Below are 56,018 nucleotides of genomic sequence, written 5' to 3' on the forward strand. Positions count from 1 at the left end.
CGACGCTCGGGCCGCTCGCGGTGCGCCGCGGCGACACCCTCGCCGCGCGCACGTGGGGCGACATGGGCATCGGCCTCACGCCGGACTTCACGAACGGCTTCGCGCGCTGGGTCGCGCCGCTCGCGGGCGGTGCGGCAGGCGGCGCGGCCGCCGCGTCCGAACCGCAGACCGTGTTCCAGATCCTGCCGCAGCCGAGCACCGGCACGACCGAATACACGATCGCGATCGACGGCCAGCAACTGCGCTACCGCAACACGCCGCCGCAGTGGACCAACTTCGTGTGGCCGAACCCGCAGGGTTCGCCCGGCGCGACGCTGTCCGCGACGACCTTCGACGGCCGCACGGTGCAGCTCGTCAACGAGCCGGGCCGCTACGGTCTCGAGAAGCTGATCAACTCGGCGCAGCGCAAGCGCCGCCCGGACGGCACGTTCGATCTGACGTGGGTCCAGGGCAGCGTGAACGTGTCGGTGACGATGCGCATCATCAGCACGTCGCAGCCGACCGGCGGCGGCGGCGACCAGCCGCAGCAGCAGAGCCTCCGCGGTCTGCAGCTGCCGTCGTCGATCGCCGACGCGAGCGCCGGCGCCGCACAGAACGCGACGCAGGCGGGCGCCGGCGCGCCGGCCGCGGCACCGGCCGTCGCGGCCGCCACCGCAACGAATGCACAGGGGGCGCAATGACGCAAACCGTTCAGGCGCAGATCGCCTACTTCGGCAAGATTCCGTCGCGCGGCGACTTCGTGAAGAGCCCGCACAACCCGCAGCTGCTGCAGACGCTCGATCGCTGGATCGCGCAGGCGCTGGAGCTGCTCGCGGAGGATCCGCGCTGGAAGATCGTCTACGAGGATGCGAAGCCGATGCATTTCGCGTTCCTCGGCTCGCGCAGCAAGCTGGCGATCGCCGGGCACATGGTCGCGAGCCATGACGTGTCGATGCGCCGCTTCCCGTTCCTCGGCGCGACCGCGCTGGAGGTCGAGCGGCCGCTCGCGTTCCTCGCGCGCAGCCCGCTCGCGTTCGCGCGGCTGTGGTCGCGCGTCGCCGCGCAGATGCCGGCGCTGCTCGCGAAGGAGGAGCCGCCCGGCGCGCTGCAGGCGCTCGGCGACACGCAGGTGCCGATCGACGTCGGCGGCCCCGGCACGTCGCACGACGGCACCTTCAACGACTTCGTCGAACACCAGTCGCTGTACGGGCTGCAGCAGATGCTGCTCGAGAGCGGCCATCCGGTGCGGCTGCGCGGCGCGATGCTCGCGCTCGGCTCGCTGCTGCGGCCGGTGATGCAAAGCGGCTCGTCGCACATCGAGCGCGGCCTGACGCTGCCGCTGCCGGTCGATCCGTTCTACCGAAGCCTCGTCGCCGCGTTCTGGCTCGAACTGATTGCACCGTTCGTCGCGCAGGCCGATTTCGAGCTCGCGATCTTCATCGGCACGATCGCCGAGCGCGAACGACTGATCGTCGGCTTCAACGGTGCGTCGTCGAAGACGCTGCTGAGCGTCGTCGATCCGCAGACCTACGCCGCCCACAACATCGACATCGACGATCCCGAGTGGATCGACGCCCATGCGCAAAACGACCACCGGATCAGCAAGCTCGTCAGCTACCTCGACCAACCGCAACTGTCGCTGCGCGTCGCCATCGACGCGTTCCGCGAAGCGTTCATCGGAGGCTGACGCGATGCAACGCACGATTCACGCACGGCGCGCGCGCCTGCTGCCGTTCTTCGCCGCGCTGGCTGCGGCCGGGCTCGTCGCCGGCAGCGCCTACGCGCAGAACACGGGCGGCGCGACCGTCACGCCGGTCGGCAACGGCACGGTCGCGACGACGGCGCTGCCGTCTACGCCGAATGCGAGCGCCGCACCGGGGGCCGCGCCCGGCACGGCGTCGGGCACGGTCGTGCACGGCACGGCCGGCACGATCACGCCGCCGCCGGCGAACGCGACGCCCGGCCAGGTGGTGGCCGGCGGCAAGGTGCCCGACGAGGCGACCAAGGCTGCCGTGCTGCAGAAGCTGCGCGACACGTACGGCGCGGCGAACGTGGTCGACCAGATCGAGGTGGGCGACGTCGCGACGCCGCCGAACTGGAGCACCAACGTGCAGAAGCTGCTCGGCGCGCAGCTCAAGCAGATCAGCAAGGGCCAGTTGAAGATCAACGGCACGCAGATCGAGGTGAAGGGCGAGGTGCACAACGAAGCGCAGCGCCAGCAGCTCGCGAGCGACATGGCGAATTCGCTGAACCCGACCTACACGATCAAGAACGGGCTGCGCGTGTCGGCGTCCGAACAGGGCGTGCTCGACCAGACGCTCGCGAACCGCACGATCGAGTTCGAGACCGGCAGCGCGACGCTGACGCCGCAAGGCAAGCAGATTCTCGATCAGATGGCGGCGGCGCTGGCGAAGATGCAGAACCGCACGGTCGACATCATCGGGCACACCGACAACTCCGGGAACCGGACCTCGAACATCGCGCTGAGCCAGGCGCGCGCGGATGCGGTGAAGGGCTATCTGATCACGAAGGGCATCCAGCCTCAGCAGATGACGACGACGGGCGTCGGGCCGGATCAGCCGATCGCGCCGAACGATACGGCGGACGGGCGGGCGAGGAACCGACGGATCGAGTTCCGGGTGGGGCAGTAGACGCGCGGGTGTGGGCATGGCGAGCCGACGGCAGGACGCCGGTGAACGCGGAACGTGGATCGCGCGGGCGCGATCGATGGGCCGCGTCCTGGTCAATGCACCGGTCCGCTGGTCGGTCGATCGTTCGATCCGGCCGTTCCCGTGAAAGACGCACTGCGCTGCCTGCGGTCGGCCGTTCTGCTGCTCGTTGGCGCGACGCTCGTGCTGATGGGTGCGGCGGACGCGATCGATTCCGCCATCCTCGTTCGCGCCCGTGCGTGGCCTCGCGTGCCCGCCGTCGTCGAGCGATGCGAGTTGTCGCTCCGGTATGGGAAATCCGCCGTGACCTGGGAGGCGCGCGCCGTGTTCCGGTATGGCGCGGAACGTACGCGGCAGTACGACACGACGTGGCGGCCGGCCGGGTCACCGGTGTATTCGCGTTCGGAAGCGTCCAAGCTCAGCCGCGAACAGTTCGGCGCATTCACCCATACGTATTGCAGCGCGGCCGCGACCGACGGGCTGCGCGTTTCGCCGATGTTTCCCGGCGTTGCTCGGCGTAACGATGCGGTTGTTGGCGGAGCATGGGTGCGTGAAACCGGATTCGCGCTGTTCGGTCTGGTTGGCGGGTTGATGCTGTGTGCGGTGAGCGTTTCGCTGTTGCCGTGGGGCGAGGATCGCAAAAAGCAGGCGGTGAAACACAAGGCGCGGCGAGCGCGGAGTCGCGTCAGCGGTTTATGACGCAACGTGCGAGCTCGCCGATAGCGTATCGGCGAGTCCGTAAAACCGCATCGCGCTACTGCGTCGTCTGTACGTGTGGCCGAGGTTTTCAGTGTCTCGAGGAACGCAGGCCACTCCGGCTCGCGTGGATTCGGTTCTGCTCCTGCCAGTACCGCATGTCGCTGCGGAACCTGAGGCTCTCAGGCCAAACGATCATCGCTCACGACTGCTCGTCGGGCCTCACGCCGAGCAGCTCGCGGATATGCGACAGCGATCCGTCGTCCTTCACGACGCTCTCCAGCCACTTGTGCAGCGGCATGTCGGCCCATTCCGCGGCCTTGTCCGCGAGATACGCGACCGGGCTGTGCGGCTCGGTCTGGCGGAAGTAACGCGCGACCGCGCGCAGCTGGTCGACGGCCTGCGCGCGGTTCTGGATGCCGGCGATCATTTGCGCCACCGGCGCACGCGAAGCGGTCTGCGTCTGCACATGGGTCTCCTCGGTGTGGAACGCGTCGCCGAAGCTCGGTTCGACGCGCTCCGGCTGCGCTTGCTGCGCCGACGGCGCGTGCGGTGCGCTGCCCGTATATCCCTGCTCGCGCGCGAAACGCTCGACGAGCCGATACACGGTCTCGAACGCATCGCGCGTCTGCCGAAAGCTCGGCGCCGAATCGCCCGCGCGTTCGACCAGCCGCTCCTCGAACGCGTCGAGCGCGAACTCGAACGCCTTCAGGTTCGCGAGCAGCGCCGTGTAGAACGCGATCGGCGTCACGCGCCGCGATGCATCGATCTGCTCGACCGACGGCTTGCCGCGCGCGATTTCCTCGGCGTGTTCGGGATCGCGCTTCACGGCCTGCGCCACATGCTGCGCGACCTCCCAGTCGAGCGTGGTGAACGCGTTCGACGCGCCGTCGGTCACCGCGACGCCGCGCAGCAGCTCGGCCGTGCGCCCCGACAGCCACGCGACGTTGCCGAGCCGGTATTCGACGTCGTCGCCTTCGGGCAGCGGATGCACGGTGTCCCAGTAGTCGCGGCACAGGCCTTCCAGCAGCGCATAACCTTCGGTGAGGCCGGTGATGCCGTCCTCGAGCGCAAGCGCCTCGGTCAGCCACACGGCGAGCCGCAGGTCCTTGGTGCGCGTGCGCAGCAGCTCGCCGGCATGGTCGACGACGAAGCCCCAGTCGGCCTCCTTGATGTCGGTCACCCATTCGCCCTGGTCGAGCGTCGGATCGTCATGGCGCCGCGCATCCTGGATCGCGTCGAATTCGTTCGAGAACAGCAGGTCGTCGCCGCTGGGCGACGCATCGCTGATCGGCGTCAGCAGCTCGGGGAGATTGATCGGCATGGTGGGTTCAGTTCGTCATTGCAGAGAGCGCGGCCGCGCTCATTCGACGGTGTACGCGAATTCGCCCGCGTCGTCGGCGCGCACGGCGATGCGCGCGATGGCCGCACCGTCGGCGATCCGGCCGAGCACGTGGCCGGCGATCTCGGGCAGCAGCGTGCCGTTCAGGATATGGTCGACGTTGCGGGCGCCCGAATCGACTTCGGTGCAGCGCGCGAGCACCGCATCGACGAGCGACTCGTCCCATTCGAACGCGGCCTTGTGGTTCGCTTCGATGCGGCGGCGAATGCGCTCGAGCTTCAGCTCGATGATCTCGGCCAGCACGTCGTCGGAAATCGGGTAGTACGGCACGACCTTCATCCGGCCGAGGAACGCCGGCTTGAAGGTCTTGTACAGCTGCGGACGCAGCGCCTCGGCGAGCGCGTCCGGGTCGGGCAGCTCGTCGGCCGTCTTGTTCAGGCACGCCTGCATCACCGCGGCCGACCCGACGTTCGACGTCAGGATGATCAGCGTGTTGCGGAAGTCGATCTCGCGCCCTTCGGCGTCGTCCATCGTGCCCTTGTCGAACACCTGGAAGAACATCTCGAGCACGTCCGGGTGCGCCTTCTCGACTTCGTCGAGCAGCACGACGGAGTACGGATTGCGGCGCACGGCCTCGGTCAGCACGCCGCCCTCGCCGTAGCCGACGTAGCCCGGCGGCGAGCCCTTCAGGCCCGACACGCTGTGCGCCTCCTGATACTCGCTCATGTTGATCGTGACCATCTTGCGCTCGCCGCCGTACAGGATGTCGGCCAGCGCGAGCGCCGTCTCGGTCTTGCCCACGCCCGACGGCCCGACGAACATGAACACGCCGCGCGGCTTGTTCGGATCCTCGAGGTTCGCGCTCGCGGTGCGCACGCGCTGCGCGATCGCGTCGAGCGCGTGATCCTGGCCGATCACGCGCGCACCGAGCAGCGGCTGCAGGTTCAGCACGGTGTCGATCTCGTCCTTCACCATCCGGCCGAGCGGAATGCCCGTCCATGCGGCGACGATCTCGGCCACGACGTGTCCGTCGACCTGCAGCGGCACCATCGGCTCGCCGCCCTGCAGCGCATGCAGCGCCGCGACGCGCTCGGTGAGCTTCTCGCGCGTGGCCGGCACGTCGACCGGCTCGCCGTCTTCCGAAGCGTGGCGCGCGCGGTCGAGCGTCTCGCGCAGCTCGGTGATCTCGGCGACGATCGCGCGCTCCGCTTCATAGCGCGCTTCGTCGTCGCTCAATTGCGCGAGCGCCGTGTCGCGCGCGCCGCGCAGCTCGCCGAGCCGCTCGTCGTGCGACGCGCCGCCGGCCGCTTCGCGCTCGAGCGACGCGATCTCCGCGTCGATGCGCTCGATGCGCTTCTTCGTGTCGTCGATCGCCGCCGGCGTCGCGCTGTGCGCGAGCGCGACCTTCGCGCATGCGGTGTCGAGCACGCTGATCGCCTTGTCCGGCAGCTGGCGGCCGCTGATGTAGCGATGCGACAGGCGCACGGCCTCGGTGATCGCATCGTCGAGAATCCGCACGTTGAAGTGCTTCTCCATCAGCCCCGACATCCCGCGCAGCATCGCGGCCGCGAGCGGCTCGCTCGGCTCCTCGACCTTCACGACCTGGAAGCGCCGCGCGAGCGCCGCATCCTTCTCGAAGTACTTCTTGTATTCGCTCCACGTCGTCGCGGCGATCGTGCGCAGCTCGCCGCGTGCGAGCGCCGGCTTCAGCAGGTTGGCCGCATCGTTCTGGCCGGCCTGGCCGCCCGCGCCGATGATCGTGTGCGCCTCGTCGATGAACAGGATGATCGGGTGCGCGCTCTTCTTCACCTCGTCGATCACGCTCTTCAGGCGGTTCTCGAACTCGCCCTTCACGCTCGCGCCGGCCTGCAGCAGCCCCATGTCGAGCACGTGCAGCGCGACGCCGCGCAGCGGCGGCGGCACGTCGTCCGCGGCGATCCGCAGCGCGAGTCCCTCGACGACCGCCGTTTTGCCGACGCCGGCCTCGCCGGTCATGATCGGGTTGTTCTGGCGGCGGCGCATCAGGATGTCGATCGCCTGGCGGATCTCGGCTTCGCGGCCGATCACCGGGTCGATCTTGCCGTCGCGGGCGCGCTGCGTGAGGTTCGTCGTGTACGTGTCGAGCGCGGGCGTCTTCGACGGGCCGGCCGCGGACGCGCCCGGCGCCACGTCGGACACCGCATCGCCGCCGTCGTCGCCATCGGGCTGGCGCGGCTCGGCTTCGCTCGAGCCGGCCATGATCTCGTCGAACTTGTGCTTCAGGTCGGTCACGTTCATTTCCGCGAACTGCGCGGACATCCGCTGCGCGAACTGCGCGAGATCGGGCGCGGTCAGCAGCGCGAGCAGCAGATGGCCCGAGCGGATCCGGCCGAGCTGCGAATCGAGCGACGCGATCAGCCACGCCTGCTCGAACAGCGCGATCAGATGCACGGAGAACACCGGCGTGCGCGTGTTGCCCGTCTTCAGCCGCGTGAGTTCGCGCTCGAGATCGGCACGCAGCGCATGCGGATCGACGCGGCTCGCGCGCAACGCGAGCGGCAGATCGCCCGTCGCCTCGTCGAGCAGCGCGATGAACAGGTGCTCCAGATCGACCTCGTAATGGCCGCGCGCCAGGCACGCGCTCGCCGCGCGTTCGGCCGCGTGCCGGCACAGCGGGTTCAGTTTCGTGATCAGGGTCTTCAGGGGCGTGCTCATGGCGTCGATCTCAGGTTCGATTGCTTGTTTGTTGTCAGTCAGTGAATCACGTGCAGCTCGTAGCGGGCGTCGGAGCGATCCTCCGCCGCGTCGCGCGTGCAGAGGAACGCGTCCCAGCCGAGCCGCGAGCCCGCGCCGAGCACGCTCGCGCCCACTTCCGTGCGCTTGAGCACGAGCTTGACCTCGTATTCGAGCGTGACGCCGGCGAGCAGCGTCAGCATCCGTTCGAGCGCGATCGCGTGCGGGCCGCCCGGCAGGAACGCCTCGTAATCGCGCTTGGACAGCGCGCCGACGACGATCCGCGCGCGCATGTCGCGCTGCCACACCCGTTCGCCGACCAGCGCCGTCGCGCCGAGCACGGCGTTGACTTCGCCGAGCACGCTCAGCTGATCGGGCGGCACGTCGTACCACTTGCCGACGAACTGGTCGATCTTCACCGGCACGCGGAAGTAGTCGGACAGCGTGCGCTGCAGGTACGCGGCCGACATCGGCCGATGCCGCGCGGCCAGCGCGTAGCCGGCGACGGCTTCGTCGAGCACGCCGCCCGCGCCGGCCGCGAGACTGTCGCGCACCTCGTCGCTCGGCACGCCGGCGATCGCGAGCAACAGCGGCAGATAGCGCTCGTCGCGGTCGAGTTCGTAATGGAACGGCAGCCGGTACTTCTTCCACGCAGCGTAGAACAGCGCGGTCGCGCGGTTCGAGAACACGTCGAAGAACGCGCGCGCCGCATGGTCGCGCTTGAGATGCTCGCGCGCGACGATCTGCTCGGTGTAGTGCAGCGGCAGCGCGCCCTGCCCGCCGAGCAGCCCGAAGAACGCGGGCGTCAGCTGGACGCGGCCGAGCTCGCCGGCGGCGAGCGCCGCGCCGCGCCCGTCGCTCGAATCGAGCGGCGTGCCGTCGTCGTCGAACGAGCGCGCGCCTTCGATTTCGCTCGGCGGGAAGCCGATCGACAGCGTGTTGCGAAACTCGATGCGCTGCGCGACGACGTCGCCCTGCCGCCACGCGCCGGGCGCATCGGACGCCTGCCGCGCGAACAGCCCCTCGAGCACGCGCACGGCCTGGAAGAACTCGAAGCGGTGCGGCTCGTCGAGCAGCGCGTCGACTACGCCAGGATCGATTCGCCGGTTCGGGGCTTGCATCGGATGATCTCCTCGCCGGTGCGCTTCGACACCACGACTAGTTGAACGAAACTGTTGAGGTGCACGTACAGCCCGAAGAAGCTGTCGAGCACGCGCACGAACGACGCGAGGCTCGCGCCGACGAAATGCTCCTCGTCGATGGTCAGGCGAATCTCGATGCCGCGCACGAAGGTGGCGAACGGCTTGCCGGGCAGCCACTGCACGGCGCCGCGCTGCTCGACGCCGGCGAGGCCGTCGATCTGGCGCATCGACACCGCGGTGCGCCGCAGGTCGTACAAGGTCAGCATTTCCTTGAGCGGCGCGAGCCCGTGCGCGACCAGCGACACGTGGTTCAGCGCGAGGTGCGACACGAGCCGCCAGTGCGCGGCGCGGCCGCGCTCGAAGCGCACGCTCTGCGTCGGACGCCGCAGCATCGAGATGCCGCTCGTCTGCGCGCCGCCTTCCTGGAACAGGTCGCCGCCTTCGAGGCCGAACGCGAGCATCGCCGGCAGGTCGCGGTTGGTGCAGGTGAGGTCGAGGCTCAGCGTGTCGGTTTGCGGCGACGTCGGCTCGAAGTCGATGTCGACGATCGAGATCTCCGTTTCGTAGCCGGGGCTCTTTTGCGCGACCCAGTCGTTGCGGCGCGCGAACCAGTAGTGGCCGATCCGCGCCGATTCGCCGTGATGCAGCGAGTAGAACGGCCGGAACTCGATCACCGATTCCTCGTGCGCCTGCTGCCTGACGAGCTTCACCGAATCGATCGAGTACACCTCGTACGCGAACGCGCGCCGCGCCTCGGCGATCACCGGATACGACACCGCGCGGTGCGTGATGCGGATCGGCTCGCCGTGCTGGCGGAACAGGTTGACGATCGGCGTGCAGAACAGCCGGAAATGGCTGGCCGTCAGCAGCTCGAGCAGGCGCGCGACATGCGAATCGCTGCGCACGTCCTGCAGCACGAGATGCAGCGTCGCGCGCTGGCAGCGGCCCGCCGCGCGCGCGATCGCCGCGACGTCGAAATCGACGAAGTCGAACTTGTCGGGAAACGCGAAGTATTCGGTCAGCAGCCGATAGGCGGGATGCGACTTCGCCGGGTAATCGATCAGCGCGTCGTCTTCGTCGAAGCCGGCCTGCGCGATCGGCAGGTTGCGCAACGCGGTCCAGCGGCCATTGCGCTCCGGCTCGACGTACGCGGCCAGCACGTTGACGAACAGGCAGTCGGTCAGCGCGGCGACGAACGACTGCTCGCCGTGCAAGTGCGCGCGCAGCGACGGCAGCTTCAGCGCGCCGAGGTCGAGCTGCGCGGCGAGCGATTCGAACGTGATCGAGATCACGCCCGTCGCGTTGGACGGCAGCACCGTCGCGCTCGGCGCGAGCGCGACCGGCGTGAAGCGTGCCTCGGAGATGCGGATCGGCGCGAGCGTCACGTCGTAGGCGGTGCGGAACCGGCATTGCACGCCGCGAATCGGGCGGCTCTTCAGCTCGGTGCCGCGCTGGATCACGACCGGTTCGGTCTGCTGGCCGGGCGAGGCCGGCGTGAACTGCGCGATCGAGCACGACGGGAACGGCCGCAGGTAGTGCGGATACAGCACTTCCAGCAGCGCTTCGGTGAACTCGGGGTAGTCGTCGTCGAGCTTCTTGTTGATGCGCGCGCCGAGCAGCGCGAACGACTCGATCATCCGCTCGACGTGGGGATCCTCGCAATGCTCGCCCGACAACGCGAGCCGCGCCGCGATCTTCGGATAGCGTTCCGCGAAATCTTGCGAATAGCGCCGCAAAAACGATAATTCGCGCTCGTAATACGGCAGCAATTCTTCCATCGACGACCCCGAAGCTCAATCTTTCCTGCCGGACCCTGGTCCGCCACCGGGCGGTCCGGCCCGCTCGGCAGCTTGATTTACTGCATTCTGGCCGCGCGTGCGCGCGTGACCGAATACTGCAGCGTCGACGGCTGCAGCATCGCGTCGAAATTCACCGGCTCCTCGGCCGGATGCACGACGAGCAGCGCCTGGATCGCGAAGTACAGCGCGTTGGTCGACTGCTCGTTCAGCTCGAACGTCACCTGCACCTGCTGCAACCGCGGCTCGTGGCGTGCGATGGCCTGCTGGATCGACTTGCAGATGAACGCGCGGTCATAGTGACTCGCGAGGCTCAGGCCCGCGAAGTCGTTCAGCCCGTAGGTGAGCACCGATTTCTGGCATTCCGGCAGCGCCGCCAGCTCGAGTTCGGTGTGCGCGATACGGGTGTTGAGGATCGCCTCGACGTCGCGGGCGACCGTGTTCTTGAGCTCGTCCAGCGACAATTGCCGCATCGCTGCCGAGGCCGGCAGGTGCGGTTCGTCGTCGAACAGCTTGTCGAGAAAACTGGGTTCGAAGCGTTTCATCGGTCGGCGTTCACAGCGAAAACGGCAACGGGACGCCAGGCGCCCCGTTGCCGCAACCGACCTTAGACCGCGTAGGTCTTGTCGTTCTTCGTCAGACTCCAGGCGCCCTGCGTGTTGCCGCCCTGGTTGCCGCCGATCTTCTGCTGGGTTTGCTTCCACTGCACGGCTGCGTACTTGAGCGAGAACGTCTCGATCGGCAGACCTTCTTCACGCACGCTCGGCGCGATGCTCGAGATGATCACGTACTTGAGCTTCACTTCCAGATACTGCACGCGCTTGCCTTCGCCGTCCGCGCGCGAGAAATGGACCGTGACTTCGTCGAACGTGGTGCCGCCCGAAGCGTGCTGATACAGCAGCGGGCTCGACGAATCGATCTCCTTCGTGAAGATCATGTCGCCGTGCTCGCAACGCGTCATCGTGTGACCGCCTGCGGTCGATGCCGTTGCCGAACGCGGCTGAACGATCGAGTGATCCCACGATTTCAGTTCGATCCAGCCCTGATGGTCCTTGTCGGCGGACTCGCCCTTCACCGCCGGACTACCAAACTGCATGTGCATATGTAACATGGCCCTTCGACTCCCCAAAGAGGTGGTTTTAACGTCCTACCCAGGCGGCCCGCCCGGGCGAATTGCTCGCTTATGAATTTGCCGGTTTGGGCAGATCAGCGACAAGTCGCAGAGAAATCGAGAGTTCGTCGAGCTGAAAGTGCGGGCGCAGGAACGCGACCGAACGATACGAGCCCGGCTTGCCCGGAATCTCCGATACTTGTATGGATGCCTCGCGCAGCGGAAATTGCGCTTTCTGCTCCTGCGATGCGTTGTCGTCAAGCAGAACGTATTGCGAAATCCACCGGTTGAGGAAAGTCTCCACGTTCTGCGCCGATGCGAAGCTGCCGATCTTGTCCCGCATCATCGCCTTCAGGTAGTGCGCGACGCGCGATACCGAGAAGATGTACTGAAGCTGGGCAGACAGGACGGCGTTCGCATTCGCGCTGTCGGTGCTGTACTTTTTCGGCTTCTGCACCGATTGCGCGGCGAAGAACGCAGCGTAATCCGAGTTTTTGCAATGCACGAGCGGGATGAAGCCGAGGTCGCTCAGCTCCTTCTCGCGGCGATCGGTGATCGCGATTTCGGTCGGGCACTTCAGCGCGACTTCACCGTCGTCGGTCTTGAACGTGTGGGTCGGCAAGTCCTCCACGAGGCCGCCGCCTTCGACGCCGCGAATCGCCGCGCACCAGCCGAAGTCGTCGAACGCGGCTGTCAGGCGTGCCGCGAAGGCCCACGCCGCGTTGCACCACAGGTATTTGTCGTGCTCGGTGCCGTCGACGTCCTCGACGAAGTTGAAGTTCTCTGCGGTCTGGCCGTCCTTCGGATTGAACGGCAGGCGACCGAGGAAGCGCGGCAGCGTGAGGCCGACGTAGCGCGAATCTTCGGCATCGCGGAACGACTTCCACTTCGCGTATTCGACCGTATCGAACACCTTGCCGAGGTCGCGCGGCTTGCCGAGATCGGCGAACGACTCGAGGCCGAGCAGCTCCGGCGACGCCGATGCGATGAACGGCGCGTGCGCGGCGGCCGCAACGTGCGACATCTGCTCGATGAAGTACATGTCTTCCGGCTGGCGCGAGATCTCGTAATCGCCGATCAGCGCGCCGAACGGCGAGCCGCCGAACGTGCCGAACTCTTCTTCGTAGACCTTCTTGAACAGCGCGCTCTGGTCGAACTCGCTCGCGCCCTTGAAGTCGCGCACGAGGTCGCGCTTCGGCGCGTGCAGCGCCTTGATCTTGATCGTCTGGCCGGTGTTGCTTTCCTTGACCAGATAGTCGAGGCCGCGCCACGTGCTTTCGAGGCGCTGGAACTCCGGCGCATGCATCACCGCGGACAGCTGCGTGGAGATCAGGCGGTCGAGCTCGGCGACCCGCGCGTCGATCGTCGCCGACAGGTTGTCGGACACGATCACCGTGCCGTCGAGCACCTGATGCACGAGTTCGCCGATCAGGTCCTTCGCGCGCGCATGCTCGGAATCGGATTTCGCGACCTTGCTCTTCTCGACGATGTCGTCGAGCAGCGAAGTCCCGGCGGCGTATTCCGCGCCGCTCGCTTGGGCCGCAGCCGTTTGCTGGTTCATCTCAACACTCCGTCGTCATTCGCCGTCTTTGTCGCCGCCGGTGCCCTTCGCGAGCTCCTGCAGCTGCTGCGTGTTCGTCAGCACCTCGGACAGCAGATCCTCGAGCTTGTCGTTGCCGGCAAGCTTGTTGCGCAGATCGGCGAGCTTGGAGCGCGCCTCGAGCAGGCGGCGCAGCGGCTCGACCTGCTCGACGACTTCGTCCGGGCTGAAATCCGACAGCGAGCGGAACTTCAGGTCGACCGCGAACTTGCCGCCGTCCGCGCTCAGGCGGTTCTCCACCTGAAACGCGGCGCGCGGCTCGATCGCCTTCATCACGTCGTCGAAGTTGTCGCGGTCGATGTTGACGAACTTGCGGTCGCGCAGCTTCGGCTGCTCGACTTCCGACTGGCCCGCCAGATCGCCGACGACCCCGACGACGAACGGCAATTCCTTCACCTCGATCGCGTCGCCCTTCTCGACCTCGTAGGTCAGCTGGACACGCGGCGGCCGTATCTTCTGCAGACTTTTCTGAATGCTCTCTTTCTTGGCCATCTCGACGGCTCCCAGGTTAGTTGTGGTTATCGCGTCAGTTGCGTGCTGTTGCGCTCAGTTGCGCAGCGCGCTGAACGGATCGGCGCCGCCCTTCTGCGCGGCGGCGGCCTGCGGCGGAGCCGACTGCGCCGGCGCTGCAGCCTCGGCGGCCGGCGCCGCGCCGGCCTTCGGACGATGAATGATGCGGCGCGACGTGCGCGGCTTCGCGACGCGTTGCTCCGGCGGGAACAGCGCGGATTCGCCGAGCGTGTCGCGCAGCTGCTTCGCGAGCGCCTGCGCGTCGGACTTCGCGTCGCCCGCGAGCGATGCATCCTGGCGCAGCTCGCCGAGCGACTGCGTCGCGATCCGCAGGCCCGCGACCGCGAGCACGCTCTTCGCCTGACGGTCGGTCGCATCGCGCTGCAATGCTTCCTGCGCGGCGACGATCGCCTGGCCGTAGTGATTCTGCGCGAACTGGATCTGCGCGATGCGCGACCACGGCTCTTCGCGCGTCGGGTCCGACTTCGCCAGTTGCTGGTACAGGCCGAGCGCCTTGTCCTGATCGCCCGACTTCGCGACGGCATCCGCATCGGCCAGCGACTTGTTGAATACCTCGGCGCTCGGCGGTGCGGACGGCTGGGTCGCACAACCGGCGATGACGCCGCAGGCCAGCACTACCCCAGAAAGTTTTGCGAAGAGACGGTCTTTCATCGTTATATCCACCGGCGCGTGAGTATTAAATTCGTTGAGAATCTGGTTCTTTTGCTTTGCAAGAAGCGCGCGGGTATAGTACCGATCAATTTTTCATAATTCAATCGTTGCGTGCAGAGTAATTCCTTTTAAAAGTGTGCGCCCCCCCTCGAAACGCCTTCCGCAATGGGCCGCGGACAGCCTTTCCAGCGAAGGGAATGCGCAACTTTTACTTGCTCCGTGGCGTGGCGCACCGAGGACGGAAAAAATTTCCGAAACACGCTGCGGCGCCCGCATGTTTAATAGTTGAAGGCCGATAAGCCGGGCATGCGCGCGATGCGCAGCAATACCGGCAGTTTTGACAGGGGAGTTAAAGGCGGCACGCCGGAAACACGATGAAATCGACCATGATTCGCTATGCGCTGCCGCTGCTCGCGAGCGCGCTGCTGGCCGGATGTGCGGCCGCCCCGTTGCTCGGCTCGGCCGCGAGCGCCGTGATGCAGGCCGCCGGCATCGGCAAGCCCGAGCTCCCGGATTCGCAGAAGCCGCCGCGCAACATCGGGCTTACGCTCGCGGCGGCGTCGAACCTGAACGCCGCGAACGATCGCAAGCCGCTCGCATTGGTGGTGAGACTCTACTCGCTGAAGGACCCGACTTCGTTCCAGCAGGCGCCGTTCGACGCGTTCACCGATCCGACCAAGGAAAAGGCCGCGCTCGGCGCCGATCTGCTGAACGTGCGCGAGATCACGCTGATTCCGGGCCAGCGCTATACGGCGACCGAAAAGGTGTCGCGCGAAGCGCAGGCATTCGGCATCGTCGCACTGTTCCGCGATCCGGCCATCCAGCGCTGGAAACTGACGTTCGACCCGGCAAAGTCGGAGAAATCCGGCATAATCATCGGCCTGCATAATTGCGCGATGACGGTCACCGATGGCACCGTGATCGCACCGCAACAGGGTGCGCCTTCGCAACCGCTGAATTTGCTTTCGTCGGTCACCTGCGGATAAGCATGACGCACGAATGTCAATTAACAAGAGTTAACAAATTGGCGATTAATTCGGGCACGACCAAATCGATTAGATCGCAACGCTACATTAACCGGATTTGACATGAGTTATTCGGCCAAGGTGCTGTGGGGGGAAGGGCTGTTCCTCCGGCCTCAACACTTTCAACGGCAGGACGCCTATCACGAGGCGCGCCTGTTCGAATCGATCCAGGCGATCCAGCCGTACAACTGGGGCTTGCGCTCGGTGCGCATCGATCGCGATGCGCTCGGCAGCAACGTGCTGCGCGTGGCCGAGCTCGCGCTCGTGTTCCCGGACGGCGCGCTGTATGCCGCGCCGCAGGCCGACGACCTGCCGCCGCCGATCGCGCTCGACACGCTGCCCGACGGCATCAACGAATTCGTGTTCTACCTCGCGCTGCATCCGCTGCGCGAGAACGGCACCAACTACAGCGACGATCCGGCGTCCGGCTTCACGACGCGTTTCGTCAGCGAGCAGACGAGCGTCGCCGACAACTTCACCGACGCGGCCGAAGCCGACATCACGTTCCTGAAGACGCAGGTGAAGCTGATCGCGCACAGCGAGCCGCGCGACCAGTTGCTGTCGGTGCCGCTCGTGCGCGTGCGGCGCACGGCGACGTCCGGCTTCGAGCTCGACGACAGCTTCGTGCCGCCGTGTCTCGCGATCGAAGCGTCGCCGATCCTGCACCAGCGGCTGCGCCAGCTGGTCGACGCGCTGCAGGCGAAGGTCAATGCGCTGTACGGCTTTCACCGCGAGCCGTCGAAGAACATCATCGAGTTCCGTTCGGGCGACATCGCGTCGTTCTGGCTGCTGCACACCGCGAACGCTGCGTTCGCGACGCTCGCGCATCTGCATCAGCATGCGGCACTGCATCCGGAGCGGCTGTTCCAGGAGCTGCTGCGCCTCGCGGGCCAGCTGATGACGTTCTCGAAGGGCTACACGCTCGCCGACCTGCCCGTGTATCGCCACGACGATCCGGGCCCGAGCTTCGCGCGTCTCGACCTGATGCTGCGCGAGCTGCTCGACACCGTGATCTCGACGCGCTACTTCGCGATCACGCTCGACGAAGTGCGTCCGTCGTTCCACCTCGGCCGCCTCGATTCGGGCAAGATCGACGACAAGACCGAGTTCTATCTGGCCGTGTCCGCCGACATGCCGAACGTCGAACTCATCGACGCGGTGCCGGCCCGCTTCAAGGTCGGTGCGCCGGACGACGTCGACAAGCTCGTGCTGTCGGCGATGCCCGGCGTGCGGCTGTCGTACATGCCGCAGGTGCCGCCCGCGATTCCGGTGCGGCCCGGTGCGTGTTACTTCCAGCTCGACTCGCGCGGCGCGCTGTACGAGCGCATGCTGCAGGCCCAGTCGGCGATGATCTATGCGCCGACTGGCATCAATGACCTGAAATTCGAACTGATCGCGGTCACATCATGAGCTACGCGCCTTCCCTGTTCGGCGACAACGCGCCGGCCCCGTTGCATACCCCGGCGTCGACCGACGCCGCGTTCCAGGCCCGCTCGCTGCTCGACCTGCTGTACGACGGGTTCTTCATGCTGTTCCTGCTCAAGAACGGCCGCGCGCCGGACAGCGCGAGCGAGTTCAGCACGAAGATTCAGGAATTCCTGTCGGACTTCGAACGCGGCGCGAAGAAGCTGAATATCGCGGCGGAGGACGTGTATGCGGCGAAGTTCGCGTATTGCGCGGCCGTCGACGAGATGGTGCTGTCGTCGCAGTTCAAGATCCGGGCCGACTGGGAACGCCGGCCGCTGCAGCTGGTGCTGTTCGGCGAGCAGCTCGCGGGCGAGAAGTTCTTCCAGTATCTGGAGGAATGCCGGGCGCAAGGTGCGGCGCGGCTGCAGTCGCTCGAGGTGTTCCACATGTGCCTGCTGCTCGGGTTCCAGGGCAAGTATCTGCTCGAGGGGCCGGAGAAGCTCGCTTATCTCACCGCGCGGCTCGGCGACGAGATCGCGCATATGAAGGGCAAGCGCGCTGCGTTCGCGCCGCATTGGCCGCTGCCGGATCAGATTGCACACCGGCTGAAGCGCGAGGTGCCGGTGTGGGCGATCGGTGCGGTGTTCGCGCTTGTGGCGCTGCTCGGGTATCTCGGGCTCAACACCTATCTGAAGGACAAGACGCTGCAGGCGCTCGCGCCTTATTCGCAGGTGATCAAGGTCGGGCCAGAGTCGGCGAATTTGACGATTTCGTTGCCTTGAGCTTGCGGTGAGCGGACGTTGTCGCGTTGGAGGGAAGGGCCGCTTGGCGGTCCTTTTTTGCTGTGGTGTCGGGCGTGGCGGGCGCGTTCAGAGAAGAATGAACTCGTCGTTGTCGACGTAGAACACGAACGCGTCGAGCAATTGCGCGATGCTTGGTTCGTCGACCTGATCATGCGCGTTGATGACGATGTCCTCGATCGTCGCGCTGTTCAAGGTCACGCGCCAACCTTCTTGTGGAGCGGTGGCGGGTGGCGTGGCGCCTTCGGCGTGAGCGGTGCCTTCGGCGAACTCGCCCTCCGTATCGAGCGTCCACGGCATCTGCGGCAAGCAGAGCCACCCGTGGAAATCGCCAGGGTGTTCAAGAATGTGCTTCAGCGACACGGTGGTCGCGGTGATCGTTGACATGGATGTTGCGGTGGTGACGGGAGTCGAATCGATGCGTTGGGCGATCGGGAAGGGGCGCGTAGGGGCTGCGGGGTAGCCGCTTGCGGCGGTGAGGGGGGATTATGCCAATTTCGTGTGCGGCGCGTGGGTTCGGCGGAGAGTGTCGGGCGGTTGGCTGAACCTGTCCGCATTTTTGTGGGCGAGGCGGTTGAACAGCACGTTATCCACGCGCCTGCATAAATCGCTCTCCGAACAGGATAGCAAACTGATTCATTGCTGATTTCCAGTCGAACGCGGACCGCACGGTCTTGGCCAGTACGTTGCGCAACGCCAGCCAGAGCAGCTTGATGGCCGCCTCGTCATTCGGGAAGTGACCGCGGGTCTTGATGATCTTGCGCAGCTGCATGTTCAAACTTTCTATCGCGTTCGTGGTGTACACGACCCGTCGAATCTCCGGCGGAAACACGTAGAACGGCGCGACGTGCTCCCACGCGCGTTGCCACGACTGCACGATCGTCGGGTACTTCGCGCCCCAAGGCCCGTCGGCGAAGTCTTGCAGCGCCTGCCGTGCCGCCTCTTCGCTGGCAGCCGCGTAGATCGGGCGCAGCGCGGCGGCGAGCACCCTACGATCCTTGTAGCTGGCATATTCGAGGCTGTTGCGGATCAGATGCACGATGCAGGTCTGAACGGTGGTCCGCGGATAGGCCGCACCGATGGCTTCGGTGAGCCCCTTTAGGCCATCGACCACGGCGATCAGGATGTCCTGGCAGCCGCGCGTCTTCAGTTCGTTGAACACCTTGAGCCAGAACTTGGCGCCCTCGGTCTGCTCGATCCAGAGGCCCAGCACGTCGCGCTGGCCGTCGGCCTGGATGCCCAGGGCCAGATAGACGGCTTTGTTGCTGACCACACCATCGTCACGGATCTTGACCCGCAGGGCATCGAAGAACACCACCGGATACATCGTTTCGAGCGGGCGGCTCTGCCAAGTCAGCGCTTCGGCCATCACCTCGTCGGTGACCGAACTGATGAAGTCGGGAGACACCTCGGTGCCGTAGCTCTCAGCCAGAAAGGCCTGAATCTCGCGCACGCTCATGCCGCGGGCGTACATCGCGATGATGCGTTCGTCGAAGCCGGTGAAGCGGCGCTCGTGCTTGGGAATCAGGATCGGCTCGAAGCTGCCGTCGCGATCGCGGGGGACTTCGACCCGAACCGGGCCCCGATCGGTGATGACCGTCTTGCCGCTGGCGCCGTTGCGCTCGTTGGCTTGCCCGGGCGGCTTGGACTGGCCCGACGGGTAGCCCAGATGCAGATTCATCTCGGCGCCCATTGCGCGTTCGATGACTGCTTTGTTGAACGCCAGCATCAAATCCTGGACCTCGGTCGGCGTCATCGGCCCCTTGACCAGTTGGTCCAGCAGTTCCTTGGGCAGTTCAGGCAGCGGCCCGCGGGCCGCTGCCTGACGCGCTACAGTTTGCCTTTTCTTCTTCATTGGCATATTCATGACTTTTACACCTCATGATATGCCTCGCCCACGAAATCGCGGATAGGTCCGATCGTAGTACCGGTGCCGATTATAGTGCAGGTCCGACCCAGCATCGCATGATTAGGCAGTTTGATTCATTCGTATTGCTTAAGCTCCTGCTTGATTAATTCGAGAAGTTCCAGTGGCGAAAGTAGCTGCCCTTTGCCTTCAGGCCCGGGGAACACAGCACATAGTCTTCGGTCCGTCTCCATCCCGGGTAACCATCGCGACATGAACTCGTCTAGGGCAATCGCTTTAGGATGGAAGTTCTTCCATTCGTTACTGGCACACATTGCCGAAAAGTCCTCTTCCGGCCAAAACGGAATCACCGTATGACCATCCGAGGTGCCGGTCGCCCATCCAGTATCGAATAAGCCCCAGACAACTTCTGAGTCAGCAACCTTCCGGACGAAATAATCACATCGCGCCTGGGTATCGAGTCGCAGAACGTTCTCGATCTTCTTCGGATGAGGTTTCATCAATATCCTCCAACCTGATGTTGGGTCTTATGGAGGACAGCATCTTGCAATTCGGAATGCCTATAGCAATAGCCATCTTTTGCTTCCGTCCCGCGCCCGTGAGCGAGCTCCATGCCGGGAGTTCTAGAATTACGTGAGTTGCCAGGCAATCTAACCGACGTACGATTTCCAGTGTCGATGTGCCTCATTTCGTTCCGAACCCAGCCCCTCACCCATCTGGGCTGCAGTGGGTCGTCCGCTAGTGCTTTCAGCCTTTCCTGCTTGTTCGAGCGTCCATGTGAGCCATCACAGCATATCGGACACGCAAGCTTCGACGCGAGCCCTAATGGATCGATCCACTCGACCGGATTCGGCGCATATTGATAGACGTTGATCCCGCCCGCAAGCCCGATCGGATCCTTGCTAACGAACCGACCACTACCCGGATCGTAATACCGATACCGGTTGTAATGCAGCCCCGTCTCATCATCCCCCCACTGCCCCTGAAACCGCAGCGCATTCTTCGCCACGATCCCCGTCGCCTTCGACGCGCGCGCGATCACCTCCCGCGCTTCACCCCACGCCTTGTACGACGCTTCCCACACAACGTCACCGTCGTCATCGGTCAGCAACTGCGGCGTCCCGATCTGGTCGCAGTGGTAGTAAAACACTGCCGCGTCGCCCCGCCGCTCCGGCATTTTCTGTAGCGGATCCTCCTCCGGCACATAGCGATCGGTGCTCTTCCACTGCGGCGTCGCAATACCCTCCACCGGCTCCGCAACATACTGCGCCAGCGGCACGAACGTCCGCGGCTCGTACAGATAGTGCGTACCGCGCTCGCCGTCGCTCTCGTACGCCAGCGTGTCACCATCCCAACCGAACACCGTCCGCTCGCCGTTCACCTCCTTCGCAATACGCCGGCCGAACGCGTCATAGAAATACCGCGCCTCGCTCTGCCGAGACGTCTCCGCAACACGCGCGGACAGCAAGCGATTGAACTCATCCCACTCGTATTGCTGCTCGCCCACCGGCGTCCGCTTGCGCACCAAATTCCCGCGCGCGTCGTACTCGAAGTGCATCCCCGCATACGCCTTCAGCAGGTTGCCCAGCACCTTCGGCACCTCGACCGGCAACGTGCTTTCCGGCCGCACCGGGCTCGGACGCGATGCCGGCGTCTCGGCAGTCCGCACCGGATCGATGATGTTGCTCGCCGGATCGAACGCGAAGCGCTCCTTCGCCACCGGACTGATCGCCTCGACCAACCGTCCGACCGGATCGTACCGATAGTCGGTCCCGCCCTTGCGGCTGTCCTCGATTCGCGACAGTTGTCCCACCGCGTCATAGCGATACCGCCGCTCGACCAGTGGCGCGGGCGCCGTCGACCGTTGAATCGTCTGCTGCAGCACGCGCCCCGCCGGATCGTAGTGCGTGCGCTGCCCCACCTTGCTCGACAGCACGCGCACCGTCTCGCGATGCAGATCGTCGCGCTCGAACTGCACGCGCTCCTCGCCATCGAGCAACATCCCGTGCACATGCCCCGAGCCGTACATCAGCCAGTCCACGACATGCCCGTCCGGCCGCACGCTCCGACGCCGGTTGCCGAGTTCGTCGTAGTCGTGATGCCACACGTAGCTGCGCTGTTCGCCGAACAGGTCGTATGCATGATGCTCGCGCACCAGATTGCCGACCGGATCGAAGAAGAACTGCACGCGGCTGTATCGATTCACCGCGTCAATCAACCGGCCGCTGCGGTCATACGCAAACCGCTCTTCGCTGTCCCCCGCGACGCGCTTCAGCAGACGGCCGTTCACATCGACGTCGACGGACGTCACGCAACCCGCTTCGTCCATCGATACGAGGCTGCCGCTGTCTGGATCGTATTGATAGCGCGTCGACTTGCCGTTGAACGCGACTTCCTCGATCAACCTCCCCGCCGGATCGTAGTGGAACTGGTACGTCGCGAAGTTCGCATCGGTGAGCGCCGTCAAACGTCCCAGGCGGTCGTAGCGGTAAGCGATCGTCTGCCCGAGCGCATCCGCGCGGCTCGCGATGCGGCCCACCGCGTCGTAGCCATAGCGCGTCGACCGATTGAGCTGATCGGTATGCGCGAGCAATCGGCCTTCGGCGTCGTACTGCACGTGCTCGACACCGGCCGGTGAGCGAATCTCGCTCAATTGGCCGCTCGCGCCGTATGCATAAGCGATCACGCCGCCGGATGCGTCCTTCGTCTCGATCACGCGGCCGATATCGTCGTACCGCCACTCCGTCTTCTTGCCGGAGCAATCCGTGTAGCTCGTGACCTGCCCGGCATCGTTGTACTCGAGCGCCTTCGAGCCGCCCTTCGCATCGGTGATCTGCGTCGGCAACCCCTTGTCGTTGTACGCGTACTTCGTCGAGCGCTCGAGCGGATCGATCTCTTCGACGAGATTGCCCGCATCGTCGTACTTGCGTTGCCACACGTGCCCGTTCGGATCGACGAGCCGGATCATCTGGTCCTTGTCGTCGTAGGCCATTTCGACGACGCTGCCGTCCGCGCGTTCGTGCTCGACAAGATTGCCGCGCGCGTCATACTCGCGCCGCTCGACGCTGCCGTCCTGACGGATATGCATCACCAGATTGTGATGCGCGTCACGCCGGAACCACTCCTGGTTGCCGTCCGGATAGACGATCCGGTACACGTAGCCATGAATGTTGAAGTAGTAGCGCGTCATATGACCGAGCGCGTCGGTCACGTAGGTGAGGCGGATATTCGGGTTCCACGCGAGACGCAGATCGAGGCTGCCGTCATCGGCATATTCGCGGATGCATTTCGCGTTCGCGTTGTCGTCGGCATCCGCGCCATCCCATTCGAGCGTCATCCCGCGGCCGGTGCGGTCGGTGTAGCGCGTCACGAGGTGACGGTGATACCGATACGTCCGCGCATTGCCATGACGATCGACCGCGCGCACGAGGTCGCCCGCGGTGTCGTACTCGTAGCTCGCCAGCGTCCGGCGTGCACCGTCCTTCAGCACATGCTCGATCCGTACGATCCGGCCATGTCGGTCGTGCTCGAATGCGAGCACGTTGCCGCTCGCGTCGATCAGCCGCGCAAGGCGGTCGAGCGCGTCGTAGTCGAGCGTGATCGTGTTGCCGGCGCGATCTTTCTGCATCGCCAGCCGGAACGCGTCGCCACGACGCTCGTACGCATGCAGCGCGTCATGGCCATAGGCGATCGTCACCCAGGTGTCGTCGAGTCGCGACAGCGTCAGGTTTTCCGACAGATCGTCGTGCACTGCGCCGGCCGCCAGCGCCGGATACTCGATGCTGCGTCCTTCCGCATCGCGATAGATCCACTGACCGTCCGCGATGTCGATCCGCGTCGTATAGGGCGTGATCCATCGCGCACCGAGCTCGCCGTCGTCATACGCGGAAAGCCGCGAACGGTACGTACGCTCCCACACGAGCGGCAGCGCGCCCGGCAGATCGAAATCCACGTGCGAGAAGGTTTCGTCGCCGAACGCGAAATCGATCGAAGCCGGCGACGCGCCGATGCCGCACGCCTTGCACGCGCTCTTGCCCGGACCTTCGGCCGGCGCTTGGCCGCTGGTCTTCTCGAGACCTTCCTGCCCGCGCGTCTTCTTTGCCTGGCTCGTCCCGGCAGCCTTGACGTCGGCCGTCTGCTCATGGAGCTTCGCGCGTGCCTTGACGCGCCCGACGGCCTCGATCAGCTGCAACACCAGCCACATCATCTTGCCTTCTTCGCTGCCGGCAAGCGAACGGATCGACGTCGCGATCTTCGGCGCCTCGGTCCGCAGGAACGTCACCGCGCCGCGAAACGGCTCGAGCCACGCGTCGGGCGCGAGCTTCGCCATCGTCCCGGCCGTCTTGTTGACGACCTGCTTGCCGAGCGCCTTGGTGCCTTCGTATGCGAACTGGATGCCATCGCCGACCCGGCTCGGGCTGTACCACGGCCGGTCGTCGGCCATCTTGGTGGCGAGCTGCTGCTGGCGCTTCAGGTTCGCGTTGGCGTCGAGCAGTTGCCCGTGCAGCGCGCGGTCCATGCCCGTCGCCAGCGCGAGCATGAGCTCCTCGGATTTCGATGCGCAGCCGTCCAGCAGTTCGACGAGGCCCGCCTTCAGCTTGTTGAGGAAATCCTCGATCTCGGTCGCGCACGTCGCGTTGACGTGCGTGACCAGCACGGAGATGATCGCCGCGCCGAGATTGCTGCGCGTGGCCAGCAACTCGTGACGCACGAGCGCGAGCAACGGGCGCGCCGACATCCGGAACGGCGCGAGCGTCGGCGGAATCGGGATGATGCCGAGCAGGTTGATCGCGAGGCTCATGTAGTCGAGCACCTGCCCGCCGCGCTTCTCGACGATCTCGGCGATGTCGCCGAGCGCATCGACCATCGCCATGATGTTGCCGACGATCGGCACCGCGCCGGCAAACGTCTTCACGTCTTCGAACGTGATGTGATTGCCGCTGATGCGGCGCAGCCATGCATCGAAGCGGTTGCCGACCGCCGCGACGTCCTTCGCCGAAACGTCACTGAGCCAGGTGACGGCTTCTTCCTTCTCGGCGCCGGGTGGAAGTTGTTGTGCCATGTCGTGGTTCGTTCAATTCGTTTTCTCAAGACGGCTGACGCGCCGCCCTCTCAGGATTTCAACGGTCCGCCGAAGCCGCTCGTCGGCAGCTTCATGCCGCCCGCTGCCGACGCCGTCGCAGTCGTCGTTGCGGCCTTGCCCGCGACTCCGGCGACACCGGGCAACGCGCTCTGGAGCGCGCCCGACGCAGCATTTGCGGCAGGCGCGGCGAGCGCAGCCAGGCCGCCCTGGCGCGCGGTCTGCACCATTGCAGCCACCTGCTTTGCCGCGCCACTAAGGCTGGAGGCCGTCTGCACGGCCGACGCGACGCCCGCTCCGCCGACCGCAGCCGCCGCGGCCGGCAACGCGGCGCCCGCGAGCCCGCCAAGTGCGGCGCCGGCGCCGCTGCCGCTCGCGAACCCCATCGCCGCCGTGGATGCCGCCGGCGCCATGCCTTGCAACTGGCTCGCAAGCTGTCCGCTCGCCGCCGCCTGCGCGGCTTCCGGCGAAGGCGCCACCGGCTCGGCCGGCCACTTCGCCTGCTTGAAGTAATTCGCCGGCTGGTCCGACGCGCGCGGATCCTTGCCGAACTCGACGCGCACCGCGCCCGGCGGCAAGCCGCTGACGACGGTATAGCCGCTGTTGTCGAGCGCGCCCTTCTTCAGCACCGTGCCATTCACGTCCTTCACCGTGAAGAGCCCGCCCTTCACGGCCTCGCCGTTCATGTACTTGTGGAACAGCTCCAGCTGGCCCGGCTGATCGGGCCGCGCGCTCGGCAACGGATAGCCCAGGCTCGCCGGTCCGGCGAACGTATGCGACGCGCCCTTCACATCGATCTTGCCCGGTGCGTGGATTTCGACGTTGCCATCCTTGACTCGGATGTACGCCCCGCCGCTCGTCAGCAGAATCCCCTGATCGGCCGCGATCTCGATCCGGTCGGTTGCGGATACAACCTTCACCGCCTTCTGCGCGGTCACCTCGACGTTGTCCGACTGCGCCTGGATCTCCACCTTGCCCTTGCCCGCGAACAGCTTCATCCCCGCGTTCTGCACGAACAGGCTCAGCTTCTGGCCGATGCTGCCGATCAGCGATTTGCCCGCCGCGACATGCACGCTCTGGCCGCTCGCGACGTTCACGTGATCGTTCGCGACCATGTGCAGCGACTCCTGCGTCGACATCGCGATCCCCGACGGGCTGCCGAACAGCATCACCGGCTCCTTGAACGCGTTCGCGCTCCCCGTGCCGCCGCCCGCGGTGCGCCCGCCCGATGCGTTGCCCGATGCACGGTCCTGCGTCGCATCGGTGAACGCACGCATCGCCTCCTGCGCGTCTTTCAGGCTTTCGGCCTGATGCTGCTCGCTCACGCCCGACAGCGCCTCGATCAGGCTCTCCCCGGACACGAGCTGCTGCTGCGCTTCCGTCACGTCGAGCGGCTGGCTGTTCGCTGCCTTCGGATGGGTCGTCACGTACAGGCCGCGGCTCGCCCGCACCGCGCCGTATGCGTCCGAGCGCAGATCGAAGCCGCTGCCCAGATACGACCCGCGCGTGTTGCCGTTCTGGTCGATGATGTAGCCGAGATGCAGCAGGCTGTTCGCGCTGCTGCTCATCAGCTGCACGCGGTTCTGCCCGGTCGCGTCGTCCATCACGAGCTGGTTGTAGCCGCTGCCCAAATATTCCTTCGAGCGGTATCCGGAGAGAATGCCGTCGCTATGCCACTGCGGCTGGTTCGCGCCGTTGTACACGCGCCCGACCGCCAGCGGCCGGTCGCAGTCGCCGCCGACGTAGTCGATCAGCACTTCCTCGCCGATGCGCGGCACGTGCACGCCGCCGTAGCCGCCACCGGTATCGGACTGCACGACGCGCACCCAGCACGACGCGTTCTCGTTGCCCGGATTGAGGCGATCCCACACGAACTGCACGCGGATCCGGTTCAACTCGTCCGTATAGACTTCCTCGCCCTGCGGGCCGACGACGATCGCCGTCTCCAGATGCATCTTCGGCTTCTCGTGCTCGAACGGGCTGCGATACGGCACGCTCACCCGCTGCGCTTCGACTTCGACGAGATAGAAGCCCACCGAGCCGTCGTCGTGCGGCACGCGAAATGCCGGATCGGCCCCGTAGCCTTCCTGAGCTTGCGTCAACGCTTCGCGCAGGCTGTACGGGAAGTCTGCGCTGCTGCTCGCGACCGGCAGGTTGTTCTCGATCCACCAGTCGACGCCGATCGTCGCGAACTCGCGCTGGTCGGCCGGATCGCGATCGTGTTCGGGATGATCCGACAGCGTGAAGCGCCGACCCGCATCGATCGCACGCACGCCGCCCGCGCCGTGGAAGCGCTTCGCCTGCGACTCCCATTCCTCCATCCGGATCTTCGTCAGATGGTCGCCGCGGGTCTGGTCGAGGTACGTGTACGCACCGGTGTACTCGTAGACTTCGAGCTGGTCGGGCAATTCGCCCTGATCGGCCATCGTCGGCAGCGTCGTGCCCTTCGGATTCGACGGCTGGGAAGGGTTCTTGTAGTCGAACGTGCGTGTCGTGCGCGTGACGCTCTGCAGCGTGCGCGTGCCCGACCATTGCGTGAACGCGTCGGCATCGCTCGCTGCCCCGCCGCGATAGAAGCGCACGGTTTGCGGCGACAGCGGCGCGAACGCCTGCAGGTTGTCGGTGATGACGAGCGTGTGCGACTTGCCGTCGTCGGCCTGCTGCCATGTGGTGTAAAGGCCTTCGCTCTCCATCAGCCGATGCACGAAATGCCAGTCGGTGTCGTGCTGGCGCGTGTACGAGCGGCTCAGCAGCGGCTGCGACAGCGCGAAGCGGAAATGCCCACGCGCCTGCGGATGCTGGTTCAGCACGTCGCTGATGATCTGGTCGACGGTCGTGTCGTTCCAGATGCGCTGATCGCGACGGAACTTCAGGAAATGGGTGAAATCGGCGAACGTCAGCTGGTAGGTGGTGAGCCCGCCGTCGGCGCCCAGGCGCCGCGCCGTGTGTACGTAGCCGTTGACGGGCCGGTAGCTGCGGTCGGCTTGCTGAATCCATAGCGTGACCGGTTGCGCGATCAGCTTTTTCAGCTCCACGTCGCTGTCGGTCGACAGCACGTCGAGCGTGAATTCATAGGCCCGGCCGATGCGCGCACGGCCGACCGCTCGTTGCACGGTCAGCACGTTGGCACCCAGTGGCGTATCGAGCTTCAACAGCCGGTCCTGCTGAAGCAACCCGCCGCGCAATGCGGCAACAGTGTTGTGCATGTTCATGGCAACGGCCTTTTCTTCTTTTGACGCACCCTCGGATGGCGCGTTGAGCGATTTCGCTCGCGCGATTTTACAGACAAATTACGGCGCGATTCGGAAAAATTCCCTGACTCGAATGGGTACTTTTAAGCGTGTCCTGAATGGCGCCGACGATCGGTTCGCCCGCATTCCGTTCGCTGAAATCGATTGCAATCGGGGCCAATTCGACTTCCGGTCGGGGCCGGTTGCGCGTAATGTCTACGTGCCCGTAGTCCGGCCCGGTTCGGGCACGACGATGCCCGGCACCCTCTGACCACATTGAACACTGGAGATCCACGATGAAACGTTCGAAGTTCCTGCTGTCGGGCCTGCTGCTTGCGTCGGCCCTTGGCTTCACGGCCGTCGCCGCGCACGCTGAAGATCTGCTCGACTCCGTGAAGAAGGCCGGCGTGCTGCGTGTCGGGCTCGAAGGCACGTATCCGCCGTTCAACTCGCGCGGCACGTCGGGCCAGCTCGAGGGCTTCGACGTCGACGTGGCGAACGCGGTGGCCGGCAAGCTCGGCGTGAAGACGCAGTTCGTGCCGACCGAATGGAGCGGGATCATCGCGGGGCTGCAGGCGGGCAAGTTCGACGTGATCGTCAACCAGGTCACGATCACGCCGCAGCGCAAGGAAGCGCTCGACTTCAGCGAGCCGTACACGTACTCGGCCGCGCAGCTGATCCAGCGCAAGGACGACACGCGCAACTTCAAGTCGCTCGAGGATTTCAAGGGCAAGAAGCTCGGCGTGACGCTCGGCACGAACTACGACCAGATGGCGCGCAGCGTGCCGGGCATCGAAGTGCAGACGTATCCGGGCGCGCCGGAAAAGCTGCGTGATCTCGCCGCGGGCCGGATCGAGGCCACGCTCGACGACCGTCTGATGCTGCCGTACATGATCAAGACGTCGAACCTGCCGCTGCGCTCGGGCGCGGTGTTGAACGGCGGCAAGCAGGAGATGGCGATCCCGTTCCGCAAGGGCAATCCGAAGTTCGAGAAGGCGATCAACGACGCGCTGGATTCGCTGCGCAAGGAAGGCACGTTGAAGAAGATCTCGATGCACTGGTTCGGTAGTGACGTGACGGTGCCGGTTGCGCAGTAGGCGGTCTCTTGGGGGCGATGCGTCACGTTCTTCGCGTTGGGGAGGGGGTGACGCGTTGGTACCTGCTGGGCGCGAGAACTCGGTCGCGGCCGTCCCCGACGATGACACGCTGCCGCCACGTCGCTGCGCATGGTGCGCATCACTCGCCACAACCCAGACGGTGCCTAGGACGTGTCCAACAACAGCTGCATGACGTACGTGATGGACGTGCTCAACGCCGGGGGGAGCCGACGTTCCGGCGAAGAGCTGACATGCGTGGGCATTCCTCAACCGACATGACGTCGGTCCACGCGTGAAGTAGTGGATGACGAGGTAACGACAGATGAGGTCTCAGACGTTGTGCGCCAGGCACCGCGTGCGGTCATTCACGGTCGCTGCGAAATGCATTGGCGACCGAATTCGCGAGCGCGGACGATTCGAGCCCGATGAATTGGTGCGGGTATCGCTGGATCGACCCAAACGCAGCCACGTCGTATGGATGACGCGCGCGGATCTGGACGAGCATGCGGTCACCGCCAACCATGTCGACGACGTCGCGCATGTCACCGAGTTGCGAAAGTTCGCGTTGCTCGACCGGGCGTGCGAGCATGTTTGCCCGGCTTGCCTGGATGAATTGCTCGTACGTTCAGGCGAACAACCGGACTCGCCAACGCACGTGTCACGCGCGTTCGACACGGCGGTCGTCGCCGACAATGCGACGGTGGAGGGTCCACTCGTCAAGTGCGATATCCACGGGATTACGTTCGGTTCGCGCACATCGCCCGCCCTGGCAGGCTTGATCGATCAGCGTGACGCGGGGCCGCATGGCCGACTAATCAATGTAGTCGTGATCTCAACGAAAGCAGAAAACAGATTCTGGTTCGACGAAGCCTTCCTTCTTCGTGCGCTGGGACCGGATATCGATCTCTCTACAGGCATCTATCGAATGGAATCGGGCGACCGCAGCCGCGCCCTGCTCGAAAGCGGGACATCGGTATGCAAGCACTGCCTTCGAGACTGGCTGCAGCGCAACGGCGTCGGTTAGCGATGTGCGGCGGCAATCGGGGGATGCGGGCGTCGGGTCGCGAAGCAAGCATGCGCCCGGAATCACGTGTGTCGCGCGGGGAAGCAGAAAAGACGAAGGGCCGGGAGAATCAATCTCCCGGCCCTTCGTTCAATATGGTGCCGGCTGCAGGACTCGAACCCGCCACCTGATGCTTACAAAGCACTCGAATTATCAATTATTACAGCAACTTAGCATGATTACGCGTTTCCAAAACCGCAGATACCGCGCGCTTCTGCGCCTTATCAGACACGGTTCTGGCGACGATTGGAAACGCATCAGCCACATCACACTGACGACTGGCGGGCACGTGCCGACTGGTAAGATTTAGCACCCCACCCTTGGAAGATTCTGTCGATGACCAACCTGCCCTTCATTTCGCGTGTTGTCCTGCGAAACTATCGCAGCATCGGCGAATGCGACGTACGTCTCGGGCCACTGACATATCTCGTCGGTGCGAATGGTGCCGGCAAAAGCAACTTCGTCGACTCTCTGCACCTCGTGACAGACGCTCTCACTAGCTCGCTGGAGCAGGCGCTCAATGTCCGCGGGGGATGGGCCGAAGTACGGCGCCGGTCTGGCGGACACCCGACCCATTTCGGCATTCGGATTGAATTTCGCGTAGATGGTACGCCGGCACACTACGCGTTCAACATCGGCGCGGTCAAAAATCGCGGGTTCGAGGTATTGGCGGAAGAATGCAGCCTCGGCGGCGGACTGGGCAAAGGCCCGTACTACCGCATTGAGCGCGGTAAGGTTGTCCAAAGCAGCGAAACCACCATTCCGGCCCTGACCAGTGACCGCCTTGCATTGGTCGCACTATCCGGCCTAAGCGCGTTTCGGCCAATATTCGACGCGCTCACGTGCATGGGCTTTTACAACCTTAATCCTAAGTTGATGCGTGAGCTGCAAAAGGCTCAAGAAGGTCGCTTGCTCAAGCCCGAGGGAGAGAACATCGCAAGTGTTATTGGCCACCTCGAAAAGGTGAATCCCGGCGCACTCGGCATCGTCGAAGAGTACCTTCAGACTGTTGTACCCACGGTTCACGCAGTAAGACGTATTCCTGTTGGACCGATGGAGACCCTCGAGTTTCGCCAAGACGTCCGCGGCTCGCGCGATCCGTGGCGCTTCGCGGCCCAGAACATGTCCGACGGAACACTCAGGGCAGTAGGCGTTTTGACCGCCCTGTTTCAAGGCAATCGCGACTTCGCCCCCACGCTTATTGGAATCGAGGAGCCGGAGACCGCTTTGCACCCCGCGGCAAGTGCCGCACTGCGCGAAGCTCTGAACAGGGCATCAGCGGAAACACAAATCATAGTGACCAGTCACAGTCCGGATCTGCTCGACGATCCGAGCGTTCGTGACAACCAGATCCTTGCGGTCGTCTCGCAGGCCGGTGACACGAAAGTCGGTGAGATCGACAACGCTTCGCGAGAAGCCATCCGACAGCATTTGTTCTCGGCCGGGGAACTGCTCAAACTCGGCCAGATTCAGCCGGACCCGGAACGGATCAAGCAATTGGAGCTACGGCAGCCGTCACTGTTTGGGCCGGGGGCAATATGAAAATTGCGTCCATCGTTGAAGGCTACGGCGAGGTAAGTGCGTTGCCCGTGCTGCTGCGTCGGTTGCTAGAATGGCGCCCGACAGAAGACTATATCGAGATTGAGCGACCGAACAGGGTACCTCGCGATCGATTCATCAATTCGCAGGATGAGTTCGCGCGCTACCTTAAGCTCGCCCGAATGCAATGCGGGGACGACGGCTGGATATTGATCCTCCTCGATGCAGACGATGATTGTCCTGTCGAGTTGGCGACAGCCTTGCTGGCCCGTGCACGCGAAATCGACGAACACCGGGTCTCCGTTGTGATCGCAAAGCGAGAGTTTGAGGCGTGGTTCATCGGCGCCGCAGCATCGCTCAACGGTCAACGCAGCCTCACGGTCGCACCGGCTGATCTGACTGTCGATGCAGAATCCCCGCGTGACGCTAAAGGATGGCTTAGAACTAGGATGACCAAAGGCTCATACGGCCCGGTCACTGACCAGCCAGCGTTCGCTGCGCTTATGGATTTGCAACAGACGTTTGATCGGTGCCGCTCGTTCCGCAAACTCTGTAGCGAGTGGGATGCAAACCTTGGCCGAGCCGCCTAGCACAGCTGCGTAGCCAAGCACAAAAACTGCACCGACGCGGATTGAAGACGCACTGAGGTATTGGAAACGCGAAGGGGCTACGCAAACATCGCGTAACCCCTTGTCAGATATGGTGCCGGCTGCAGGACTCGAACCCGCCACCTGATGATTACAAATCAACTGCTCTACCAGATGAGCTAAGCCGGCGTAAGTCCGCGATTCTACCTCATTTCACGATCTTGAGGCGAGGTCTGCTACCGCCTTTCGAGCCGTCGCCGTCGGTGTTCGGCGGCTCGTCGGCGCCTTCGGACGGCTCCTCGTTCGCCCCGCTTTCAGCGACCGGCGTCAACGGCGACGCAGCGTCGTCGCTCGGCGTGCCCTCGTCTTCGGCCACGCCCGAATCCTCGCCCTCGCCCGCCACCGCATCGACCTGGAACGCCATCCCCTGCCCGTTTTCCCGCGCATAGATCGCGAGCACGTTGGCCACCGGAATCTCGATCTTGTGCGCCTTCCCGGAAAACCGGGCGGTGAACTCGATCCACTCGTTACCCATCTGCAACTGGCTCGTGGCCTCGAAGCTGATGTTGAGCACGATCTCGCCGTCACGCACGAACTGGCGCGGCACGCGCGTCGACTGGTCGACCCTCACCGCGATATGCGGCGTGTATCCGTTATCGGTGCACCACTCGTAAAGCGCGCGCAACAGATAAGGCTTCGTTGAAATCTCTTGCATCACAATCCTCGAACCCGGAGCGGGCACGCGGCACGCCGCGCCGCCCGCTCCGTCATGCACTCATTGCACCATCAGCGACGCATGACCTTTTCGGACGGCGTCAGTGCTTCGATATACGCGGGACGGCTGAAGATCCGCTCGGCATACTTCATCAGCGGCGCAGCGTTCTTCGACAGCTCGATGCCGTAGTGATCCAGACGCCACAGCAGCGGCGCGATCGCGACGTCGAGCATCGAGAACTCCTCGCCGAGCATGTACTTGTTCTTCACGAAGATCGGCGCAAGCTGCGTCAGGCGATCGCGGATCGCAAGACGCGCCTTCTCGTGATTCTTCTCCGCTGCCTTGCCCTTCTCGTTCTCGAGCGTGCTGACGTGAACGAACAGTTCCTTCTCGAAGTTCAGCAGGAACAGGCGCGCGCGTGCGCGCTGCACCGGGTCGGCCGGCATCAGTTGCGGATGCGGGAAGCGCTCGTCGATGTATTCGTTGATGATGTTCGATTCGTACAGGATCAGATCGCGCTCGACCAGAATCGGCACCTGACCGTACGGGTTCATCACCGAGATGTCTTCCGGCTTGTTGAACAGGTCGACGTCACGAATTTCGAAGTCCATGCCCTTCTCGAACAGCACCAGCCGGCAACGCTGGGAGAACGGGCAAGTTGTGCCGGAATACAGAACCATCATATTTGCGTTTCCTCAAAAAAGCCGAGGGCCGGCACGCGGCGCAACCCCTTTCACGGGTTCCGCCTTGCGCCGGCCCCACGCCGGTCAGGCGTGTTTACTTGATATCTTTCCAATACGCGGCATTGAGCCGCCAGGCCAGGAAAGTCAGGACGCCGAGAAAGATCAGCACCCACACGCCGAGGCGTTTGCGGGTCTGCTGAGCCGGCTCGGACATCCACGTCATATACGCCACCAGGTCGGCCACCGCAGCATCATAATCCGGCGACGACAGTGTCCCCGGTGTGACTTGCTGGAAGCCGACGAGCGTATGGACCTTCTCGCCCGTCTCCTCGTTCGTCTTGTCTTCGAATTTGGCAGTGCGCTGCCCCTGCAGCTGCCACAACACATGGGGCATGCCGACGTTCTCGAACACCGCGTTGTTCCAGCCGGTCGGCCGCGTATCGTCGCGGTAGAAACTGCGCAGATACGTATACAGCCAGTCGCGGCCGCGCGCCCGCTCCTCGACAGACAGGTCGGGCGGCATGGTGCCGAGCCAGTTCTTCGCGTCTTCGGGCCGCATCGCGACGGACATCGTGTTACCGACCTTGTCGGTCGTGAACAGGAGATTCTTTTCGATCTCCTTCTGGGATATGCCCAGATCCGTCAGACGGTTGTAGCGCATCAGGTTCGCGCTGTGGCAGTTCAAACAATAGTTTACAAACAATTGCGCGCCGTGCTGAAGCGAAACGAGATTTTCCGTGTTATCGGGCGCCCGGTCGAGCGGAAAATTACCTTCCGCGCGCGCGGCCGGCGCCGCAAGCAGCGCCACGGCCGTCGCACCGATCAGCGCGAGCGTCGAAAGCAGTTTCTTCATGTCGTTCTCTCCTCGCTCACGTTAATGGGGCTTGAAGCGCACCCGTTCCGGCGGCTGCTTGAACGTGCCAAGCGGCGTCCAGACCGGCATGCCGAGGAAGAACGCGAAGTAGATCAGCGCGCAGCCCTGCGCAATCAGCGTCGCGGCCGGCGACGGCGGCCGCGTGCCGAGGAACGCAAGCGTCAGGAACGCCGCGACGAAGATCCCGAGGAACACCTTGTGGAACAGCGGCCGGTAGCGGATCGACTTCACCGGGCTGCGGTCGAGCCACGGCAGGAAGAACAGCGTGATCACCGCCGAACCCATCACGACGACGCCCCAGAATTTCGATTCGGTCAGGAACATGAACACGACGATCGCCGCGGCCAGCACCGGCAGGCCGAGCTTCCACTTGCCGCGCGCGCGCACCAGCGCGAGCACGCCGAGCAGCGCGATCACGATCATCAGCACGATCTTGAACGGGTCGGTGGTCGCGCGCAGCATCGCGTAGAACGCGGTGAAGTACCAGACCGGCGCGATCTCCGGCGGCGTCTGCAGCGGGTTCGCGGGGACGAAGTTGTTCGACTCCAGGAAGTAGCCGCCCATCTCCGGCGCGAAGAACACGATCAGCGCGAACACCATCAGGAACACGCAGACGCCGAAGAAATCGTGCACCGAGTAATACGGATGGAACGGGATGCCGTCGAGCGGAATGCCGTTTTCGTCCTTCTTCGCCTTGATCTCGATGCCGTCCGGATTGTTGGACCCGACCTCATGCAGCGCGACGAGGTGCGCGACGACGAGGCCCACCAGCACGAGCGGAATCGCAATCACGTGGAATGCGAAGAAGCGGTTCAGCGTGACGTCGGACACCACATAATCGCCGCGGATCCACAGCGACAGGTCCGGGCCGACGAACGGGATCGCCGAGAACAGGTTCACGATCACCTGCGCGCCCCAGAACGACATCTGGCCCCACGGCAGCAGATAGCCGAAGAACGCCTCGGCCATCAGGCACAGGAAGATCGCGCAGCCGAAGATCCACACGAGCTCGCGCGGCTTGCGATACGACCCGTACATCAGCCCGCGGAACATGTGCAGGTACACGACGACGAAGAACATCGACGCGCCGGTCGAGTGCATGTAGCGGATCAGCCAGCCCCACGGCACTTCACGCATGATGTACTCGACCGACGCGAACGCCAGCATCGAGTCGGGCTTGTAGTTCATCGTCAGGAAGATGCCCGTGACGATCTGGTTGACGAGCACCAGCAGCGCGAGCGAGCCGAAGAAGTACCAGAAGTTGAAGTTCTTCGGCGCGTAGTACTCGGAAACGTGCTTCTTCCAGGTGGACGTGAGCGGGAAGCGCTGGTCGATCCAGCCGGTGACACCTGTCGTGGACACTTCGTTGTTGTCGGCAGCCATCACGCTTCTCCTTTCTCGTCCTTGCCGATCACGAGGGTCGTCGCCGACGTGAACATATAGGGCGGGATGTCGAGATTCTGAGGCGCCGGCTTGTTCTTGAACACGCGGCCGGCGAGGTCGTAGGTCGAACCGTGACACGGGCAGAGGAAGCCGCCCGGCCAGTCGTCCGGCAGGTTCGGCTGCGGACCGGGCGTGAAGCGTTGGCTTGGCGTGCAGCCGAGGTGCGTACACACGGCCATCACGACGAGAATGTTCTTGCGATCGGCCCGCGCGCGATACTCGTTCGCACAATACGCGGGCAGCGGCATCGAATAGGGGGATTTCGAGGTCGGGTCGGCCACTTCCTTGTCGGCCTTGACGACGTCGGCCAGCATGTCGTCGGTGCGGTTCAGGATCCACACCGGCTTGCCGCGCCACGGCACGGTGACCATCTCGCCGGGCTTCAGGTTGCTGATGTCGACCTCGACCGGCGCGCCGGCCGCTTTCGCTTTCGCGGACGGCGCAAGCGACGCCGCGAAAGGTATGACGGTGGCTACGCCTCCCACGCCACCTGCTACGGATGTCGCAATCAGCCAGGTACGGCGGCCGCTGTCGACGCGTTTGTCTTCCTTGTCTCGCATCACACGCCCCACTTCTGAGTTGGATTTTCCGTCACGACTTTGCATTCCGCCGCTAGTGTGCGCGAATGGAGTCGCCATTTACAAGGCCCGGAGACGAAAATCCCTTCGAAGTAATTGATAGTTAAGGGTTTTCCCCCACTATCGGAGCAATTAAATCATTTCACTTTTAAGCGCCCGCTTCATTGTGAAAATTCGATGCACCGCCGCAAAATCCGCGATTCAAACCGGATTATGAATATCGATAAAAAGGTGCTCGATATCGAATTCCTCCGACAAGTGGCGGCCCAGCGCCTGGACGCCGTAGCGCTCGGTCGCATGGTGCCCCGCCGCAACGAACGCGACGCCGCTCTCGGCGGCCGCGTGCGTGGTCGATTCCGACACCTCGCCGGTCAGGAACACGTCGGCGCCCGCGTCGATCGCCGCGTCGAAATAGCTCTGCGCGCCGCCGGTGCACCACGCGACACGGCGCACCTGCATGTCGGAATCGCCGAGCACGAGCGGCGTGCGTCCGAGCGTGTTCTCGACCTTCGCGACGAAGTGCTCGAGCGTGACGGGCATCGGCAGCGTGGCCATCCAGCCGAGCTCGCCGTCGCCGAAACGCTGGTCGCCGATCAGCCCGAGCTTCTCGCCGAGCTGCGCGTTGTTGCCGAACAGCGGGTGCGCGTCGAGCGGCAGGTGGAACGCGAACAGGTTCAGGTCGTTCGCGAGCAGCAGCTTCAGCCGCCGGTACTTGCGGCCGGTGATCTGCGGCGCCTCGTTGCGCCAGAAGTAGCCGTGATGGACCAGCACGGCGTCGGCGCCCCATTCGAGCGCGGCTTCGAGCAAGGCGACCGAGGCCGTCACGCCGGTGGCGATCTTCTCGATCTTGCGCCGCCCCTCGACCTGGAGGCCGTTCGGGCAATAGTCCTTGAAGCGCGCGGTTTCAAGGGTATTGTTCAAGTACAATTCAAGTTCGATCCGATCCATATAAACCTCTAATCTATTCAGATGCTTAGACGCTTCTGGCTGTTCTTCGCGCAGGCGGTGACCGTACTGCTCGCGCTGATGTTCATCGTCGTGACGCTCAAGCCGCAATGGCTGCAACGGCAAGGACAGCTCGGCAAGCAGCTCGCCACGCCGATCGTCGCGCTGCGGGAAGTTGCGCCGGGCATCGGCGGCGGGCCGGCGACCACGTCGTACGCGGAAGCCGCGCAAAAGGCGATGCCCGCCGTCGTCAACGTGTTCTCCAGCAAGGACGGCTCGTTGCCGCCCGATCCGCGCGCGAAGGATCCGCTGTTCCGCTATTTCTTCGGCGATCGCAACAACGCCCGCAAGCAGCAGGACGAACCGGCCGCCAACCTCGGCTCCGGCGTTATCGTGAGCCCGGAAGGTTACATTCTAACGAACCAGCACGTCGTCGATGGTGCCGACCAGATCGAAGTCGCGCTCGCCGACGGCCGCACGGCCACCGCGAAGGTGATCGGCAGCGATCCGGAAACCGATCTCGCCGTGCTGAAGATCAACATGACGGACCTGCCGACCATCACGCTCGGCCGTTCGGACCGCTCGCGCGTCGGCGACGTCGTGCTGGCGATCGGCAACCCGTTCGGCGTCGGCCAGACGGTCACGATGGGCATCATCAGCGCGCTCGGCCGCAATCACCTCGGCATCAACACGTTCGAAAACTTCATCCAGACCGACGCGCCGATCAACCCCGGCAACTCGGGCGGCGCGCTCGTCGACGTGAACGGCAACCTGCTCGGCATCAACACCGCGATCTACTCGCGCTCGGGCGGCTCGCTCGGCATCGGCTTCGCGATCCCCGTGTCGACGGCCCGCACGGTGCTCGAAAGCATCATCACGACCGGCTCGGTCACGCGGGGCTGGATCGGCGTCGAGCCGCAGGACGTCACGCCGGAGATCGCCGAATCGTTCGGGCTCCAGCAGAAGTCGGGCGCGATCGTCGCGGGCGTGCTGCAGGGCGGCCCGGCCGACAAGGCCGGCATCAAGCCGGGCGACATCCTCGTCAGCGTGAACGGCGACGACATCACCGACACGACCAAGCTGCTGAATACCGTCGCGCAGATCAAGCCCGGCACGGCGACCAAGGTGCACGTGGTGCGCAAGGGCAAGGAGTTCGACGTGAACGTCGTGATCGGCAAGCGCCCGCCGCCGCCGAAGCAGACCGTCGACGAGCAGGACAGCGACAGCGAATGAACGCGCGCTGGCGGGTCGCAGCCTGCGGCCCGCACCAGCGGTAAACGACGAAGGGCAGCCAGCGGCTGCCCTTTTTGCTTTGTATCGACGTGGATTCGTCGTCCTGAAACCGCATTCGGCGGGCGCTTGGCGCCCGCGCCGCGGCTCAGGTAGCCGTACCGTTTTCCGCTTCCGGTTCCTCGCCGGGCTTCGGCACGAAGAAGCGCGCCGCCAGCAGCCCGATCTCGAACAGCACGACGAGCGGCAGCGCGAGCATCAGCTGCGAGAACACGTCCGGCGGCGTGACGACCGCCGAGACGACGAAGGCGCCGACGATCACGTACGGCCGCATTTCCTTCAGCTTCTGCAGCGACAGCACGCCCATCCGCACGAGCAGCACGACGACGATCGGCACCTCGAACGTGACGCCGAACGCGATGAACATCCCGAGCACGAAGCTCAGATAGTTGTCGATATCGGTCGACATCTCGGCGCCGAGCGGCGCGTTGTAGTGCGCCATCACGCGGAAGATGGTCGGGAACACGAGGAAGTACGCGAACGCCATCCCGCACAGGAACAGCACGTAGCTGCTGCCGACGAGCGGCACGACGAGCTTCTTCTCGTGCTGGTACAGGCCCGGCGCGACGAACGCCCAGATCTGGTACAGCACGATCGGCAGCGCGATCACGAGCGCGACGAGCATCGTGACCTTCATCGGCACGAAGAACGAGCCGGTGACGTCGGTGACGATCATCCTGCCGCCCTTCGGCAAGTTCTCCATCAGCGGCCGCGCGAGCAGCCGGAAGATGTCGGGCGCCCAGTACACGAGCCCGAGGAACACGACGATCACGGCCAGCCCCGCGCGAATGATGCGATCGCGAAGCTCGACGAGATGGGAAATGAAGGTTTCTTCCGGGGCGTCGCCCGGATTCTGCTGCGGGTCGCTCACGCCGGCCCTCGGTAGGATTGACGAGCGAGCATGCGCTCGGCTCAGAAGAAACGCGTCGGCCGGCGCAGGCTGGCCGGCTGATGGCGCGCGACTCGCGCGGCGGCCGACTGCACGTGCGTGCGGCGGGCCGTCGCGCGCTTGTACCAGACCGGCGTGCTCGCCTGCTTCACACGCCAGTTGCGGCGCTTGCGCGCCAGCGCGATCGTGCTGGCGCGCCACGACGACGGCGCGGCGGGCGAATCGGTGCCCGACGTGCCGGCATCGACCGAGCCTTCATGAAGACCGCCGACCGCGGAATTCCACGTGTCGTTCAGCTCCTTCTCGTGCTCGCGCAGGTTGTCGTGAATGGTCGTCTCGACATTGCGCGCGGCCGCCTCGAAATCGGTCTTCATCGTCCGCAGCGCGTCGAGTTCGATTTCGCGCGAGACCTCGGCCTTCACGTCGTTGATGTACCGCTGCGCGCGGCCGAACAGCGCGCCCGCCGTGCGTGCGACGCGCGGCAGGCGCTCGGGGCCGAGCACCACGAGTGCGACGACGCCGATCAGCGCCATCTTCGAAAGACCGAGATCCAGCATCGCGAATGCCTGTCAGCGTGCCGGCGTTACGCCTTGTTCGAGTCGGAACGCGTCGTTTCCTTCGCGTTGACGTCGACCGTGCCCGTGCGCGGCAGTTGCTGCGCGTCGGCCGGCGTTTCGCCTTCCTTCATGCCGTCCTTGAAACCCTTCACGGCGCTACCGAGGTCGTTGCCGATATTGCGCAGCTTCTTGGTACCGAAAACCAGCGCGACGATCAGCAGCACGATCAGCCAGTGCCAAATGCTCAATCCACCCATGATCAAACCTCTCCTCAACCACGCCGCATCGCGGCACAAATCGCCGGCGGCGCGCCGGCTTCGACTATCGATGCGGGGAAAACGCCCCGCGACGTCAACCCATCCGCTGCCACGGGCGCGGGCCGGCCAGAATGTGCGCGTGCAGGTGGTAGACCTCCTGCCCGCCGCCCGGGCCCGTATTGATCACCGTGCGAAACCCCGTCTCGCCGCCCGTGTACGCGACGCCCAGCTGATCGGCCAGACGCGCGACCAGCAGCATCAGCCGGCCGAGCATCGGCGCATCGGCCTCGCTCGCCGCCGACAGCGTCGGCAGGTGCCGGCGCGGAATCACCAGCACGTGTGTGTCGGCTGCCGGGCGGATGTCGCGGAACGCGACGAATTCGTCGTCCTCGTGCACTTTCGTGCTCGGGATCTCGCCCGCCGCGATCTTGCAGAACAGGCAATTCGGATCGTGACTCATGTTGCTCCTGCGAAACGCCCGCGCACCGTCAGAGCCAGGCCTGCGGATCGAGCGTCTTGTTGTCGTTCAGGTACAGCCAACCTTTGATGATACGGTACAGCGTCCAGATCCACGTGACAAACATGACGGCAAACCCCACCACGACAAACATCAGCGCGAAGCCGATCACGTACGCGATGAGCGCGCGCCAGAACGTGCGGATCTGCCACTCGAAGTGATCGGCGTACGGCGTGCCGGCCACGTCGTCGCGCTTCACGTAGTTGATGATGATCGCGATGATGCCGGTCACGCCGCCGGTCAGCCAATGAAACGCGTAGAGGCCGTACAGCACGTGCGTCAACGTGCGCAGGCCGTTCAGGCGCTCGGCTTGCGCTGCGTCCGGCACCGACGGTGTCGGAAACTGGCTCGGCGTATCGGTCATGATGCTACCCCCGTCAGATGACAATTCTTACAGCTTACCGCACGGCTGCATGCGCGGCACGCCGCGAATCGTCAGCCGCCGTCAGCCGCCGTTCGCCTCGCGCTCGCGGCGCTTGCGCAGCGCCTTTTCCTCGATGCCCGACAGGCCTTCGCGACGCTCCAGCTCGGCGATCACGTCGGCCGGGCTCAGGTCGAAATGCGACAGCATCACGAGGCAGTGGAACCACAGATCGGCCACTTCGCCGACCAGCGCCGTCGGCGCGCCGCCCTGGCGCACGTCCTTCGCGGCCAGCACGACCTCGGTCGCCTCTTCGCCGATCTTCTTCAGCACCGCGTCGTCGCCCTTGTGGAACAGGCGCGATACATAAGATTGCTCGGGGTCGCCGCCCTTGCGGCTATCGATCACGGCCGCGAGGCGCAGCAGCGTGTCTTCGGTCGATTGCGTCATTTGTAGATGTGTTCGGGGTCTTTCAGCACCGGCTCGACCGCGACCCAGTCGCCGTTCTCGACGGTGCCTTCGAATTTCTGGAAGAAGCATGAATGCCGGCCAGTGTGGCAGGCGATGCCCGACACCTGCTCGACCTTCAGCAGCACGACGTCCTCGTCGCAGTCGAGCCGCACCTCGTGCACGTGCTGCACGTGGCCCGACTCCTCGCCCTTGAACCACAGGCGCTTGCGCGAGCGCGAATAGTAGACGGCCCGCTGCGTCTCGATCGTCTTCGCCAGCGCTTCGCGGTTCATCCACGCGAACATCAGCACGTCGTTGGTCGCCGCTTCCTGCGCGATCACCGGCACGAGGCCGTTGTCGTCCCAGCGGACCTTGTCCAGCCATGCAGGCAGGGATTGCGTGTCGGTCGTCATCACAGCCTCACCGCGATGCCCTGGTCGGCCATGAAGTGCTTCGCCTCGCCGACCGTGTGCTCGCCATAGTGGAAGATGCTCGCCGCCAGCACCGCGTCGGCGTGGCCTTGCTTGATGCCGTCCGCGAGATCCTGCAGGCAGCCGACGCCGCCCGACGCGATCACCGGCACCGGCACCGCGTCCGACACCGCGCGCGTGAGCGCGAGGTCGAAGCCCGACTTCGTGCCGTCGCGGTCCATGCTCGTGAGCAGGATCTCGCCCGCGCCGAGCTCCGCCATCTTGCGCGCCCATTCGATCGCGTCGAGGCCGGTGGCCTTGCGGCCGCCGTGCGTGAAGACTTCCCAGCGCGGCGCTTCGTTAGGCGCGGACACGCGCTTCGCGTCGATCGCGACGACGATGCACTGCGAGCCGTACTTGTCGGCCGCGTCGCGCACGAGCTGCGGATTGGCGACGGCCGACGAATTCATGCTGACCTTGTCCGCACCCGCGTTCAGCAGGCGCCGCACGTCCTCGACGGCGCGCACGCCGCCGCCGACGGTCAGCGGAATGAACACCTGCGACGCGACCGCTTCGATGATCGGCAGGATCAGGTCGCGCTGGTCGGAGGTCGCGGTGATGTCGAGGAACGTCAGTTCGTCGGCGCCCTGCTCGTCGTAACGGCGCGCGATTTCGACGGGGTCGCCGGCATCGCGCAGCTCGACGAAGTTGACGCCCTTGACGACACGCCCGGCAGTCACGTCCAGGCAGGGGATGATGCGTTTAGCTAGAGCCATGATGTTGCGCCATTGGCCGCGGTGGGACGGCCGGTTGCGAGCGTCTCGCGCGAGACGCCCGATCGGGGCCGCCCGGTGGCGGCCCCGGCGAACGGGACGGGCGCGCTTACGCGTCGTCGAGTTCGCCGTTCAGTTCGTCCGCGCGTTTCTGCGCGGCCGCGAAATCGAGATCGCCGGAGTAGATCGCACGGCCGCAGATCACGCCTTCGACGCCGTGCTCTTCCACTTCGCAGAGATTCTCGATGTCGGTCAGGTTCGACAGGCCGCCGCTCGCGATCACCGGAATGCCGACCGCCTGCGCGAGCTTCACGGTCGCGTCGATGTTGATGCCCTGAAGCATCCCGTCGCGGCCGATATCGGTGTAGACGATCGATTCGACGCCGTAATCCTCGAACTTGCGCGCGAGATCGATCACTTCGTGGCCCGTCAGCTTGCTCCAGCCGTCGGTCGCGACCTTGCCGTCCTTCGCGTCCAGCCCGACGATGATGCTGCCCGAGAACGCGGTGCACGCGTCCTGCAGGAAGCCCGGATTCTTCACGGCGGCGGTGCCGATGATCACGTACGACAGGCCGGCGTCGAGATACTTCTCGATCGTCTCCAGGCTGCGGATGCCGCCGCCCAGCTGCACGGGGATTTCGTCGCCGACCTCTTCGAGGATCGCTTCGATCGCCTCGAGATTCTTCGGCTTGCCGGCGAATGCGCCGTTCAGGTCGACCAGGTGAAGCCGCCGGGCGCCGAGATCGACCCACTTGCGGGCCATCGCCGCCGGGTCCTCGGAGAAAATCGTGGCCTGGTCCATATCGCCCTGTTTGAGGCGCACACACTGACCGTCTTTGAGATCGATGGCCGGAATCAGCAGCATAGCAATCGGGTGTCGTCGTGGAAGATGAAAAGAATCGGGCGCGTACCGGCCAAACCGGTGCCGCGCCGTCTCGCTAGTTTAGTACAACTCTTTCGGTGCAGACGCGTGCGAGCCCCGCGCGACGGGCGTTTGCCGCCCGCCCACTGTGGCTCGGACGCGACGTTCACGGCTGCCAGTGCACGAAGTTGCGATACAGACGCAAGCCGACCTCCGCGCTCTTCTCCGGATGGAATTGGGTCGCGAAGATGTTGTCGCGCGCGACTGCGGACGTAAACGGCGCGCCGTAGGCCGTCTCGCCCACCGTGTGCTGCGGGTTCTCCGGGCTCACGTAGTAGCTGTGCACGAAGTAGAAATACGCGTCGTCGGGCACGCCTTCCCACAGCGGGTGCGAGCGCGACTGATGCACGCGGTTCCAGCCCATCTGCGGCACCTTGAAGCGCGAGCCGTCGTCCTGCAGCCGGCCTTCGAGCTCGAAGCGCAGAACCTTGCCCGGCAACAGGCCGAGGCCCTTCGTGTCGCCTTCCGCGCTCCAGTCGAACAGCATCTGCTCGCCCACGCACACGCCGAGCAGCGGCTTCGTGCGCGACGCCTCGAGCACCGCCTCCTGCAGTCCCGATTCGCCGAGGCAGCGCATGCAGTCGGGCATCGCGCCCTGGCCGGGCAGCACGACGCGGTCGGCCGCGCGAATCGCGGCCGGCGTGTCGACGATCGCCACGTCGGCGGCCGGTTCGGCCTTCTTGAGCGCCTGCGCCACCGAGCGCAGGTTGCCCATCCCATAATCCACAATCGCAATCGAAGTTTTCATCTCAGTGCAGGCAGTAGTGCCCTCAGTCCATTGACGATGAATTCCACCGCCAGCGCCGACAGCATCAGACCCATCAGCCGCGTGGCGATGTTGATGCCGGTGCGGCCGATCCAGTTCGCGATCGGCTCGGCAAGCCGCATCGCGAGGAAACACAGCAGAGCGAGGACCGCGCCGATCGCGACGAGCCCCGCCCGTTCATACCAGTGATGCGAGTTCGCCGCATAGATGATCGCCGTGCTGATCGAGCCGGGGCCCGTCAGCAGCGGAATCGCCAGCGGCACGACCGCGATGTTGTCCTTCAGCTCGGCCTCGTCGCGTTCCTCGGGCGTCGATCGCGTATTGCCGATCTGCGCGTTCAGCATGTTGATCGCCATCAGCAGCATGATGATCCCGCCGCCCACTTCGAGCGAGCCGACCGAAATGCCGAAGAAATCGATGATCTGCTGGCCGAGCAGCGTCGTGATCGTCATCACGCAGAACACCGACACCGACGCGATCCGGATCGTGCGGCGCCGCTCGTGCTCCGTCTGCTGCGCGGTCAGGCTCAGGAAGAACGGCACCGCGCCGACCGGATTGATCAGCGCAAGCAGCGAAATGAACGATTTGAGCAGATCCATCGCGAGCCGGCGCGGCGCGCCGAAGCCGTCAGGTTGTCGTTGGCGTCCTGTCCGTCCGGAAGTTAGAGGCTGCCCTTCGTCGACGGAATCTGCCCCGCCGCGCGCTCGTCGAGCTCGACCGCCGCACGCAGCGCGCGACCGAAGGCCTTGAACACCGTTTCGAGCTGATGGTGCGCGTTGATCCCGCGCAGGTTGTCGATGTGCAGCGTGACGCCCGCGTGGTTCACGAACCCGCGGAAGAATTCGATCGACAGGTCGACGTCGAAGGTGCCGATGCGCGCGCGCGTGAACGGCACGTGGAATTCGAGGCCCGGCCGGCCCGAAAAGTCGATCACGACGCGCGACAGCGCCTCGTCGAGCGGCACGTACGAATGGCCATAGCGCCGGATGCCCTTCTTGTCGCCCACGGCCTTCGCGACCGCCTGGCCGAGGGTGATGCCGACGTCTTCGACGGTATGGTGGTCGTCGATATGCGTGTCGCCATGCGCTTCGACCTCGAGATCGATCAGACCATGGCGCGCGATCTGGTCGAGCATATGGTCGAGAAACGGCACGCCGGTGGCCAGCTTCTGCCGGCCCGTACCGTCGAGGTCGAGCTTCACACGGATCTGCGTTTCGCTGGTATTGCGAACGACTTCCGCCACACGCATGGCAATTCCTTGAATGAGTCTGATGTAAATGGGGGTTGATCGTTGCGCGCCGCGCGCCCGGCTCAACCGGGCAGTGCGAGTTTCAGCGCAGCCAGGAGGCGTGCGTTTTCGTCCGGGGAACCGACGGTCAGTCGCACGCATTCGGCCAACAATGGGTGCATTTTACTCACGTTTTTGATCAACACCCGCTCGGTGAGCAATGCATCGAACACGGCGGCCGCATCGGGCACGCGCACCAGCAGGAAATTGCCGGCGCTCGGGAACACGGTCACGCCCGGCAGCGCGGCGACCGCCTGCGCGACGCGCGTGCGTTCCGCACGCAGCTCGGCTGCCTGCGCGTCGAGCACGTCGAGGTGGTCGAGCAGGAAATCCACGGTCGCCTGCGTCAGCACGTTGATGTTGTACGGCGGGCGCACCTTGTCGAATTCGGTCAGCCACGCGGGCAGCCCGGCGAGATAGCCGAGGCGGATCCCGGCGAGCCCGAGCTTCGACACCGTGCGCATCACGACGACGTTGTCGAACTCGGCCGCGCGCGGCAGCCACGAGTGCTGCGCGAACGGCTGGTACGCCTCGTCGATCACGACGAGGCTGTGCCGCGCAGCCGCGATGATCCGCTCGACGTCGGCTGCGTCGTACAGCGTGCCGGTCGGATTGTTCGGGTACGCCAGATAGACGAGCGCCGGCCGGTGCTCGGCGATCGCCGCGATCATTGCGTCTGCGTCGAGCGTCAGGTCGGCCTTCAGCGGCACGCCGACGAACTCGAGCTGCGCGAACTTCGCCGACAGCTCGTACATCACGAAGCCCGGCACCGGCGCGAGCACCTTCGCGCCCGGCTTCGCGCAGGCGACCGACATCATGCTGATGATCTCGTCGGAGCCGTTGCCGAGCAGCACGTCGCACGCGGCCGGCACGCCCATCGTGCGGCGCAGCTTGTCCAGCAGCGCACCGGGGCGCGGCGCCGGGTAGCGGTTCAGCGCGACCTGCGCGAGGCGCTCGCCGAGCGCGGCGGCGAGCGGCGCGGGCAGCGAATACGGGTTCTCCATCGCGTCGAGCTTCACGAAGCCGCTCGCGTCGGGCACCGGGTAGCTCGTCATCGCGAGCACGTCGCGGCGGATGATGTCTTGTGGCGTGGTCATGGTGTCCAGCCGGCGTGCGTCGCGCCGGCATCAAATGGTCGGCAAGGCGGCGGCTGCCGCCCTGCACGGAGTCTCCTCACGCTGCGGCGCCGATGCGTTCGCGTCGGCGCCGGCGCGTGTCATCCCCTCATCCGCAGTTCGGCGCTGCGCGCGTGCGCCTGCAGCCCTTCGCCGTAGGCGAGCTCGGAGGCGATCTCGCCGAGCGTCTGCGCGCCTTCGGCGCTGACTTCGATCACGCTCGAGCGCTTGATGAAGTCGTACACGCCGAGCGGCGACGAGAAGCGCGCGGTGCGCGAGGTCGGCAGCACGTGGTTCGGGCCGGCGCAGTAATCGCCGAGGCTCTCGCTCGTGTAGCGGCCGAGGAAGATCGCGCCGGCATGGCGGATCTGCTGGCCCCATTGCTGCGGCTCGAGCGCGGAAATTTCGAGGTGCTCGGGCGCGATGTCGTTCGCGATCCGGCACGCTTCGGCCATGTCGCGCACCTTGATCAGCGCGCCGCGCCCTTCGAGCGACGCGCGGATCACGTCCTGACGCGGCATCGTCGGCAGCAGCTCGTCGATCGCCTTCTCGACGCGCTCGAGGAACGCGCCGTCCGGGCACAGCAGGATCGACTGCGCGAGCTCGTCGTGCTCGGCCTGCGAGAACAGGTCCATCGCGACCCAGCTCGGATCGGTCGTGCCGTCGCACAGCACGAGGATTTCCGACGGGCCGGCGATCATGTCGATGCCGACCGTGCCGAACACGCGGCGCTTCGCCGATGCGACGTACGCATTGCCCGGGCCGCAGATCTTGTCGACCGGCGGCACCGTGGCCGTGCCGTACGCGAGCGCGCCGACCGCCTGCGCGCCGCCGATGGTGAACACGCGATCGACGCCGCCGAGCAGCGCGGCGGCCAGCACGAGGTCGTTCTTCACGCCGTCGGGGGTCGGTACGACCATCACGATCTCGCCGACGCCCGCCACGCGCGCCGGAATCGCGTTCATCAGCACCGACGACGGATAGGCGGCCTTGCCGCCCGGCACGTAGAGCCCGACGCGGTCGAGCGGCGTGATCTTCTGGCCGAGCACCGTGCCGTCGCTTTCCGTGTACTGCCAGCTGTGCGTGCCGCACTCGATCTTCTGCTTCTCGTGGTACGCACGCACGCGTGCGGCCGCGGCTTCGAGCGCCGCGCGCGCCTTCGGCGCGAGGCCGTCGAGCGCGGCCTGCAGCGCGTCCTGCGGCAGTTCGAGGGCGGCGACGCTGTCCGCGTCGAGCCGGTCGAAGCGGTTCGTGTATTCGAGCACCGCGGCGTCGCCGCGCGATTTCACGTCGGCGAGGATCTTCGCGACCGACTGCTCGATCGCTTCGTCCTCGCTCGCCTCGAAGGCGAGCAACGTACGCAGCTCGGCGTCGAAGCCGTCGCGCGTCGAATCGAGTTTGCGGATGGTGATGGCCATGGGAGTTCCGTTACGGTGATGCGCTCAGTTGCCATTCTGCGACGCGCGTTCGAACGCGTCGAGGAACGGCTTGAGCGCCGTGCGCTTCAACTTCAGCGCAGCCTGGTTCACGACGAGGCGCGACGAGATCGACATGATCTCCTCGACCTCGACCAGATTGTTCGCCTTCAGCGTGCCGCCCGAGCTGACCAGGTCGACGATCGCGTCGGCCAGCCCGACGAGCGGCGCGAGCTCCATCGAGCCGTACAGCTTGATGAGGTCGACGTGCACGCCCTTCGCGGCGAAGTGTTCGCGGGCCGTCTCGACGTACTTGGTCGCAACCCGCAGGCGCGCGCCCTGGCGCACCGCGTTCGCGTAGTCGAAACCGGCCGGCACCGCCACCGACATCCGGCAGCGGGCAATGTTCAGATCGATCGGTTGATACAGGCCCGAGCCGCCGTGCTCGACCAGCACGTCCTTGCCGGCCACGCCGAAATCGGCCGCGCCGTATTCGACGTAGGTCGGCACGTCGCTCGCGCGCACGATGATCACGCGCAGGTTCGGGTCGGTCGTCGGCAGGATCAGCTTGCGCGAGGTTTCAGGGTCTTCGGCCACCTGCACGCCGGCGGCTGCCAGCAGCGGCAGGGTTTCCTCGAAAATCCGGCCCTTCGACAGGGCGAGGGTCAACGGCGCGCTCATGCTTGGCTCCCGGAGAGGCGGCGCACGTTGGCGCCGACGGCGGTCAATTTCGTTTCCATGCGGTCGTAGCCGCGGTCCAGATGATAGATGCGGTCGACGAGCGTCTCGCCTTCCGCGCGCAGCCCGGCGATCACGAGGCTCGCCGACGCGCGCAGGTCGGTCGCCATCACGTTCGCGCCGGACAGCTTGTCGACGCCCGTCACGAGCGCGGTGTTGCCGTCGATCGTGATGTTCGCGCCGAGCCGGTTCAGTTCCTGCACGTGCATGAAGCGGTTCTCGAAGATGGTCTCCACGACCTGCGCCGTGCCCGACGCCACCGTATTGAGGGCCATGAACTGCGCCTGCATGTCGGTCGGGAACGCCGGATATTCGGACGTGCGGATCGTCACGGCCGACGGGCGGCGGTCCATCCGCACGCGCAGCCAGCTGTCGCCTTCGTCGATCGACACGCCTGCCTCGCGCAGCTTGTCGATCACCGCGTCGAGGATGTGCGGGCGCACGCCCGTCAGCATCACGTCGCCGCCGGCCGCCGCGACCGCGCACAGGAACGTGCCGGCCTCGATGCGGTCGGGGATCACCGAATGGCGCGCGCCGTGCAGGCGCTCGACGCCCTGGATCACGAGACGGTCGGTGCCGATGCCGTCGATTTTCGCGCCCATCGCGACCAGCAAGTGTGCGAGATCGCTCACTTCGGGCTCGCGCGCCGCGTTCTCGATCACCGTTTCGCCGTCAGCGAGCGTCGCGGCCATCAGCAGGTTTTCCGTCCCCGTGACCGTGATCATGTCGGTGACGATGCGGGCGCCTTTCAGCCGCTTCGCGCGCGCCTCGATGAAGCCGTGCTCGATGCTGATCTCGGCGCCCATCGCCTGCAGGCCCTTGATGTGCTGGTCGACCGGGCGCGCGCCGATCGCGCAGCCGCCCGGCAGCGACACCTTCGCCTCGCCGAAGCGCGCGAGCAGCGGCCCCAGCACGAGGATCGACGCGCGCATCGTCTTGACGAGCTCGTACGGCGCGACCAGGTTGTCGACGCGCGACGCGTCGAGCCGCACGCGGCAGCCGTCCGTTTCGCTCTGCACGCCCATCTGGTTCAGGACCTTCAGCGTGGTGCGCACGTCCTTCAGGTTCGGCACGTTGTCGAGCTCGACGGGCTCGGCGCTGAGCAGGCCCGCACAGAGAATCGGCAGCGCCGCATTCTTCGCGCCCGACACGACGATCTCGCCGGACAGCCGGCGGCCGCCTTCGATCACCAGCTTGTCCATCCCGTGTCCCTGCGATTCCCCGTTGGCGGCCGGGTGTGCCGTGGCGACGCTCTCGACGGCGTCGCGCTCGTTGGCGGTGACTTGCACTCAGTGGTTCCGGTTATGCGTTCTGCCATTCGGCGGGCGTCAGCGTCTTCATGCTGAGCGCGTGGATTTCCTGCTTCATGCGATCGCCGAGCGCCGCATAGACGAGCTGGTGCCGCTGGATCGGTCGCTTGCCTTCGAAGGCCGCCGACACGATCGTCGCGAAGAAATGCTGGCCGTCGCCTTCGACTTCCAGATGGGTGCAGGCGAGACCGCCGGCGATGTATTGCTTGACCTGTTCGGGAGTCGGCAACATGAGGGGCTCCTGTCGGCGCGCGCCGCCCGCGGCGGCCGCTGCCTGTCGATATCAATGACGCAGTTTGTAGCCGGTCGCGAGCAGCCGCATCGCGAACATCGCGAGCAGCACGAAGAAACCGGTGACGATCGCGAGGCTCTCGAGCGGGTTGATGTCGGACGCGCCGAAGAACCCGTAACGGAAGCCGTCGATCATGTAGAAAAACGGGTTGAGACGCGAGATCTCGCGCCACACGGGCGGCAGCGAGTGCGTCGAATAGAACACGCCGGACAGGAACGTCAGCGGCATGATCAGGAAGTTCTGGAACGCGGCGAGCTGGTCGAACTTCTCGGCCCAGATCCCGGCGATCAGCCCGAGCGTGCCGAGGATCGCGGATCCGAGCAGCGCGAACGCGATGATGAACAACGGCGCCGCGAAATGCATCGGGATAAACCAGATCGTCACGACGAACACGCCGGTGCCGACCGCGAGCCCGCGCACGACCGAGGCGAGCACGTACGCGCCGAAGATGTCCTTGTAGGACAGCGGCGGCAGCAGCATGAACACCAGGTTGCCGGTGATCTTCGACTGGATCAGCGACGACGAGCTGTTCGCGAATGCGTTCTGCAGCACGCTCATCATCACGAGGCCCGGCACCAGAAAGCTCACGTATTCGACGCCCGGGTACACCTCGATGCGGCCCGACAGCGCGTGGCCGAAGATCGTCAGGTACAGCAGCGCCGTGACGATCGGCGCACAGACCGTCTGGAACGACACCTTCCAGAAGCGCAGCAGTTCCTTGTAGAACAGCGTTTGAAACCCGCTCATGCCAAACCCTCGATGACCTCGGCCCCGTTCATCACCTGGACGAACACATCCTCGAGATCCGCCTTGCGGATCTCGATCTCGTCGAACGTGCAGCCGGCCGCGCGGCATTGCGCGAGGATGCGTTCGACATCGTCGTAGTTGGTGAGGCGCAGCAGATGCTCGCCCGGCGCGCGCGCGGCCGGATCGGTCTCCAGCCCGCGCAGCTCGGCGGGCAGCGCGCCGGTCGCGAGCCGCAGATACAGCTGCAGCCCCGCGAAGCGGCGCAGCAGCGCGTCGGTGCGGTCGAGCGCGACCACTTCGCCGCGACGCAGCATTGCGATGCGGTCGCACAGCGACTCGGCTTCCTCGAGGTAATGGGTCGTGAGGACGATCGTGTGGCCCTCGCGGTTCAGCCGCGAGATGAACTTCCACAGCGTCTGGCGCAGTTCGACGTCGACGCCGGCGGTCGGCTCGTCGAGCACGATCACGGGCGGCCGATGCACGAGCGCCTGCGCGACCAGCACGCGGCGCTTCATCCCGCCCGACAGCGCGCGCATGTTCGCATCGGCCTTCTCGGTGAGGTCGAGATTGGCCATCACCTCGTCGATCCAGTCGTCGTTGCGGCGCAGCCCGAAATAGCCGGACTGGATCCGCAGCGTCTCGCGCACGGTGAAGAACGGATCGAACACGAGCTCCTGCGGCACCACGCCGAGCGCGCGGCGCGCGCCGCGGAAATCCTTGACGACGTCGTGGCCGCGCACCGAAATGCTGCCTTCATCGGCCCGGGCGAGCCCGGCGAGGATGCTGATGAGCGTGGTCTTGCCTGCGCCGTTGGGGCCGAGCAGACCGAAAAACTCGCCTTCCTCGACCGACAGGCTGACGCCCTTGAGCGCCTGAAGCGACTTGTAGCGCTTCTTGACGTGACGGATTTCTATGGCTGACATGACTGTGCGCGGCGCAACGGCCGCGACGCCTATTCTGTGCTTGCTGCGAATGAAAACGGGGCCGGACGCCGATTGGCAGCCCCGCAAAACGCTTGATTATAGGGCAAACCGGCTGGTGGAGCCGGCGCCGACGGCGCGCGGCCCGAAGCGTGCGCGCGCCGGCTGGTGCGGCAGGCTTCGATCGGGCAGCGTCAATGTCGGCCGGTGCCGTCGAGCAGGGCGTCGACGCCATACGCGCGCGCGAGGCTCGCGAGCTTGGGAGGGAGGTTGACGATGTCGAGCGTCGTGCCGCGCGCTTGGGCGGCACGTTGCCAGGCGAGCAGCACGGCGAGCGCCGACGAATCGAACTGCGTCAGCGTCGCGCAATCGACGGCGCTCGCGCCCGCGTCGATGCGCGCAAGACCGTCCGCGAGCGCGGCCTTCGCGCTCGCGACGGTCATCGAGGAGCCGGCTTGGAAGCCGCTCACGACGCCTGCTTGCCGGCGGCAAGCTCCTGGTTGCGCTGCGTGAGGAACTTGATCAGGCCGTCCACGCCGCTTTGCTGGATCTTCTCGTTGAACTGCTGCTGATACGTCTGGATCAGCCACGCGCCGAGCACGTTGAGGTCGTACACCTTCCAGCCGTTGGCCGTCTTGTACAGGCGGTAGTCGATCTGCACCGGCTGGCCGTTGTTCATCGCGACCGTCTTCACGACGACGTCGGTGTCGGCCGGATCGGCGCGGAACGGCGGGTACTGGATCTGCTGGTCGGGCTTCAGCTGCGCGAGCGCGCCCGAGTACGTGCGGATCAGCAGCAGCTTGAACTGCTCCTGAACCTGCTGCTGCTGCTCGGCCGTCGCGGCGCGCCAGTTGCGGCCCATCGCGAGCTGCGTGGTGCGGCGGAAATCGGTGTACGGCAGGATGTCCTTGTTGACGATCGTGATGATGCGGTTGGTGTCGCCCTGCTTGATCGTCTGCTGCTTGACTTCATCGAGCACCTGCTGCGTCGCCGTCTTGATCAAACCCTGCGGATTCGACTGGTCGACTTGCGCGTGCGCCGCGCTGCCGAACGAGAACAACGTCGCGAATACGGGGATCAGGAACAGTTTTTTCATCGTAATGACCTGCGTGAATGAGTCGAGGCAAAGCTTTGAGCCGGTAGCTTACGCGCAAGTTCGCGCGCGCCACCGACTGAATCGTTTCCGGCTGTAACGAATGTAAGCGGCTCAGTGCAGCTTCTCAGTGCAGCTTGATGCTCGGGAAGCGGAAGCCGCCCGGCGACGGCGGCGTCATCTGCATCGCCGGCACGTTCGTCGCGCTCGCCGGGTTCGGCGCCTCGGCGGCGCCGGATGCCGGTGCCGCAATCGCCGCGCCCGACGCACCGGCCGGCGCGGTCGCGCCGCCGACGGCTGCGGCGCCGGCGGTAGCCGGAGCCGCGCCGTCGTCCGGCAGGTCGTACTTCGGCAGCGCATCGCTGCCCGACGCCGTGGCGGCTTCGCCGCGAGCGTTGTTGATCAGCATCTGGCGGCGCTGCAGATACGCGTTGCGGACGAACGAATACTTGTCGAGCGCGGCCGCGTCGAGCACGTCGCCTGCGCCGAGCAGGTTCGCACGCGTGTTCACGAGGTTCACGCCGAACAGGCCCCAGCTCAATCCGTCCGGCTTCACGTAGGTGAGCGGGTTGCCGATGTAGTCGACGCCGAGGCCCGCCGTGTCGCGCAGCGTGCTCGGGCCGAGCAGCGGCAGCACCAGGTACGGGCCGGCCGGCACGCCGTAGCGGCCCATCGTGACGCCGAAGTCGGCCGTGTGCTTCGGCAGTTTCGCGACCGTCGCGACGTCGAACAGGCCGCCGACGCCGAACACCGTGTTGATCACGACCCGCATGATGTCGCCCACCCCGTCGGCGATGCGCAGCTGCACGATGTTGTTCGCGGCGATGTAGACGTCGCCGATGTTCGAGAAGAAGTTGGTCACGCTGTCGCGCACCGGCTGCGGCACCACGTATTGATAGCCCTTCGCCACCGGCTTCAGCGCGTACGTGTCGACGGTGTCGTTGAACTTGTACATCGACCGGTTGAAGCCCTCGAGCGGATCGCCCTTGGTCGGCGTCTGCACGGTCGCGCAACCGCTCAACGCGGCGACTGCCGCCACGGCCAGCGCGGCATGTCTGATGCGGATCGTCTGCATGGTCATTACCCTCTTCTCTTGTTCTCGTGTGGTTATTGGGCGGCCGAGCCGGACACCGCGGAGGCCGGCACCGCCACCGGTGCAGGTGCGGGCGCGGCCGGTGCAGCCGGCGCCGCGGCGGCGGGCTTCGCGCCGCCCGCGTCGGCCGCCTTGCTGTACAGGAACTGGCCGATCAGGTTCTCGAGCACGATCGCCGACTGCGTCATCGTGATCGTATCGCCCGACTTCAACATTTCCGTGTCGCCGCCCGGATCGAGGCCGATGTACTGCTCGCCGAGCAGCCCGGACGTCAGGATCTTCGCCGACGAATCCTTCGGGAACTGGTATTGGCCGTCGACGTCGATCGTCACGACCGCCTGGTACGTGTTGGTGTCGAAGCCGACCGACTTCACGCGGCCGACCACGACGCCCGCGCTCTTCACGGCCGCGCGCGGCTTCAGCCCGCCGATGTTGTCGAATTTCATCCGCACCGAGTAGGTCGGCTGAAACGACAGCGAGCTCATGTTGCCGACCTTGAGCGCAAGGAACAGCACGGCAAGGAAGCCCACCACCACGAACAGGCCGACCCAGAAGTCGAGAGCAGTCTTTTTCATCGTCATTCCAAAATTTGGCTTGGCTGAGGCTTAGCTGAACATCAGCGCGGTCAGCAGGAAATCGAGGCCGAGTACGGCGAGCGACGCGAACACGACCGTCTTGGTCGTCGCGCGCGACACGCCCTCGGGCGTGGGCTTCGCTTCATACCCCTGAAACAGCGCAATGAAGGTGACGGCGAATCCGAACACGATGCTCTTGATCACGCCGTTGCCGACGTCGGCCCAGACCTCGACACCGCCCTGCATCTGCGACCAGAACGCGCCCGGATCGACGCCGATCAGCACCACGCCGACGAAATAGCCGCCGAGCACGCCGACCGCGTTGAAGATCGCCGCGAGCAGCGGCATCGCGATGATGCCGGCCCACAGGCGAGGCGCGATCACCGTCTTCAGCGGGTCGACGGCCATCATCTCGAGCGCGGTCAGCTGTTCGCCGGCCTTCATCAGGCCGATTTCGGCGGTCAGCGACGTGCCGGCGCGGCCCGCGAACAGCAGCGCGGTCACGACCGGCCCCAGCTCGCGCACCAGCGACAGCGCGACGAGCAGCCCGAGTGCCTGCTCGGACCCGTAGCGATTCAGCGTGTAGTAGCCCTGCAGCCCGAGCACGAAGCCGACGAACAGCCCCGACACGGCGATGATCACGAACGAGTAGTTGCCGAGGAAGTGGATCTGCTTGGTGACGAGCCGAGGCCGGCGCAGCAGCGGGAAGAATTCCAGCACGAGGCGCACGAACAACCGCGTGCCGTAGCCCGCGCGCTCGAGGCCGCCGATGACGTAACGTCCGATCGCGCTGATCATGCGCGTCCTCCGCCGAGCCCGAAATCCGCCGCCAGCGGCGCGCTCGTGTAATGAAATTTGTACGGGCCGTCCGGCGCGCCGTCGATGAACTGGCGCACGCTCGGATCGGTCGATGCGCGCAGCTCGGCCGGCGTGCCCTGCGCGAGCACGCCGCCATTGGCCAGGAAGTACACGTAGTCGGCGATCGCGAACGATTCGGGCACGTCGTGCGTGACGAGGATCGACGTCGCGCCGAGCGCCTCGTTCAGCGTGCGGATCAGGTTCGCGGTGATGCCGAGCG

The 56,018-nt window shown here is 65.3% G+C and carries 58 protein-coding genes and 1 tRNA gene (2 of these 59 running past the window's edge); 13 read left to right on the forward strand and 46 right to left on the reverse strand.

Annotated features, from left to right (window positions below):
* From tssM to EX20_RS14550, 4 genes are all read left to right on the forward strand, one after another.
* Positions 1–680 carry the end of a type VI secretion system membrane subunit TssM gene (gene tssM / locus EX20_RS14535; protein ID WP_034193984.1) on the forward strand. 3,262 nt of this gene lie to the left of the window's left edge, so only the last 680 of its 3,942 coding nucleotides appear in the window; the start codon falls outside the window, past its left edge; it ends in the stop codon at positions 678–680.
* A complete protein-coding gene (gene tagF / locus EX20_RS14540) occupies positions 677–1,666 on the forward strand; it encodes a type VI secretion system-associated protein TagF (protein WP_011883114.1) in 990 nt (329 codons plus the stop codon). The genes tssM and tagF overlap by 4 nt, the downstream gene beginning before the upstream one ends.
* Positions 1,667–1,670: 4 nt before the next feature.
* The gene (locus tag EX20_RS14545; RefSeq protein ID WP_014722347.1) at positions 1,671–2,630 is read left to right on the forward strand and encodes an OmpA family protein; all 960 of its coding nucleotides are present in this window, start codon (positions 1,671–1,673) and stop codon (positions 2,628–2,630) included.
* A 141-nt stretch (positions 2,631–2,771) separates the two neighbouring features.
* Positions 2,772–3,347, forward strand: a complete 576-nt coding sequence (locus EX20_RS14550) for a hypothetical protein (RefSeq protein ID WP_034194015.1) — start codon at positions 2,772–2,774, stop codon at positions 3,345–3,347.
* A 199-nt stretch (positions 3,348–3,546) separates the two neighbouring features.
* Here EX20_RS14550 and tssA read toward each other — a convergent pair whose 3' ends face one another.
* From tssA to EX20_RS14595, 9 genes are all read right to left on the reverse strand, one after another.
* Entirely contained in the window at positions 3,547–4,668 is a 1,122-nt protein-coding gene (gene tssA, locus EX20_RS14555; protein WP_011883111.1) for a type VI secretion system protein TssA, read from the reverse strand.
* Between the two features lie 39 nt (positions 4,669–4,707).
* Positions 4,708–7,380: a type VI secretion system ATPase TssH gene (gene tssH, locus EX20_RS14560; protein ID WP_034193985.1), complete on the reverse strand. Its 2,673-nt coding sequence runs from the start codon at positions 7,378–7,380 to the stop codon at positions 4,708–4,710.
* 38 nt (positions 7,381–7,418) lie between these two features.
* The gene (gene tssG, locus EX20_RS14565; RefSeq protein ID WP_034193986.1) at positions 7,419–8,519 is read right to left on the reverse strand and encodes a type VI secretion system baseplate subunit TssG; all 1,101 of its coding nucleotides are present in this window, start codon (positions 8,517–8,519) and stop codon (positions 7,419–7,421) included.
* Entirely contained in the window at positions 8,483–10,318 is a 1,836-nt protein-coding gene (tssF, locus tag EX20_RS14570; RefSeq protein ID WP_014722341.1) for a type VI secretion system baseplate subunit TssF, read from the reverse strand. The genes tssG and tssF overlap by 37 nt, the downstream gene beginning before the upstream one ends.
* 77 nt (positions 10,319–10,395) lie before the next feature.
* A complete protein-coding gene (gene tssE / locus EX20_RS14575) occupies positions 10,396–10,881 on the reverse strand; it encodes a type VI secretion system baseplate subunit TssE (RefSeq protein WP_011883107.1) in 486 nt (161 codons plus the stop codon).
* Positions 10,882–10,943: 62 nt separating this feature from the next.
* Positions 10,944–11,447, reverse strand: a complete 504-nt coding sequence (locus EX20_RS14580) for an Hcp family type VI secretion system effector (RefSeq protein WP_011883106.1) — start codon at positions 11,445–11,447, stop codon at positions 10,944–10,946.
* A 70-nt stretch (positions 11,448–11,517) separates the two neighbouring features.
* A complete protein-coding gene (gene tssC, locus EX20_RS14585) occupies positions 11,518–13,008 on the reverse strand; it encodes a type VI secretion system contractile sheath large subunit (protein ID WP_011883105.1) in 1,491 nt (496 codons plus the stop codon).
* Between the two features lie 15 nt (positions 13,009–13,023).
* Positions 13,024–13,539 (reverse strand): type VI secretion system contractile sheath small subunit, encoded by a 516-nt coding sequence (tssB, locus tag EX20_RS14590; protein ID WP_011883104.1) that lies wholly within the window; start codon positions 13,537–13,539, stop codon positions 13,024–13,026.
* 54 nt (positions 13,540–13,593) lie between these two features.
* Positions 13,594–14,229 (reverse strand): tetratricopeptide repeat protein, encoded by a 636-nt coding sequence (locus tag EX20_RS14595; RefSeq protein WP_011883103.1) that lies wholly within the window; start codon positions 14,227–14,229, stop codon positions 13,594–13,596.
* 386 nt (positions 14,230–14,615) lie between these two features.
* On the opposite strand from EX20_RS14595, the gene tssJ reads away from it, so the two are divergent.
* The 3 genes from tssJ (at position 14,616) to icmH (ending at position 17,443) form a co-directional block, all read left to right on the forward strand.
* Positions 14,616–15,215: a type VI secretion system lipoprotein TssJ gene (tssJ, locus tag EX20_RS14600; RefSeq protein ID WP_172820452.1), complete on the forward strand. Its 600-nt coding sequence runs from the start codon at positions 14,616–14,618 to the stop codon at positions 15,213–15,215.
* A 102-nt stretch (positions 15,216–15,317) separates the two neighbouring features.
* Positions 15,318–16,664: a type VI secretion system baseplate subunit TssK gene (gene tssK, locus EX20_RS14605; protein ID WP_011883101.1), complete on the forward strand. Its 1,347-nt coding sequence runs from the start codon at positions 15,318–15,320 to the stop codon at positions 16,662–16,664.
* Complete coding sequence (gene icmH / locus EX20_RS14610; protein WP_011883100.1) at positions 16,661–17,443, forward strand: type IVB secretion system protein IcmH/DotU; 783 nt, start codon at positions 16,661–16,663, stop codon at positions 17,441–17,443. Before tssK ends, icmH begins: the two co-directional genes overlap by 4 nt.
* An 87-nt stretch (positions 17,444–17,530) precedes the next feature.
* Here icmH and EX20_RS14615 read toward each other — a convergent pair whose 3' ends face one another.
* The 5 genes from EX20_RS14615 to EX20_RS14630 all read right to left on the reverse strand — a co-directional run bounded on the left by EX20_RS14615 (position 17,531) and on the right by EX20_RS14630 (position 27,620).
* Entirely contained in the window at positions 17,531–17,848 is a 318-nt protein-coding gene (locus EX20_RS14615; RefSeq protein WP_034193987.1) for a DUF7716 domain-containing protein, read from the reverse strand.
* A 199-nt stretch (positions 17,849–18,047) separates the two neighbouring features.
* Positions 18,048–19,322 carry an IS256-like element ISBcen18 family transposase gene (locus EX20_RS14620; RefSeq protein WP_414629610.1) on the reverse strand — a complete coding sequence of 425 codons (1,275 nt, stop codon included), beginning with the start codon at positions 19,320–19,322 and terminating at the stop codon, positions 18,048–18,050.
* A 122-nt stretch (positions 19,323–19,444) separates the two neighbouring features.
* Entirely contained in the window at positions 19,445–19,828 is a 384-nt protein-coding gene (locus EX20_RS30740) for a DUF2750 domain-containing protein (protein ID WP_072465506.1), read from the reverse strand.
* Entirely contained in the window at positions 19,828–24,390 is a 4,563-nt protein-coding gene (locus EX20_RS14625; RefSeq protein ID WP_034193989.1) for an RHS repeat-associated core domain-containing protein, read from the reverse strand. The genes EX20_RS30740 and EX20_RS14625 overlap by 1 nt, the downstream gene beginning before the upstream one ends.
* Before the next feature lie 50 nt (positions 24,391–24,440).
* Positions 24,441–27,620: a type VI secretion system Vgr family protein gene (locus EX20_RS14630; protein WP_034193990.1), complete on the reverse strand. Its 3,180-nt coding sequence runs from the start codon at positions 27,618–27,620 to the stop codon at positions 24,441–24,443.
* On the opposite strand from EX20_RS14630, the gene EX20_RS31980 reads away from it, so the two are divergent.
* The 5 genes from EX20_RS31980 to EX20_RS14650 all read left to right on the forward strand — a co-directional run bounded on the left by EX20_RS31980 (position 27,613) and on the right by EX20_RS14650 (position 31,927).
* Positions 27,613–27,909, forward strand: coding sequence for a hypothetical protein (locus tag EX20_RS31980; RefSeq protein ID WP_131753411.1), 297 nt, complete (start codon positions 27,613–27,615; stop codon positions 27,907–27,909). The genes EX20_RS14630 and EX20_RS31980 overlap by 8 nt on opposite strands.
* Before the next feature lie 25 nt (positions 27,910–27,934).
* Positions 27,935–28,735: a transporter substrate-binding domain-containing protein gene (locus EX20_RS14635; protein ID WP_014722334.1), complete on the forward strand. Its 801-nt coding sequence runs from the start codon at positions 27,935–27,937 to the stop codon at positions 28,733–28,735.
* Positions 28,736–29,057: 322 nt separating this feature from the next.
* Complete coding sequence (locus EX20_RS31985) at positions 29,058–29,759, forward strand: hypothetical protein (RefSeq protein ID WP_011883092.1); 702 nt, start codon at positions 29,058–29,060, stop codon at positions 29,757–29,759.
* A gap of 375 nt (positions 29,760–30,134) precedes the next feature.
* Positions 30,135–31,340, forward strand: a complete 1,206-nt coding sequence (locus tag EX20_RS14645) for an AAA family ATPase (RefSeq protein WP_034193992.1) — start codon at positions 30,135–30,137, stop codon at positions 31,338–31,340.
* Entirely contained in the window at positions 31,337–31,927 is a 591-nt protein-coding gene (locus EX20_RS14650; RefSeq protein ID WP_034193993.1) for a DUF4276 family protein, read from the forward strand. Before EX20_RS14645 ends, EX20_RS14650 begins: the two co-directional genes overlap by 4 nt.
* 110 nt (positions 31,928–32,037) lie before the next feature.
* On the opposite strand, the gene EX20_RS14655 is transcribed toward EX20_RS14650, so the two are convergent.
* From EX20_RS14655 to EX20_RS14685, 7 genes are all read right to left on the reverse strand, one after another.
* Positions 32,038–32,113: transfer RNA gene (locus tag EX20_RS14655), tRNA-Thr, on the reverse strand.
* Between the two features lie 19 nt (positions 32,114–32,132).
* On the reverse strand, positions 32,133–32,639 hold the full coding sequence (locus tag EX20_RS14660) for a ClpXP protease specificity-enhancing factor (protein ID WP_011883070.1): 507 nt from the start codon (positions 32,637–32,639) through the stop codon (positions 32,133–32,135).
* A 71-nt stretch (positions 32,640–32,710) separates the two neighbouring features.
* Positions 32,711–33,322: a glutathione S-transferase N-terminal domain-containing protein gene (locus EX20_RS14665; protein WP_006400565.1), complete on the reverse strand. Its 612-nt coding sequence runs from the start codon at positions 33,320–33,322 to the stop codon at positions 32,711–32,713.
* Positions 33,323–33,416: 94 nt separating this feature from the next.
* The gene (locus EX20_RS14670; protein WP_014722316.1) at positions 33,417–34,175 is read right to left on the reverse strand and encodes a cytochrome c1; all 759 of its coding nucleotides are present in this window, start codon (positions 34,173–34,175) and stop codon (positions 33,417–33,419) included.
* Positions 34,176–34,196: 21 nt separating this feature from the next.
* Positions 34,197–35,579 carry a cytochrome b gene (locus tag EX20_RS14675; protein WP_011883068.1) on the reverse strand — a complete coding sequence of 461 codons (1,383 nt, stop codon included), beginning with the start codon at positions 35,577–35,579 and terminating at the stop codon, positions 34,197–34,199.
* Positions 35,579–36,199, reverse strand: coding sequence for a ubiquinol-cytochrome c reductase iron-sulfur subunit (gene petA / locus EX20_RS14680; RefSeq protein ID WP_011883067.1), 621 nt, complete (start codon positions 36,197–36,199; stop codon positions 35,579–35,581). Before petA ends, EX20_RS14675 begins: the two co-directional genes overlap by 1 nt.
* 219 nt (positions 36,200–36,418) lie before the next feature.
* Positions 36,419–37,165: a Nif3-like dinuclear metal center hexameric protein gene (locus EX20_RS14685; RefSeq protein ID WP_011883066.1), complete on the reverse strand. Its 747-nt coding sequence runs from the start codon at positions 37,163–37,165 to the stop codon at positions 36,419–36,421.
* A gap of 21 nt (positions 37,166–37,186) precedes the next feature.
* Between EX20_RS14685 and EX20_RS14690 the strand changes: the two genes are divergently transcribed.
* Positions 37,187–38,395, forward strand: coding sequence for a Do family serine endopeptidase (locus EX20_RS14690; protein WP_011883065.1), 1,209 nt, complete (start codon positions 37,187–37,189; stop codon positions 38,393–38,395).
* A 145-nt stretch (positions 38,396–38,540) separates the two neighbouring features.
* On the opposite strand, the gene tatC is transcribed toward EX20_RS14690, so the two are convergent.
* The 25 genes from tatC to EX20_RS14815 form a co-directional block, all read right to left on the reverse strand.
* Positions 38,541–39,323, reverse strand: coding sequence for a twin-arginine translocase subunit TatC (tatC, locus tag EX20_RS14695; RefSeq protein ID WP_011883064.1), 783 nt, complete (start codon positions 39,321–39,323; stop codon positions 38,541–38,543).
* A gap of 41 nt (positions 39,324–39,364) precedes the next feature.
* Positions 39,365–39,898 carry a Sec-independent protein translocase protein TatB gene (tatB, locus tag EX20_RS14700; RefSeq protein WP_034193994.1) on the reverse strand — a complete coding sequence of 178 codons (534 nt, stop codon included), beginning with the start codon at positions 39,896–39,898 and terminating at the stop codon, positions 39,365–39,367.
* 26 nt (positions 39,899–39,924) lie between these two features.
* Positions 39,925–40,155, reverse strand: coding sequence for a Sec-independent protein translocase subunit TatA (tatA, locus tag EX20_RS14705; protein ID WP_006751795.1), 231 nt, complete (start codon positions 40,153–40,155; stop codon positions 39,925–39,927).
* A 94-nt stretch (positions 40,156–40,249) separates the two neighbouring features.
* The gene (locus tag EX20_RS14710) at positions 40,250–40,615 is read right to left on the reverse strand and encodes a histidine triad nucleotide-binding protein (RefSeq protein WP_011546602.1); all 366 of its coding nucleotides are present in this window, start codon (positions 40,613–40,615) and stop codon (positions 40,250–40,252) included.
* 28 nt (positions 40,616–40,643) lie between these two features.
* A complete protein-coding gene (locus tag EX20_RS14715; protein WP_011883061.1) occupies positions 40,644–41,036 on the reverse strand; it encodes a DUF4870 family protein in 393 nt (130 codons plus the stop codon).
* 81 nt (positions 41,037–41,117) lie between these two features.
* Complete coding sequence (locus tag EX20_RS14720; protein WP_011883060.1) at positions 41,118–41,483, reverse strand: phosphoribosyl-ATP diphosphatase; 366 nt, start codon at positions 41,481–41,483, stop codon at positions 41,118–41,120.
* A complete protein-coding gene (gene hisI, locus EX20_RS14725) occupies positions 41,480–41,896 on the reverse strand; it encodes a phosphoribosyl-AMP cyclohydrolase (protein ID WP_011883059.1) in 417 nt (138 codons plus the stop codon). Before hisI ends, EX20_RS14720 begins: the two co-directional genes overlap by 4 nt.
* The gene (hisF, locus tag EX20_RS14730; protein ID WP_011883058.1) at positions 41,896–42,669 is read right to left on the reverse strand and encodes an imidazole glycerol phosphate synthase subunit HisF; all 774 of its coding nucleotides are present in this window, start codon (positions 42,667–42,669) and stop codon (positions 41,896–41,898) included. The genes hisI and hisF overlap by 1 nt, the downstream gene beginning before the upstream one ends.
* Before the next feature lie 106 nt (positions 42,670–42,775).
* A complete protein-coding gene (gene hisA / locus EX20_RS14735) occupies positions 42,776–43,531 on the reverse strand; it encodes a 1-(5-phosphoribosyl)-5-[(5-phosphoribosylamino)methylideneamino]imidazole-4-carboxamide isomerase (protein ID WP_011883057.1) in 756 nt (251 codons plus the stop codon).
* Positions 43,532–43,694: 163 nt separating this feature from the next.
* Complete coding sequence (gene hisH / locus EX20_RS14740) at positions 43,695–44,336, reverse strand: imidazole glycerol phosphate synthase subunit HisH (protein WP_011883056.1); 642 nt, start codon at positions 44,334–44,336, stop codon at positions 43,695–43,697.
* Entirely contained in the window at positions 44,333–44,953 is a 621-nt protein-coding gene (locus EX20_RS14745) for a YchE family NAAT transporter (protein ID WP_011883055.1), read from the reverse strand. Before EX20_RS14745 ends, hisH begins: the two co-directional genes overlap by 4 nt.
* Positions 44,954–45,015: 62 nt before the next feature.
* Positions 45,016–45,603: an imidazoleglycerol-phosphate dehydratase HisB gene (hisB, locus tag EX20_RS14750; protein WP_006765368.1), complete on the reverse strand. Its 588-nt coding sequence runs from the start codon at positions 45,601–45,603 to the stop codon at positions 45,016–45,018.
* Between the two features lie 62 nt (positions 45,604–45,665).
* Positions 45,666–46,739: a histidinol-phosphate transaminase gene (hisC, locus tag EX20_RS14755; RefSeq protein WP_034193995.1), complete on the reverse strand. Its 1,074-nt coding sequence runs from the start codon at positions 46,737–46,739 to the stop codon at positions 45,666–45,668.
* Between the two features lie 119 nt (positions 46,740–46,858).
* Positions 46,859–48,175: a histidinol dehydrogenase gene (hisD, locus tag EX20_RS14760; protein ID WP_011883053.1), complete on the reverse strand. Its 1,317-nt coding sequence runs from the start codon at positions 48,173–48,175 to the stop codon at positions 46,859–46,861.
* Between the two features lie 24 nt (positions 48,176–48,199).
* Positions 48,200–48,853, reverse strand: a complete 654-nt coding sequence (gene hisG / locus EX20_RS14765) for an ATP phosphoribosyltransferase (RefSeq protein WP_011883052.1) — start codon at positions 48,851–48,853, stop codon at positions 48,200–48,202.
* On the reverse strand, positions 48,850–50,199 hold the full coding sequence (gene murA / locus EX20_RS14770; RefSeq protein ID WP_011883051.1) for a UDP-N-acetylglucosamine 1-carboxyvinyltransferase: 1,350 nt from the start codon (positions 50,197–50,199) through the stop codon (positions 48,850–48,852). The genes hisG and murA overlap by 4 nt, the downstream gene beginning before the upstream one ends.
* A 13-nt stretch (positions 50,200–50,212) precedes the next feature.
* Positions 50,213–50,452, reverse strand: a complete 240-nt coding sequence (locus tag EX20_RS14775; protein WP_006477131.1) for a BolA family protein — start codon at positions 50,450–50,452, stop codon at positions 50,213–50,215.
* 51 nt (positions 50,453–50,503) lie between these two features.
* Entirely contained in the window at positions 50,504–51,259 is a 756-nt protein-coding gene (locus EX20_RS14780; protein ID WP_034193996.1) for an ABC transporter permease, read from the reverse strand.
* Positions 51,256–52,182 (reverse strand): ABC transporter ATP-binding protein, encoded by a 927-nt coding sequence (locus tag EX20_RS14785; protein WP_011883049.1) that lies wholly within the window; start codon positions 52,180–52,182, stop codon positions 51,256–51,258. Before EX20_RS14785 ends, EX20_RS14780 begins: the two co-directional genes overlap by 4 nt.
* Positions 52,183–52,373: 191 nt before the next feature.
* The gene (locus EX20_RS14790) at positions 52,374–52,649 is read right to left on the reverse strand and encodes an STAS domain-containing protein (protein ID WP_034193997.1); all 276 of its coding nucleotides are present in this window, start codon (positions 52,647–52,649) and stop codon (positions 52,374–52,376) included.
* Positions 52,646–53,275 (reverse strand): MlaC/ttg2D family ABC transporter substrate-binding protein, encoded by a 630-nt coding sequence (locus EX20_RS14795; RefSeq protein WP_011883047.1) that lies wholly within the window; start codon positions 53,273–53,275, stop codon positions 52,646–52,648. The genes EX20_RS14790 and EX20_RS14795 overlap by 4 nt, the downstream gene beginning before the upstream one ends.
* Positions 53,276–53,399: 124 nt before the next feature.
* Positions 53,400–54,347 carry an MlaA family lipoprotein gene (locus EX20_RS14800; RefSeq protein WP_011883046.1) on the reverse strand — a complete coding sequence of 316 codons (948 nt, stop codon included), beginning with the start codon at positions 54,345–54,347 and terminating at the stop codon, positions 53,400–53,402.
* Positions 54,348–54,379: 32 nt separating this feature from the next.
* Entirely contained in the window at positions 54,380–54,946 is a 567-nt protein-coding gene (mlaD, locus tag EX20_RS14805) for an outer membrane lipid asymmetry maintenance protein MlaD (RefSeq protein WP_034193998.1), read from the reverse strand.
* 24 nt (positions 54,947–54,970) lie between these two features.
* A complete protein-coding gene (gene mlaE / locus EX20_RS14810; protein WP_011883044.1) occupies positions 54,971–55,738 on the reverse strand; it encodes a lipid asymmetry maintenance ABC transporter permease subunit MlaE in 768 nt (255 codons plus the stop codon).
* On the reverse strand, positions 55,735–56,018 hold the end of the coding sequence (locus EX20_RS14815) for an ABC transporter ATP-binding protein (protein WP_011883043.1). Its footprint extends 538 nt past the window's final position; the window shows 284 of its 822 coding nt (coding positions 539–822); its start codon lies beyond the right edge, outside the window; the stop codon is at positions 55,735–55,737. Before EX20_RS14815 ends, mlaE begins: the two co-directional genes overlap by 4 nt.

Source organism: Burkholderia sp. WP42, assembly GCF_000745665.1.
Taxonomy (GTDB): Bacteria; Pseudomonadota; Gammaproteobacteria; order Burkholderiales; family Burkholderiaceae; genus Burkholderia; species Burkholderia vietnamiensis.

Bases quoted from the DNA above. Each gene is read 5' to 3' on its own strand.
- tssG (WP_034193986.1), bottom strand. From the start codon at position 8,519: ATGCAAGCCCCGAACCGGCGAATCGATCCTGGCGTAGTCGACGCGCTG.
- EX20_RS14775 (WP_006477131.1), bottom strand. From the start codon at position 50,452: ATGTTGCCGACTCCCGAACAGGTCAAGCAATACATCGCCGGCGGTCTC.
- tssH (WP_034193985.1), bottom strand. From the start codon at position 7,380: ATGAGCACGCCCCTGAAGACCCTGATCACGAAACTGAACCCGCTGTGC.
- EX20_RS14780 (WP_034193996.1), bottom strand. From the start codon at position 51,259: ATGAGCGGGTTTCAAACGCTGTTCTACAAGGAACTGCTGCGCTTCTGG.
- tatB (WP_034193994.1), bottom strand. From the start codon at position 39,898: ATGCTGGATCTCGGTCTTTCGAAGATGGCGCTGATCGGCGTCGTCGCA.
- EX20_RS14795 (WP_011883047.1), bottom strand. From the start codon at position 53,275: ATGAAAAAACTGTTCCTGATCCCCGTATTCGCGACGTTGTTCTCGTTC.
- EX20_RS14645 (WP_034193992.1), top strand. From the start codon at position 30,135: ATGACCAACCTGCCCTTCATTTCGCGTGTTGTCCTGCGAAACTATCGC.
- EX20_RS14545 (WP_014722347.1), top strand. From the start codon at position 1,671: ATGCAACGCACGATTCACGCACGGCGCGCGCGCCTGCTGCCGTTCTTC.
- EX20_RS14665 (WP_006400565.1), bottom strand. From the start codon at position 33,322: ATGATGGTTCTGTATTCCGGCACAACTTGCCCGTTCTCCCAGCGTTGC.
- EX20_RS14685 (WP_011883066.1), bottom strand. From the start codon at position 37,165: ATGGATCGGATCGAACTTGAATTGTACTTGAACAATACCCTTGAAACC.
- EX20_RS14660 (WP_011883070.1), bottom strand. From the start codon at position 32,639: ATGCAAGAGATTTCAACGAAGCCTTATCTGTTGCGCGCGCTTTACGAG.
- hisB (WP_006765368.1), bottom strand. From the start codon at position 45,603: ATGCGTGTGGCGGAAGTCGTTCGCAATACCAGCGAAACGCAGATCCGT.
- EX20_RS14720 (WP_011883060.1), bottom strand. From the start codon at position 41,483: ATGACGCAATCGACCGAAGACACGCTGCTGCGCCTCGCGGCCGTGATC.
- hisA (WP_011883057.1), bottom strand. From the start codon at position 43,531: ATGCTGCTGATTCCGGCCATCGATCTCAAAGACGGTCAGTGTGTGCGC.
- mlaD (WP_034193998.1), bottom strand. From the start codon at position 54,946: ATGACGATGAAAAAGACTGCTCTCGACTTCTGGGTCGGCCTGTTCGTG.
- EX20_RS31980 (WP_131753411.1), top strand. From the start codon at position 27,613: ATGTTCATGGCAACGGCCTTTTCTTCTTTTGACGCACCCTCGGATGGC.
- EX20_RS14745 (WP_011883055.1), bottom strand. From the start codon at position 44,953: ATGGATCTGCTCAAATCGTTCATTTCGCTGCTTGCGCTGATCAATCCG.
- tssJ (WP_172820452.1), top strand. From the start codon at position 14,616: ATGATTCGCTATGCGCTGCCGCTGCTCGCGAGCGCGCTGCTGGCCGGA.
- EX20_RS14785 (WP_011883049.1), bottom strand. From the start codon at position 52,182: ATGTCAGCCATAGAAATCCGTCACGTCAAGAAGCGCTACAAGTCGCTT.
- EX20_RS14625 (WP_034193989.1), bottom strand. From the start codon at position 24,390: ATGGCACAACAACTTCCACCCGGCGCCGAGAAGGAAGAAGCCGTCACC.
- EX20_RS14650 (WP_034193993.1), top strand. From the start codon at position 31,337: ATGAAAATTGCGTCCATCGTTGAAGGCTACGGCGAGGTAAGTGCGTTG.
- EX20_RS14595 (WP_011883103.1), bottom strand. From the start codon at position 14,229: ATGAAAGACCGTCTCTTCGCAAAACTTTCTGGGGTAGTGCTGGCCTGC.
- hisH (WP_011883056.1), bottom strand. From the start codon at position 44,336: ATGAAAACTTCGATTGCGATTGTGGATTATGGGATGGGCAACCTGCGC.
- EX20_RS14615 (WP_034193987.1), bottom strand. From the start codon at position 17,848: ATGTCAACGATCACCGCGACCACCGTGTCGCTGAAGCACATTCTTGAA.
- EX20_RS14620 (WP_414629610.1), bottom strand. From the start codon at position 19,322: ATGCCAATGAAGAAGAAAAGGCAAACTGTAGCGCGTCAGGCAGCGGCC.
- EX20_RS14580 (WP_011883106.1), bottom strand. From the start codon at position 11,447: ATGTTACATATGCACATGCAGTTTGGTAGTCCGGCGGTGAAGGGCGAG.
- tssK (WP_011883101.1), top strand. From the start codon at position 15,318: ATGAGTTATTCGGCCAAGGTGCTGTGGGGGGAAGGGCTGTTCCTCCGG.
- hisI (WP_011883059.1), bottom strand. From the start codon at position 41,896: ATGACGACCGACACGCAATCCCTGCCTGCATGGCTGGACAAGGTCCGC.
- EX20_RS14800 (WP_011883046.1), bottom strand. From the start codon at position 54,347: ATGCAGACGATCCGCATCAGACATGCCGCGCTGGCCGTGGCGGCAGTC.
- icmH (WP_011883100.1), top strand. From the start codon at position 16,661: ATGAGCTACGCGCCTTCCCTGTTCGGCGACAACGCGCCGGCCCCGTTG.
- tssF (WP_014722341.1), bottom strand. From the start codon at position 10,318: ATGGAAGAATTGCTGCCGTATTACGAGCGCGAATTATCGTTTTTGCGG.
- tssA (WP_011883111.1), bottom strand. From the start codon at position 4,668: ATGCCGATCAATCTCCCCGAGCTGCTGACGCCGATCAGCGATGCGTCG.
- tssB (WP_011883104.1), bottom strand. From the start codon at position 13,539: ATGGCCAAGAAAGAGAGCATTCAGAAAAGTCTGCAGAAGATACGGCCG.
- hisG (WP_011883052.1), bottom strand. From the start codon at position 48,853: ATGAGCGCGCCGTTGACCCTCGCCCTGTCGAAGGGCCGGATTTTCGAG.
- tssE (WP_011883107.1), bottom strand. From the start codon at position 10,881: ATGAAACGCTTCGAACCCAGTTTTCTCGACAAGCTGTTCGACGACGAA.
- EX20_RS14670 (WP_014722316.1), bottom strand. From the start codon at position 34,175: ATGAAGAAACTGCTTTCGACGCTCGCGCTGATCGGTGCGACGGCCGTG.
- EX20_RS14675 (WP_011883068.1), bottom strand. From the start codon at position 35,579: ATGGCTGCCGACAACAACGAAGTGTCCACGACAGGTGTCACCGGCTGG.
- EX20_RS30740 (WP_072465506.1), bottom strand. From the start codon at position 19,828: ATGAAACCTCATCCGAAGAAGATCGAGAACGTTCTGCGACTCGATACC.
- tssC (WP_011883105.1), bottom strand. From the start codon at position 13,008: ATGAACCAGCAAACGGCTGCGGCCCAAGCGAGCGGCGCGGAATACGCC.
- hisC (WP_034193995.1), bottom strand. From the start codon at position 46,739: ATGACCACGCCACAAGACATCATCCGCCGCGACGTGCTCGCGATGACG.
- hisD (WP_011883053.1), bottom strand. From the start codon at position 48,175: ATGGCCATCACCATCCGCAAACTCGATTCGACGCGCGACGGCTTCGAC.
- EX20_RS14710 (WP_011546602.1), bottom strand. From the start codon at position 40,615: ATGAGTCACGATCCGAATTGCCTGTTCTGCAAGATCGCGGCGGGCGAG.
- tagF (WP_011883114.1), top strand. From the start codon at position 677: ATGACGCAAACCGTTCAGGCGCAGATCGCCTACTTCGGCAAGATTCCG.
- EX20_RS14715 (WP_011883061.1), bottom strand. From the start codon at position 41,036: ATGACCGATACGCCGAGCCAGTTTCCGACACCGTCGGTGCCGGACGCA.
- petA (WP_011883067.1), bottom strand. From the start codon at position 36,199: ATGCGAGACAAGGAAGACAAACGCGTCGACAGCGGCCGCCGTACCTGG.
- EX20_RS14630 (WP_034193990.1), bottom strand. From the start codon at position 27,620: ATGAACATGCACAACACTGTTGCCGCATTGCGCGGCGGGTTGCTTCAG.
- EX20_RS14690 (WP_011883065.1), top strand. From the start codon at position 37,187: ATGCTTAGACGCTTCTGGCTGTTCTTCGCGCAGGCGGTGACCGTACTG.
- tatA (WP_006751795.1), bottom strand. From the start codon at position 40,155: ATGGGTGGATTGAGCATTTGGCACTGGCTGATCGTGCTGCTGATCGTC.
- EX20_RS31985 (WP_011883092.1), top strand. From the start codon at position 29,058: ATGAGGTCTCAGACGTTGTGCGCCAGGCACCGCGTGCGGTCATTCACG.
- EX20_RS14635 (WP_014722334.1), top strand. From the start codon at position 27,935: ATGAAACGTTCGAAGTTCCTGCTGTCGGGCCTGCTGCTTGCGTCGGCC.
- hisF (WP_011883058.1), bottom strand. From the start codon at position 42,669: ATGGCTCTAGCTAAACGCATCATCCCCTGCCTGGACGTGACTGCCGGG.
- mlaE (WP_011883044.1), bottom strand. From the start codon at position 55,738: ATGATCAGCGCGATCGGACGTTACGTCATCGGCGGCCTCGAGCGCGCG.